The sequence below is a fragment of the Coleofasciculus sp. genome, assembly GCF_046565525.1.
GTDB lineage: Bacteria > Cyanobacteriota > Cyanobacteriia > Cyanobacteriales > Coleofasciculaceae > Coleofasciculus.
This window is the reverse complement of record NZ_JBKHUP010000058.1, coordinates 1-51,603: the sequence shown is the minus strand read 5'-3', so window position 1 is coordinate 51,603 and position 51,603 is coordinate 1. Positions and strand designations below refer to the sequence as shown.

The 51,603-nt window shown below is 44.8% G+C and carries 45 protein-coding genes, 1 tRNA gene and 2 pseudogenes; 21 read left to right on the top strand and 27 right to left on the bottom strand.

Annotation, left to right across the window (positions count from 1 at the left end; all coding sequences use genetic code 11):
• The 4 genes from ACLGGO_RS20605 to ACLGGO_RS20590 form a co-directional block, all read right to left on the bottom strand.
• Nucleotides 1–2,288: DnaB-like helicase N-terminal domain-containing protein (locus ACLGGO_RS20605; protein WP_446420711.1), on the bottom strand; the 2,288-nt coding region annotated here is incomplete at its 3' end.
• A gap of 70 nt (nucleotides 2,289–2,358) precedes the next feature.
• Complete coding sequence (locus tag ACLGGO_RS20600) at nucleotides 2,359–2,814, bottom strand: hypothetical protein (RefSeq protein ID WP_446420710.1); 456 nt, start codon at nucleotides 2,812–2,814, stop codon at nucleotides 2,359–2,361.
• Between the two features lie 125 nt (nucleotides 2,815–2,939).
• On the bottom strand, nucleotides 2,940–3,413 hold the full coding sequence (locus tag ACLGGO_RS20595; RefSeq protein ID WP_446420709.1) for a hypothetical protein: 474 nt from the start codon (nucleotides 3,411–3,413) through the stop codon (nucleotides 2,940–2,942).
• A 4-nt stretch (nucleotides 3,414–3,417) separates the two neighbouring features.
• A complete protein-coding gene (locus ACLGGO_RS20590) occupies nucleotides 3,418–3,855 on the bottom strand; it encodes a hypothetical protein (protein WP_446420708.1) in 438 nt (145 codons plus the stop codon).
• 323 nt (nucleotides 3,856–4,178) lie between these two features.
• On the opposite strand from ACLGGO_RS20590, the gene ACLGGO_RS20585 reads away from it, so the two are divergent.
• The 4 genes from ACLGGO_RS20585 (at nucleotide 4,179) to ACLGGO_RS20570 (ending at nucleotide 6,974) form a co-directional block, all read left to right on the top strand.
• Nucleotides 4,179–4,511, top strand: coding sequence for a hypothetical protein (locus ACLGGO_RS20585; RefSeq protein WP_446420707.1), 333 nt, complete (start codon nucleotides 4,179–4,181; stop codon nucleotides 4,509–4,511).
• Between the two features lie 574 nt (nucleotides 4,512–5,085).
• Entirely contained in the window at nucleotides 5,086–5,265 is a 180-nt protein-coding gene (locus tag ACLGGO_RS20580) for a hypothetical protein (protein ID WP_446420706.1), read from the top strand.
• A gap of 15 nt (nucleotides 5,266–5,280) precedes the next feature.
• Nucleotides 5,281–6,111, top strand: a complete 831-nt coding sequence (locus tag ACLGGO_RS20575) for a hypothetical protein (protein WP_446420705.1) — start codon at nucleotides 5,281–5,283, stop codon at nucleotides 6,109–6,111.
• A gap of 419 nt (nucleotides 6,112–6,530) precedes the next feature.
• Complete coding sequence (locus ACLGGO_RS20570; RefSeq protein ID WP_446420704.1) at nucleotides 6,531–6,974, top strand: toll/interleukin-1 receptor domain-containing protein; 444 nt, start codon at nucleotides 6,531–6,533, stop codon at nucleotides 6,972–6,974.
• Here ACLGGO_RS20570 and ACLGGO_RS20565 read toward each other — a convergent pair.
• The 10 genes from ACLGGO_RS20565 to ACLGGO_RS20520 all read right to left on the bottom strand — a co-directional run bounded on the left by ACLGGO_RS20565 (nucleotide 6,960) and on the right by ACLGGO_RS20520 (nucleotide 15,508).
• Nucleotides 6,960–7,742 (bottom strand): hypothetical protein, encoded by a 783-nt coding sequence (locus ACLGGO_RS20565; protein ID WP_446420703.1) that lies wholly within the window; start codon nucleotides 7,740–7,742, stop codon nucleotides 6,960–6,962. The genes ACLGGO_RS20570 and ACLGGO_RS20565 overlap by 15 nt on opposite strands.
• Nucleotides 7,743–7,747: 5 nt before the next feature.
• Nucleotides 7,748–8,776: a hypothetical protein gene (locus ACLGGO_RS20560; RefSeq protein WP_446420702.1), complete on the bottom strand. Its 1,029-nt coding sequence runs from the start codon at nucleotides 8,774–8,776 to the stop codon at nucleotides 7,748–7,750.
• A 6-nt stretch (nucleotides 8,777–8,782) separates the two neighbouring features.
• A complete protein-coding gene (locus tag ACLGGO_RS20555; RefSeq protein WP_446420701.1) occupies nucleotides 8,783–9,175 on the bottom strand; it encodes a hypothetical protein in 393 nt (130 codons plus the stop codon).
• Entirely contained in the window at nucleotides 9,147–10,076 is a 930-nt protein-coding gene (locus tag ACLGGO_RS20550) for an endo-1,4-beta-xylanase (RefSeq protein ID WP_446420700.1), read from the bottom strand. The genes ACLGGO_RS20555 and ACLGGO_RS20550 overlap by 29 nt, the downstream gene beginning before the upstream one ends.
• A gap of 13 nt (nucleotides 10,077–10,089) precedes the next feature.
• Nucleotides 10,090–11,352 (bottom strand): hypothetical protein, encoded by a 1,263-nt coding sequence (locus ACLGGO_RS20545; protein WP_446420699.1) that lies wholly within the window; start codon nucleotides 11,350–11,352, stop codon nucleotides 10,090–10,092.
• 2 nt (nucleotides 11,353–11,354) lie between these two features.
• A complete protein-coding gene (locus tag ACLGGO_RS20540; protein WP_446420698.1) occupies nucleotides 11,355–11,936 on the bottom strand; it encodes a hypothetical protein in 582 nt (193 codons plus the stop codon).
• Between the two features lie 10 nt (nucleotides 11,937–11,946).
• The gene (locus ACLGGO_RS20535) at nucleotides 11,947–12,246 is read right to left on the bottom strand and encodes a hypothetical protein (RefSeq protein ID WP_446420697.1); all 300 of its coding nucleotides are present in this window, start codon (nucleotides 12,244–12,246) and stop codon (nucleotides 11,947–11,949) included.
• 53 nt (nucleotides 12,247–12,299) lie between these two features.
• Entirely contained in the window at nucleotides 12,300–12,644 is a 345-nt protein-coding gene (locus tag ACLGGO_RS20530) for a hypothetical protein (RefSeq protein WP_446420696.1), read from the bottom strand.
• 99 nt (nucleotides 12,645–12,743) lie between these two features.
• Nucleotides 12,744–13,604 (bottom strand): hypothetical protein, encoded by an 861-nt coding sequence (locus ACLGGO_RS20525; protein WP_446420695.1) that lies wholly within the window; start codon nucleotides 13,602–13,604, stop codon nucleotides 12,744–12,746.
• A gap of 14 nt (nucleotides 13,605–13,618) precedes the next feature.
• Nucleotides 13,619–15,508, bottom strand: a complete 1,890-nt coding sequence (locus ACLGGO_RS20520) for a hypothetical protein (RefSeq protein ID WP_446420694.1) — start codon at nucleotides 15,506–15,508, stop codon at nucleotides 13,619–13,621.
• A gap of 43 nt (nucleotides 15,509–15,551) precedes the next feature.
• On the opposite strand from ACLGGO_RS20520, the gene ACLGGO_RS20515 reads away from it, so the two are divergent.
• Nucleotides 15,552–15,854: a hypothetical protein gene (locus ACLGGO_RS20515; protein ID WP_446420693.1), complete on the top strand. Its 303-nt coding sequence runs from the start codon at nucleotides 15,552–15,554 to the stop codon at nucleotides 15,852–15,854.
• A 42-nt stretch (nucleotides 15,855–15,896) separates the two neighbouring features.
• On the opposite strand, the gene ACLGGO_RS20510 is transcribed toward ACLGGO_RS20515, so the two are convergent.
• Nucleotides 15,897–15,969, bottom strand: a tRNA-His gene (locus ACLGGO_RS20510).
• 118 nt (nucleotides 15,970–16,087) lie between these two features.
• Here ACLGGO_RS20510 and ACLGGO_RS20505 point away from each other — a divergent pair.
• From ACLGGO_RS20505 to ACLGGO_RS20495, 3 genes are all read left to right on the top strand, one after another.
• Complete coding sequence (locus tag ACLGGO_RS20505) at nucleotides 16,088–16,486, top strand: DUF4359 domain-containing protein (protein ID WP_446335227.1); 399 nt, start codon at nucleotides 16,088–16,090, stop codon at nucleotides 16,484–16,486.
• A gap of 203 nt (nucleotides 16,487–16,689) precedes the next feature.
• Entirely contained in the window at nucleotides 16,690–18,147 is a 1,458-nt protein-coding gene (gene gatA / locus ACLGGO_RS20500; RefSeq protein WP_446420692.1) for an Asp-tRNA(Asn)/Glu-tRNA(Gln) amidotransferase subunit GatA, read from the top strand.
• Nucleotides 18,148–18,307: 160 nt separating this feature from the next.
• On the top strand, nucleotides 18,308–18,829 hold the full coding sequence (locus ACLGGO_RS20495) for an alpha/beta hydrolase (RefSeq protein ID WP_446420691.1): 522 nt from the start codon (nucleotides 18,308–18,310) through the stop codon (nucleotides 18,827–18,829).
• A 297-nt stretch (nucleotides 18,830–19,126) separates the two neighbouring features.
• Here the strand turns inward: ACLGGO_RS20495 and ACLGGO_RS20490 are convergent, their stop codons facing one another.
• Nucleotides 19,127–19,264, bottom strand: coding sequence for a hypothetical protein (locus ACLGGO_RS20490; RefSeq protein WP_446420690.1), 138 nt, complete (start codon nucleotides 19,262–19,264; stop codon nucleotides 19,127–19,129).
• 80 nt (nucleotides 19,265–19,344) lie between these two features.
• The gene (locus ACLGGO_RS20485; RefSeq protein WP_446420689.1) at nucleotides 19,345–26,007 is read right to left on the bottom strand and encodes a CHAT domain-containing protein; all 6,663 of its coding nucleotides are present in this window, start codon (nucleotides 26,005–26,007) and stop codon (nucleotides 19,345–19,347) included.
• 484 nt (nucleotides 26,008–26,491) lie between these two features.
• On the opposite strand from ACLGGO_RS20485, the gene ACLGGO_RS20480 reads away from it, so the two are divergent.
• Nucleotides 26,492–27,046 carry a phage tail protein gene (locus ACLGGO_RS20480; protein ID WP_446335781.1) on the top strand — a complete coding sequence of 185 codons (555 nt, stop codon included), beginning with the start codon at nucleotides 26,492–26,494 and terminating at the stop codon, nucleotides 27,044–27,046.
• A gap of 65 nt (nucleotides 27,047–27,111) precedes the next feature.
• On the opposite strand, the gene ACLGGO_RS20475 is transcribed toward ACLGGO_RS20480, so the two are convergent.
• From ACLGGO_RS20475 to ACLGGO_RS20460, 4 genes and pseudogenes are all read right to left on the bottom strand, one after another.
• Entirely contained in the window at nucleotides 27,112–27,864 is a 753-nt protein-coding gene (locus ACLGGO_RS20475; RefSeq protein WP_446420688.1) for a PEP-CTERM sorting domain-containing protein, read from the bottom strand.
• Nucleotides 27,865–28,581: 717 nt separating this feature from the next.
• Nucleotides 28,582–29,607 carry a GTPase ObgE gene (gene obgE, locus ACLGGO_RS20470; protein ID WP_446335783.1) on the bottom strand — a complete coding sequence of 342 codons (1,026 nt, stop codon included), beginning with the start codon at nucleotides 29,605–29,607 and terminating at the stop codon, nucleotides 28,582–28,584.
• 147 nt (nucleotides 29,608–29,754) lie between these two features.
• The gene (locus tag ACLGGO_RS20465) at nucleotides 29,755–30,456 is read right to left on the bottom strand and encodes a Mo-dependent nitrogenase C-terminal domain-containing protein (RefSeq protein WP_446360326.1); all 702 of its coding nucleotides are present in this window, start codon (nucleotides 30,454–30,456) and stop codon (nucleotides 29,755–29,757) included.
• 247 nt (nucleotides 30,457–30,703) lie between these two features.
• Nucleotides 30,704–30,929, bottom strand: a pseudogene (locus ACLGGO_RS20460) (DUF433 domain-containing protein).
• A 193-nt stretch (nucleotides 30,930–31,122) separates the two neighbouring features.
• On the opposite strand from ACLGGO_RS20460, the gene ACLGGO_RS20455 reads away from it, so the two are divergent.
• From ACLGGO_RS20455 to ACLGGO_RS20435, 5 genes are all read left to right on the top strand, one after another.
• Nucleotides 31,123–32,334, top strand: coding sequence for an RNA-guided endonuclease InsQ/TnpB family protein (locus tag ACLGGO_RS20455; protein WP_446420687.1), 1,212 nt, complete (start codon nucleotides 31,123–31,125; stop codon nucleotides 32,332–32,334).
• 33 nt (nucleotides 32,335–32,367) lie between these two features.
• On the top strand, nucleotides 32,368–33,228 hold the full coding sequence (locus ACLGGO_RS20450) for an MOSC domain-containing protein (protein WP_446420686.1): 861 nt from the start codon (nucleotides 32,368–32,370) through the stop codon (nucleotides 33,226–33,228).
• A 219-nt stretch (nucleotides 33,229–33,447) separates the two neighbouring features.
• Nucleotides 33,448–33,924: a thiol-disulfide oxidoreductase DCC family protein gene (locus tag ACLGGO_RS20445; RefSeq protein WP_446420685.1), complete on the top strand. Its 477-nt coding sequence runs from the start codon at nucleotides 33,448–33,450 to the stop codon at nucleotides 33,922–33,924.
• A 175-nt stretch (nucleotides 33,925–34,099) separates the two neighbouring features.
• Nucleotides 34,100–35,998 (top strand): glycosyltransferase family 39 protein, encoded by a 1,899-nt coding sequence (locus tag ACLGGO_RS20440; protein WP_446420684.1) that lies wholly within the window; start codon nucleotides 34,100–34,102, stop codon nucleotides 35,996–35,998.
• An 84-nt stretch (nucleotides 35,999–36,082) separates the two neighbouring features.
• A complete protein-coding gene (locus ACLGGO_RS20435) occupies nucleotides 36,083–36,655 on the top strand; it encodes a hypothetical protein (RefSeq protein WP_446420683.1) in 573 nt (190 codons plus the stop codon).
• A gap of 112 nt (nucleotides 36,656–36,767) precedes the next feature.
• Here ACLGGO_RS20435 and ACLGGO_RS20430 read toward each other — a convergent pair whose 3' ends face one another.
• Nucleotides 36,768–37,790 carry an isochorismatase gene (locus tag ACLGGO_RS20430; protein ID WP_446420682.1) on the bottom strand — a complete coding sequence of 341 codons (1,023 nt, stop codon included), beginning with the start codon at nucleotides 37,788–37,790 and terminating at the stop codon, nucleotides 36,768–36,770.
• Between the two features lie 154 nt (nucleotides 37,791–37,944).
• On the opposite strand from ACLGGO_RS20430, the gene ACLGGO_RS20425 reads away from it, so the two are divergent.
• Nucleotides 37,945–38,892 carry an NAD(P)-dependent alcohol dehydrogenase gene (locus ACLGGO_RS20425; protein WP_446420681.1) on the top strand — a complete coding sequence of 316 codons (948 nt, stop codon included), beginning with the start codon at nucleotides 37,945–37,947 and terminating at the stop codon, nucleotides 38,890–38,892.
• A gap of 583 nt (nucleotides 38,893–39,475) precedes the next feature.
• On the opposite strand, the gene ACLGGO_RS20420 is transcribed toward ACLGGO_RS20425, so the two are convergent.
• The gene (locus ACLGGO_RS20420) at nucleotides 39,476–41,020 is read right to left on the bottom strand and encodes a mercuric reductase (RefSeq protein WP_446420680.1); all 1,545 of its coding nucleotides are present in this window, start codon (nucleotides 41,018–41,020) and stop codon (nucleotides 39,476–39,478) included.
• A gap of 183 nt (nucleotides 41,021–41,203) precedes the next feature.
• Nucleotides 41,204–41,992: a TVP38/TMEM64 family protein gene (locus tag ACLGGO_RS20415; RefSeq protein ID WP_446420679.1), complete on the bottom strand. Its 789-nt coding sequence runs from the start codon at nucleotides 41,990–41,992 to the stop codon at nucleotides 41,204–41,206.
• A 217-nt stretch (nucleotides 41,993–42,209) separates the two neighbouring features.
• On the opposite strand from ACLGGO_RS20415, the pseudogene ACLGGO_RS20410 reads away from it, so the two are divergent.
• Together ACLGGO_RS20410 and ACLGGO_RS20405 are read left to right on the top strand one after the other, a co-directional pair.
• Nucleotides 42,210–43,322 (top strand): annotated as a pseudogene (locus tag ACLGGO_RS20410) (alkene reductase).
• Nucleotides 43,323–43,457: 135 nt separating this feature from the next.
• Nucleotides 43,458–44,780, top strand: a complete 1,323-nt coding sequence (locus ACLGGO_RS20405; protein WP_446420678.1) for a hypothetical protein — start codon at nucleotides 43,458–43,460, stop codon at nucleotides 44,778–44,780.
• Between the two features lie 145 nt (nucleotides 44,781–44,925).
• On the opposite strand, the gene ACLGGO_RS20400 is transcribed toward ACLGGO_RS20405, so the two are convergent.
• The gene (locus ACLGGO_RS20400) at nucleotides 44,926–46,026 is read right to left on the bottom strand and encodes a SpoIID/LytB domain-containing protein (protein ID WP_446420677.1); all 1,101 of its coding nucleotides are present in this window, start codon (nucleotides 46,024–46,026) and stop codon (nucleotides 44,926–44,928) included.
• A 362-nt stretch (nucleotides 46,027–46,388) separates the two neighbouring features.
• Between ACLGGO_RS20400 and ACLGGO_RS20395 the strand changes: the two genes are divergently transcribed.
• The 4 genes from ACLGGO_RS20395 (at nucleotide 46,389) to ACLGGO_RS20380 (ending at nucleotide 49,039) form a co-directional block, all read left to right on the top strand.
• Nucleotides 46,389–47,054, top strand: coding sequence for a DUF389 domain-containing protein (locus tag ACLGGO_RS20395; protein WP_446420676.1), 666 nt, complete (start codon nucleotides 46,389–46,391; stop codon nucleotides 47,052–47,054).
• Between the two features lie 14 nt (nucleotides 47,055–47,068).
• Complete coding sequence (locus ACLGGO_RS20390) at nucleotides 47,069–47,644, top strand: DUF421 domain-containing protein (protein WP_446420675.1); 576 nt, start codon at nucleotides 47,069–47,071, stop codon at nucleotides 47,642–47,644.
• 88 nt (nucleotides 47,645–47,732) lie between these two features.
• Nucleotides 47,733–48,683 (top strand): ribonuclease Z, encoded by a 951-nt coding sequence (locus ACLGGO_RS20385; RefSeq protein WP_446339860.1) that lies wholly within the window; start codon nucleotides 47,733–47,735, stop codon nucleotides 48,681–48,683.
• A 137-nt stretch (nucleotides 48,684–48,820) separates the two neighbouring features.
• Nucleotides 48,821–49,039, top strand: a complete 219-nt coding sequence (locus ACLGGO_RS20380) for a type II toxin-antitoxin system RelE/ParE family toxin (protein WP_446420674.1) — start codon at nucleotides 48,821–48,823, stop codon at nucleotides 49,037–49,039.
• A 176-nt stretch (nucleotides 49,040–49,215) separates the two neighbouring features.
• On the opposite strand, the gene ACLGGO_RS20375 is transcribed toward ACLGGO_RS20380, so the two are convergent.
• Nucleotides 49,216–50,328 carry a matrixin family metalloprotease gene (locus tag ACLGGO_RS20375; RefSeq protein ID WP_446420673.1) on the bottom strand — a complete coding sequence of 371 codons (1,113 nt, stop codon included), beginning with the start codon at nucleotides 50,326–50,328 and terminating at the stop codon, nucleotides 49,216–49,218.
• A gap of 32 nt (nucleotides 50,329–50,360) precedes the next feature.
• On the bottom strand, nucleotides 50,361–51,350 hold the full coding sequence (locus ACLGGO_RS20370; protein ID WP_446420672.1) for an adenosine kinase: 990 nt from the start codon (nucleotides 51,348–51,350) through the stop codon (nucleotides 50,361–50,363).
• Between the last annotated feature and the right edge of the window lie 253 nt (nucleotides 51,351–51,603).

The following is a 51,603-nucleotide window of genomic DNA, read 5'->3' as shown; positions in this document are numbered from 1 at the left end:
GTGGAAGCTTCCTCAACGCCAGGGGCGATCGCGTCGGTTGGGTCGGTAACGGTTTCCCCGGTGGAAGCTTCCTCAACACCAGGGGCGATCGCGTCGGTTGGGTCGGCAACAGTTTCCCCGGTGGAGGTTTCTGCTAACACCTGTGATCGCACCTGCTTTACCTGAGCCGTCGTCCAGGCAAGCTCCTGAGCGTAAGCTTCAATTAGTTTTTGTGAAAACTCTAAAAGCTCTTTTTCCGGGACTTTATTGGACACTTTGGCTTGAAGGTTTTTAATGGTTGATATACATTCATCTACCTGATCATCTATCTGATCGGCGATCGCATCAACAGGTTTCGGATCAGCCAATGGATCACTCGGTTTCAATTCCTGGATTCCATGTAGTGCCTGGGCTTCAAGATTTCGCGATCCGTTGAGTGATCCAGGATCACTCATGTTTAGAGAATTTTCGGTCTCGCCCCCCCCCTGATTGAGTGATCCAGGATCACTCAATCCTGAAAAGCTATCTGTGTCTAGGTTTGGCGAGTGATCCGGTGAGTGATCCGGGTCTGATCCATCTCCACTTGGATCCCTGGGAGGATCATCTCCAAGCCAAGATAGAAAATACTGCATTCGGCGGTTTGATCCTTCGACAGATGAGATGATGCCATCCTTCGCCAATCGCCCAGTAGCGCGGCGAATAGCCCCCAAACTGCCACCAACCTCATGTGATAACTCAGTGCATTCATATCTAACGTTACGGTGAGCGGTCAAAAACCTGACTATTCTGTCTTTCAAGGGAAGATCAATGTCTTCCTTTTTGTATTCTCCACGACAATACCAATTTAACCTTGGCGATCCAAACTCGTTAAATTCTTCGACAAACTCCATTGCATAACGAGCTGGGCGGCGCATCCGAGCTTTTTGAAATTCCAATATTCGCTTGGGGCTATCTGGGGTTGGGTCATCTGGATCGAAAGATAGCTTGAGGACTACCGAGCATGCACTCTCTAACGCACTGGTTCCCCTGACGTTTCCCTCTCGGCTGGAATGGTGTAAAAGGACAATGCAACAGTTATACTCTTCTGCAAGTTTTCGGAGGACAAGTAAGGGCTTGGCGTACTCAACGTCATTCTCACTGATTAGACCAGTGTTAATACTAGTCAACGAATCGATCAGGACAACTCCATCACGAAACCGTGGCAGATCTTCAACCAACGCCGGGATATTATCAATAGACCATTTCATTTTAAACTCAATGTTTTCATCCCCGGTAAAACCAGTCTGTCTAAGAGAGTTGAACATCTCAGACCTTAATTCATCAGTCTGAACGAACAGGACTCGCCGTCGCCGAGCTGGGGCAGTGACTGGGAAATCCTCCCAGTTAATTCCAGTGGCAATTGACAATGCCCAGCTATTAAACAGTCTGGTCTTCCCGGTTCCACCGGGAGCATGAAGCATTACCAATCCTGGTAGCGGTGCAAATCCATGTAACGCCCATTGAACAACTTCCTGTTTCTCAGCCTCTAGCTCTTGCCAAGTTTGACAGGGGGCATCTTCGCTTTCTATAAGGGAGCGATACCAGATTGCTTCTAGTGCTGAAGCAGATGTACTATACTTAGAGGCAAGACTCTGAAGCTCCCATTGTCGAAACCCTGGATCTTTGATTTTTAGCTGGATGTTTTCTACCTCCGAGATCAACTTTTGGTAGCGGAGGTAACTCTTTTCCCTAGCCGAACTTTTGATGCTAAGGATTTTCTCAAGCTTTCGCCGAGCAATGTCATTTACGGTGTCGAGTGGGTTGAACCTATCCGCCGCGAGTTTGGCAAGTTCCCATCCGTCTTGCATCAGAAGACGTCGCAGGTAACAGTCCATCACCAATTCCGCGTATTTGTCGATATTGACGGCTGATACTGTTCGCCCCAGAAGCTGTGCTATCTTGCCCTGACCCCCCACCTTATCCAGCAGTTTATGGTCGTACAGCCAGGTCGTAACGGTTGTAAAGTCAGTTGGCTGTCCTTCCTCATCTAAAGACTTGATTGCCCGAAAAATAATTTCATGGGCTGACACGAAAAACGCTTCCGCCACCAAGATATCCTTTACCCGATCCATTGCATTTGGATCAAGTAATATGCCGCCTAGAATGTCTTCCTCTGCATCTATGTTATTTGGGGCAAGTACATCAAGTACATCTGATCCAAGTGTATTAGCTGTCACGGTGACACTCTCCTGTGTAAGTTTTTGGTAAAGATGGACGCGATCGCGATCGCACACAGGAGGGGCTCGGAGATGGTAGACTAGTGGTCTCATTTAAGTTTTTTGAGGTAACCAAGACGATTTAGTGGATCGTCTTGATTACTTTTCTAATTTGACAGTTTAATTATCCTTGATCAAGAGGGTTTGGGATATCACCGAGGCATTGCCCGATGAAGTTCAGGTGTTTGTTGAGCTTGCTCGACCAGGCTGAGGTTGCTGCGTCTCCCTGGTCAGAAGCCTTTTCCTGCTCAGCAAGGATTTTTTTGAGATGGCGAGTCTCGAAGATGATCCGATCGAGTTTTTCCCAAATCGGTGCATAATCCCAATCTGGATCGGGGGTGACTGTCGGAGGCGTGGGCGGTGCTTCTGGGGGTACAAATGCAACGGTGACACGAGGATTAGAGAGAAATCGCTCCAAAAATCGCTTGTGGTTCTCTGCATCCGCTCGGATGGAGTATTGGCAAACTTCGTAGGGTCTCCCGTGGACGTAGTTAAATACCACCCATGGCTTATAAGTTTGCTGAGGCATCTTGGGTCGTTGTTTCTGTTTAAGCCAATTGGTGTGATTGGTGTGATTCATCTTTGCCTTCCTTGTTGTAATTGCAAAAGGTCTGAGCGACCTTAAACGATAGGTCAATCGCGAAGTCCGGACTGAGGCCCTGGGGGAGAAAAAGTTTGAGCAGCTCCAGGGCGATGTATTCATGCTTAGTCAGTGGCATCAGTTGCAGGGAAAAAGAAGATTGGCAGCCAATGGGTTACATTCGGAATCACGGGTAAGTGTTCCTCCAGGGGAAACCTCATTGACCGCCAAGTTATGGTTTTTGACTCAAAATACGAAGGGTGTACTTCCCCATCGAAATCTAAAGCCAAAACAATACAATATGGAACTGGATGGTTTTCCTCTACGGCTATCCATTCCTGCGAACCTTTTAAATGTGAAGGCTTCGCCCATTGCAATTTCTGTGTTGACGGAAATTTAAAGTAAATGGGTGGTTTAGTTGCTAAGGCGGCACAGGCTTTATCAGCAATCTGAATGGCGTCTGTGATCAGAGAGTCAATTTTTTCCTCTAGCTTCTCTTCAATGCCTGCGTTGAAGTTAAAAGCGTTGACCAGTTCTTGGAGCATAAGCCCCGCAAGCCATTCCCTGGTTCCTAAAGTGGGTTTTGGTGCTGTTTTCATTTTCTTAAGGTACGTGTGGACATGGAGGGATGTTTAGCCAATAAAGTGGCAAGACACCGAACTGCTTATCGTCTAAATTGAAGTAATTGCAGTCTTGTTGGTACCCAATAGATAGAACGTGATCTGAAGGTTCGCAGGCTGCAAACTGAAATATCACTAGTTTTCCCTCTGGGGGCATAAACTCAATTGGAAACCAACTCGGCTGCTCATCTGCATAGACGTTATCAATTTTGCATTGGTGCAGCAGTAACTGTGGATTCCGTGGACTCCCTTTGGGGGTGGTTTCGTCGTCTCCCAGCTTGTCGAAAATGCGATCGTATATATCAATCGCCCTGTCGATGATTGCGTCAACTTCCCGTGATTCATGTTCGGTAGGAACATGGCAGAGTTGAGGAATCTGCATGGCGACGATTTGCACCACGCTCTGAACCTTCAAAGGCACTGGCATTTTGTCTCCTATGTGTGTTTTTAAAAACAATGTGTTCAGAAGCTGCCCACCTATTCCCTCGCTTTTCCTTTTAACCTATGCAGGTTGGCATAGGGGGAGGGGTTTGGCTCTCTTGCCAGTGCGGGCTGGCACTGGGGGAGCTGGTGGAAACGAGCAATTAGTTACTAAAAGCCGTGTGTGGAGGTCTGTTTAGTAACTAAAGTCAGAATAGCATAATTTATCGAAAAAGTAACTTTTACCACCATAAGATATTCTAATTAGTTACTTTTTCCTTGATTTTGTGAGATACGCTAGAGCCGTAGTGATAGAAAGTCAACATGGAACCTAAACGGCTGTACTTACGCCCCTTAGCCCCGTATGAAGATCGATTGTTAAATGCACTAGCGTTCTTCCGTACAAAGCGCAAACCCACAACACAAGCCCACCACTGCTTGTCGATGTATCTGCGACAATCCGAGGAGCGGATCATGTCGGAGGTTGGTTTTTATGCTCATAGTTGTGGAGTTCCCTCGATGGAGTTCCTGGAGCTGCTTTATTCAGATCCAGATAAGGCTGAAAGTATGATAGAAAATTCTGTTGGCTCAGGAGTAAAAGAAGCCTTTGACGATGAACGGGATACAGAACCGGAGGCTCCAGGAGTAGAGCTGTAACCCCCGGCGTTTACCATCTAATTACAGCATAATAGCTAAACCCCTCCAGCCTAAACCGGAGGGGTGAAGCTGAGTACGTGACGGTTGCACAAGATAAATGGAAGGTTATGGCAAGGAATGGATACGCCGAAGCGCAACCCCTCCCCTGGACTAGACGCATCGAGGAGTCGTCAGTAATATTTTCATCAGAATGGTATTTCGTCATACCATCCTCCCCAAATATCGCTCCACTCCGGAGAAGTTATTCCGCTGGGTACCGGAGTCCTGAATCTGAGGACAACATTCAGGGCAACTCTGCACCGTAAAGGCAGCCATTTAAACCAGTGCGATTCTGTCAATACATCTGGGCGGGGGTACTTTAGTTCATAAATTAGTAAGCGCCAAAAGCAATAATCTATCTGTTCTGTGTGTTTCATTTCTGTGTGTTTCATTGTGGTGGGTCTGGTGGGACATCTGACAAATCCTCAAGATCCAAGCCGCCCTCTTCGAGCATCTGCTTCAGGTTGATTATCTGGGGGATGGTAAAAGATATTGTCGATGGATACAATTGTACTAAAAATAGGCTGTTTTAATTGTGAACGAGCAAGAGATTCAATCCATTCTTGACAGGGAACGTATTCTCGGCAATTTACCTTTACCTAAGCCCAAACCCTTTATTGATAAAGCGTTTGACGTTGACCAAAAAAGGCTTGATAGGCTTGAAAGAGTCGAATCTAAGGTTGATTGGCTTACTATCTTGATTTGCTGGTTTTAATGAAACATAGGAAACATGAAGGAAACATTAAAAGAAATTCAACAAGATAAAGACTTTGAGAAAATCCGCACTCAACTTACTAAATATCTTGACTCCCCTATCCCCGCTCGTCGGGGTCAGGTTTTCAAGTCCATGTCTGCGATGGAGGGGAAATATCCAACAGAGCTGATTGTAGAAGCCATCCTCGATCTACTTGAGGAACTCGACAAGTACCCCCCCGACAGCAGCCACTTGTTAAATTACTGGCGCGATCGCCTTCAGGGAGCGCCGGTTGTCCCCATCATGTCGAGTTCCGTTTACGGCAAATGGAGTGACTCCCAGGTGGTGGCTGAGTCCTTGCCTCTCCAAATAACCGAGAGGTTAAGCGTCCATGGCTATGAGGTCAATTTATGGGGAAATAAGAGAGAGTATCAAATGTGGGTAGATAGAGGATTCTTGATGGCTGAACCACTGCCGGTAGTTCGGAGGGATGAAGCTGAGTACGTGTCGGTTGCACAAGATAAATGGAAGGTTATGGCAAGGAATGGATACGCCGAAGCGCAACCCCTCCCCTGGACTAGACGCATCGAGGAGTCGTCAGTAATATTTACGGCGAATGGAATTAACGTGGAGGAAGACAGACCGGGATTATATGTAGAGCGCTCTATTATTGCTCATGGATTTTGGAAAGCTTACAAATGGTGGGCTGGGTGCCGTTATTGGTATTACGAGCGCCACCCAGAATGGTTTTGGGATGATCCTATCTGGGGGTCAGAAGTTGTCGAGGTCGTTATAGTCCCAGAGGGGGCAGCAGTAATATCGCCACAAAGTTTGGAACTGTTCCAACGATTAAATCTTACTGGCTAGCAACCTACATCCTCCTACAACGTCCCTATGCCCTGCGATCGCGCCTTAAATCATTAATTGCCTTTTCCTGGCACCACCGAAGACTACGGTGCTTGTGTTTCTTCTTAAGTCCCCGGACTAACCGTTTAGCCGTTGATCGGTCTCTTACCAGTAGTTCCAGTTGCTTCTGAAGCACTGGGTCTAACCGACCGAAAAACCACCAGTGACAAAGGAATCCAATCACAAACCCTATTGCAGATGGTAATAGTAGGGGTAGATAATCCATAAGCGATCGCCAAATTTAGCTGTATCAAAAGGATAAAGGAAAATGAAGTGTCAACATACTGGTTGTAATGAATCGCTGACTAAGCCCTACTATTACCCAGACCTTGAGGGGGAACCGGAGACAATGCGGATATTGAAAGGAGTATAGTTGTACTATGCAGGCTTTCCTTTGTTACAGTCGCCGCGATAAGAAAATAGCAGAACGGCTTTGCGAAGAGTTGGAATTATTCTGTGACGTGTGGGTTGACTGGGATGATATCGCTGGCGGGAGCCCCTGGGAGGAAGCGATTTGGAAAGGAATCATCCAGAGTGATTATTTTGTCATCCTTGTCTCTGAAGCATCAACTGCCAGCCCCTGGTGTCAGAAAGAAGTGAACATTGCTCAACGGTTAGGCAAGCCAGTTTTCCCCGTCGTCTTGGACGATCGCAATATCCCTCCCAATTTGGCTAAACTGCAATGGATCGTATTTGACTCTTCAATGGATGATGTCGTCCGAGATTTGCTGGCAGCCTTCGGGCATCGTCACCCAGACCTAATCCGATCATTTCTATGGATTGTTGCGATCGCCCAATTTCTGCTGCTTCTAGTTAAAAATTAAAGTTATTGCCAGAGTCACAAATCCCACGACCATCCCAGCAAACTTAAACGGATTCTCTAAGATCCAATTCCATCCACCTACTAAGACAAGCCGCAAGATTGAACGAACAAACAAAAAACCCATCTGGTTTTTAAAAACAGCCATATCAGATTGATACCCTTGTTCTACTTGTTCCAACAACTTCTCTAGTTGACTATTCTGTTCCTCCAGACGGTCTAACCGTCTGTCCCACCCGGTATGGTTGGGACCCCCAAAGAGACAATCATTTAGCAAGCCTAAACTTGCTAGGATTTCAGCCAGTCGGTCTTGACTGGCTGAGATTCGTTCCTCTAGACGTGCAAGCTTGGCGCTACTGTCTGCCAGCTCACGATAGCTAGCGCCTGTCCGCTTCGCGATCAACTTTTTGAGTAGCTCCAGAAGTTCCGGCGACTCAGGACTATCAGACCGCTTCAATAATTTCCCTCCACAATCCCGAACTGCCCGCAACACCTGATCATCCTCACTACCATGAATAACCAGTAGCTCGCAATCCAGCTTGTAAAAGCGGATGAGTGAATTCAGCTGGCGAAGTTTTCTCCCTGGTTCGGTTTCGGAGAGTTCAAGGATGCACAGTGCTACATTTCTTTGTTTTAAATATCCTTCTGAATCGTCGATCGAAGTAAGAATAGGCTCTATTTCCTCTGATCGATACAAGCTTCTTATCTGCATCGCCCATTTATACCCAAGCTTTATATCTTCAGAAATGAGCAATATTAGCCATTTATTCATAACAATTAACTTGCACAGCAGAACTGATCACGAACACGAATCATGCAACAGCCTGGGGGACAACAGGTACTTCCGCATAAATGAGATACCGTCAGCGGGTATCGGGAATTATGCTCATAAATTGGAGTGTTATACAGTTTAGGTGCAATTAATTGGTTTGGGATTCCCAACCTGTTAAGTTCATCTGCCTTCAATTCAGCCAAGTACTCCCAGTCTAAAGCCCAAATCCTCATCAAAAAAGGTTTTTCCCCTAGAATTGTTTCTAGGTCAAGATTTCTAAACAACCGGGGGATAGAATACATTATGTTATCCCTGTTTTTTTTAATAGAAGTAAACCTTTTTGTAAGTAAGTTAAAAAAATCAGCGGAATAATTATAAGTACTCCAAGTCCATCCGCTTCCCTCTATAGGCTTTTTCTTCCAAGCGTATTCAAGAATATCATTTATAGCCCCTCCTATTGAAAAAACATGAACATTCGAGGGGGCGGCTAGTTCGTATCGATTTTGCAAAAAGCCTAAATCGTTATTTATATTGCTGAACTTAAGATCGCCAGCTCCTTCGTCTGCATAATGGGAGCTTTCATCTTGAAAAATGAAGATTATCCGAGATTCATTTTCAGATAGTCCAATTGCAATTTGCCGCAAAAAATCTTCTCCATCGAAGGTTTGAATACCGTAACGAGTGTTAGATCTGTAGCCACTAGAGAGAAGACTATTATCTTCATCGTCGTCTTGATAACTATAACAAGCAATGTCCTCTGGTGAAAAAATCGAATGATATCGGGACATCAGCGGCTTGTTTTCCAATGAGAATCTGGAGATGGGGCATCCAAACACAGTCAAGTCGAGAGACCCTGAAGTGTCGATAAAAATAAGTATTTTAGTTTTTACATTTAATCCATTTTCAATTAGTATCGGAAAATCAAAAAAAAGTGGGGGAAGGTCTTTATAAAATCCAGAATTATTCCTGTGTTCTCTAATGAATACAGATATTTTTTCTCCGAATTTACAAGGAATACTCTGTAGTATTGTCATTCCGTTTTAGTTGAATGAGTTATTAGGATCTGGAGTTGGGAAATTAAATGGAATATTAGATTGGGTAAGTGTGTACTCATCGTTTAGTGTTGCAGCTCCTGTCCCCTCCTCCCCAAATGGCGGAGGATTAACAGTTCTGTTGGATAAACCGCAACTTACGTCAGCAGCCGGAACATCTTCCAACCTTTCAGCCGTAAAGTAATTGCTAAAAGCCTGCATGAATGTAACCCCAAGCACTTCAGGGTCTTGTTGATTCTCTGGAGTCAATCCCACCCATGATCCGCTATTACCCAGCGAATCTACAAAAGCTTGTGCTTTTGCGTTAAGTTCGCTAAGAGTAATTGATAGAATGCCGTTAGAAATGTTTGCACTAACTCCAAGCAGTTCGGTTAAACTCATTTTTAAACAGGTTTTTCAGCTCTTCATTCATTATACCATTTTTAGTATCCAAGAATCCAGGTTCATCATCTTGATAATAAAAAGTTCTTCCTAGACATGGCTCCCAAAAACCAATTAATTCTATATTTTGACCTTGGAGTAATAAACCTATTAATTGAATATAAGCTTTAATTTGTTTTTTTTGCCAATACTTCTGTTCTTTAAATATTGAATGCACAGGTCTGTCGCCGATACGATACCGCCAAACAGTTACTTCTGGGATATGAATTGTCCCAGGCAAAGTATCTATAAATTTAGATATATCAAACCTATCAACAGCAAAAAATGAAGATGTGCACTGAAGTGCAAAATTAACTTCCGGCAACTTCTTGGCTGCAAGAAGCTTAAGCGCGATCTGTATTGACTTGTGTGCAACTTGGTGCTGGCACACAAACAAATCAAGATCTGGTCGGATTGATTTAACAAGCGAAAGTGAACACTCAATCCAATCATCACCTAAAATCGTACCCAACGAGCAGGACACTGCACGTCCTTCAACAATCCGAAAGGGCTCGTTTACTACATCAATCCCCACGCAATTTACCCCTACTGGGGCTAAAAGCCTTTTAATCCATTCTTCTAGAAAGCGCCATCTTTCCCCTACTGGAATTACACTCAGCCTTTTTAGCATAGAATAATCCCAGAAAAGACAATTGATTCGATAGGCAAATCCTTCGGGCAATTTTGTCAAAAAAGCGTCTCTTTTTTCAAAAGAAAAACTCAAATCCTTACCACAGGTTACGTCAAATTTAAAAGCGTTTTGCGGGTATAAACAGTTGAAATTTTCTAGCAATACCTCCCTATATCTTTTGTCCCTCTTGAACTTTAGAGCATCGACTCCCCCACCCAAATAATTAATCATATCTCAAAATTATTTATGGAAACTTCGTAGAATTATTTTCGACTCGACTATTAAACCCAATTAAAGAAGTGGGGTTAGGACTGGAGATACTACCCGCTTGATAGTTTTCAATTCCGTTGTCTACTCCGTCTAAAAAGCTAGAAATAGTTATTCTGGAAAAATCTTTTACCTCAATAATTTGTTCAAAAATCAGGTTATCTTCAACGACAATAGACAATTTAGCATTACGATTGCCCGTAGGAGTAAAATCTACGTTTGTAAGCGACACACTAGAAAAGTCTTCAGCTACAAATAAAGTCGAATGATTGTTAAAGGCTGAGATTAATTTTATACGCCCTATTAATCTCAAGATACCGCGTCCCTGTGCTCGAAAAAAGGAGGTAGGTTGCGTAGTACTCGTACTTTCAAACGTACAGTTTATCATTGACACTGCTGAACTTCGAGTGACGGTAACTAATTCTTTATCATTCTTTAAATGGATATTTTCTATTTTTACATAATAGCTCCTTCTAGAAAACAAACCCCTTTCAAACTGGGTCGATTCTGAGGTTGCATTTATAATTGGTTGATGCCCTAAACTATTATTTACTCCTAGTAAATAAATGCCAATAGCTGGCAGATCTGGCAAATGAATCGTATCTAAATATTCTTGTTTCTCTGCATCGGGTTCAGGTGCATAAATCTTGATAGTAACTGTATCTCTTGGCTGATCAGAGGTAAAGGTCTGAGCGTCAGCAGTGAACTGTGCATTTTTAATAACCCAAGCCAATGCCCCATTTGGGGTGGCGAAATCCTTCTCTATTCCGCCTGTCAAGTCATCCCCGGTAACTCGAACTGATAACTCAATGGATCTAACTTCGACGGCGCTTTTGGGCTGCTCACCCATCGTGGAAGAATAGTAGATACCATCGAGATAGACAAACCGAAGAATCGTGACACCAGGCTGCTTGACTTGAAAATCTCCAGATACAATCTTATTTTTCTTGAACTCATCTAGGTTTAACTGGGTTTCCCCTGGCTCATTGCGAATCTCTATTATCCCTTCGTCTCCAGACCTAATGGCTGGAAAATTTAGATCTACTGTCACTTCCGACAAAGTTTTAAGTGGATCGGCTGGATCTGGGATTGACAATGAATCCAACCTTAGTTTGATTAAGTTTCTTTGCTCTGAATACGTTGCAACAACGACGTTAGGGTTTTCAGGGCTAGTAACCAGACTTAGAGTAACTGGAGTAGCGTCAGAGAAAAAAGTTGACGGTCCGTAATAAATAGGCATTTTTACTCAAATGATACTTCTATCGTTTTTAGATTTGTAGGCAAAGAGCTTTTGGCTCGAACTACCTCAAATGATCCAGGCTCCAGGGACATTGAATATCCCGGTTCTAATTCTAGTGAAAAGTCTGCTTCCCCGAAAGCAAAATAAATGTTTTGCGCTCCTTGGTTAATCAATAGCATGGATTCTCTGTTTGTATTTTCTGACAGCACTACTTGTGGGAGCGAAGTCACTTCGATTAAATTGCTGTAGCTCCTATAACTAACTCGTTCTTCCCAAATAGAGAAAGAATAATTAGTGATATTGCTATTAAGCAAGAACTCTACTTGAAACGGCGGCTTTCCAAATTGATTTCTTTCAATAAAAACCCTCTCATTGAAAGAAATTTTAACAAACGGTGTATAAATAGACGCCTCAAGAGCCTTGTCCCAAAAGAAAACTCCCCGAACAAAAACATCGCTTCCTTTCCAGACTGAGGACGAAGTGCCAAAAAACACAGCTAAATTACCTAGGAACTTCTCAGAGGGGCGAATAATGCCCCCACCTATATAGTTTTCGCTTGCGCCAATAGATCTGGGAATCCACACCTGATTATTGTTACGGTTCCACGGTAACCGCTAATCCGGCTGGATCAGTAATTGTGGTAGTGCGATTTACTACCAAAATTGAGAAATTGCGATCAGGTTGCTGAGCTTGCAACGTCGCCTCCAACTCTTTAACCTGGATTAGCCCTGTCGGAGTCTCCGAAAAAAAGGATGCTTGGTCTACTAAATCAGCGTTGTTTGCTCCATCGGCAAGAATCACCCCCGTTCCGTCTACCACGCCGTAAATGTTATTAGATATTGTGTTTGGGTTAGCTCCTGGCTCCCCGAACGCGACAATGTATCCTGTTGCCATTTTATCAACTACCTTTTAAGTGCCATTTATTCCGCCAAGTCCGGTACGGGATTTTATCCCAGAAACCGGGCGCTATTAATAGACGAATTTCGATATTTCAAAGCAACAATCGCAGACAACACGGTGTCTGCGTTTGTTGCTGAGCAAAGTACTTTACCGCGTTGTTCGCGGCCTGACTTATTGTAACTGACGAGAATTCGGGCGACGCCATTAGATAATGCTTGAGAAATGTTTTTAGCTTTGAAAGCTCCGTTCGGCGGCGACTGACCATCCGCTAGAACTTGACATCCTAGTGCGCCTTTCAAGCCATCGTAGATATCTCTAACGCCGTAAATGGCAACTTCCTTGCCATCGGTTCCATTCAACACGATATAGACTTTTGCAGTTTTTGTGGCCATCCCTTTGTTGTCATCCTTTTATCATCCTCTCTTCTTTTAGCTTAAAACAATTTTCTCGCCAAGTTGCTTATAGAACCCCTAAGGGTTTTAGGTTTCTAACTAATTTATTCTTACCAAGGGATTAGCAAGGATGCCCGAAGCATCCACCAAGACGACAGGTTGGACAAGTCCCACGTCACAGATAGCATTTTTAAATGCCACACGAACCCTGGGTCGCCACCGAGGTTCCTTCTTGGTTCCGTCGTAAGTTGTAACGTTTTCAGTCGGACGAGAGTTACTCCTCTTGTTAGGATGTAGACCGGCTTTCAACAAGTCTGGATCATAAGACTTACCTGCAACCCGGCACAAAGCGATAAAAACTCTTTCGGCTTCGCTTTTATTGTAGGCATAGACCTGGCTTCCAAAAAAGCCGTCAAACGGAGCTGTATAAATGTACAGTTCATCTCCCTTTATAAAGCTAAAGTTGCCACCAAACTCATTTCTTATTCGTGCAGCGAGCTGCTGCAAATCACTCTCATTCGGAACATTACCTGATTGACCTGTCTTCTTGAATTTTATAAAACTTACCAACCTAAAAGAAACTTCAGCAGGAACCCCATAGGTTCCTTTTGGGATACTTTCTTCTGATTGCCCAAAATTTAACACGACCCTTGGAAGATTTGCTGCGCGAATATTATATTGATCTTTTAATCCATCTTCTACGCCTCCCCCAAGTAGTCCAAGTATTAAAGAAATAATTTGATCTAGCAAGAGAATCAAAAACAAAAGAAGTCTTCCACAAGTCAGCAGAAGGCTATCTTTGTCTTGGTGGAAGCAAGCTATTTTTAGCTGCCCCCTGTCGCTACCAAAATCATCGTCTAGTGGAATATCTTTAAAATGCCTACGTATTCTTGGGTTTAAAACCCGTCTTGTTGCATCTTGAAATTGCTCAACTATATTAAAAGCGGCAGGAGTTAGCATACTTTATTCTCCTTTTATTGCCCCGACCCAACACCAGTAATAGTGTTTTCGTCAATAAGTTCCGATTGTGCCTGCACTTTATCTCTTTCCTGACTTTCTTTTACTGGGCTGTTGTCTGGTCTGGTTCGCGGATCTAAAGCTTCCAAATCTGATTCAAATTTTTTAGTTTGCTCATCCAGCTCTTTCTTCGCATTTATTACGTTCGCGGTTTCTGACAACACTATGGACAATGCATTCGCTGCATCATCCAGATTATTCAATCGATCCAGTACCGCAGATGATGGCGTAACATTTTCAGACATCCAGTTAAAAGAGCCCTCTGCGATAACTCTATCCCTTAACAATGCGTTCCCGATTTTGCCGCTATTTTCTGCCGCAAGAGAGGAAACCGCCAACGTGCTGTCTCCAATGGATCGAACAGTGTCTATTACATTAGCAGTACTCCTGTAAATGTTATTCCAAAGTGCCATCTCCTGGCGAAAGCGATTGTATCGATCAACCCCAACAAGTCTAATAATCCAACCCTGTACGGTCGTCCCAATCACCTGATTAACATCGATTTGCTGATCCTCTGAATCTTTAAACACAAACTCGTTCAAGCCAAACGATAAATGATCTCCCAGGGATTGAACTAATGATGCGCTAAGCTGACCAGCATTGTGCAGAGTGACCAACAGATTGATCCAGCTTATAACTGGAGATTGACTTAACACATCTCCAATTCGGCTAAGTTTACCTGATATACCCCCCTTGAGTGGATTTCCAAGTTGAGTCAACGTTTTAGTGGTAGTACCATCGATCTTCTTCAATAAAGTTAACTGGCTGGCATTTAAACCAGCATTTAAAGCATCCAATTTATTGCTCAATGCATTTTGTCCTGTTTCAAGCCGACTTCTCGCCGCTGCGCCGGCAAGGCTACAGCCACTATTACAATTGGCTGTAGCTACCGCTCCAGGCAATCCGCTGATTTTTTGATTTAAATCATTGTTAAGTTTGTTAATTTTTGAATCCAAGCCGGCTACGTTCGCCGGGATTAATGCCAGCGGCGTTAATCCAGTTAGTATACGATCTAATTTTGGATCACTATATCTTGTGGTGTCGCGTTGCAGAGTCACTTCGCGCGTGACTATTCCTACTTGTCGAGACACTTCCTGAATTCTGTCTCTAAGCGGAGTGTAAATTGTCCTAGTTATTGTTTGTCCTACTTGTTCCGGGATTTTGGCGATTTCCCTGGTTGTTTCCCTGGTTACTTCCCTGGTAGTTTCCTTGATCTTATTTGGAATTTCTTTTAGGGCGGGCAGGTTATTTATTTTTTGCGGTATAAGTTCGATTTGCTTTGGTATCAATTCAAGCTTACTTTTGATTTCGTTGAGTTTCTCATCAGTTTTTGCTGAAGTACCAATGCGGCGAATCTCTTCTTGAATGATACGAAAATTCTGTACAGTGCTATTTCCGAAATTATTAAGAAATCTCTGTATCTCCTGAGAATACAGAGAGGTTCGAGTTGCAGCATATTCCGCGTTATTTGCTTTTTCCTGAATGATTACTTGGTTTTTTAAAACAGCATCTAACTTCAAAGAACTTACCTCGGCTGCATACTGAGCGTCATTTGCTTTTTGGGCGGCGGAGGTGCTTGCCTTCAAAATCTTAGATAAATATGCCCCTTGTGCCCAAAATTGCACTATATTAGCGATGCCAGCTACAGCGGAAACTATAGAGGCAACCATGGTTGCTATTTCAATCCAGCTAACCTTCCCCTTTCCAAGGAAGTCAGCCAATCCGTTGAGGTTAGCGTTTAACTTGAAGTGATTACTATTGACGTCACTTCTTAAGGTTTTTAGCTCTTTCTCTATCCGATCCAATTGACGTGTCAGATCGGTGCTACTACAAGTTCCTGCTGCCATTATGCTACTTTATTAAGTAAGTAGGACTATTGTACTAACTAAAATGGCTGAAGGTAAACACCGGCTCTACCGACACATGATCGCGACCGAACTTGGTACGACGGATCGGCATATTGGCGATCACAGGCTGGAGGAATTCAGGGATCGAGCCAAATTCTTGTCTAACCGATTAAGTACACTTTTAGAGGACGGCGGGTGGTCACATACATCCAAAGAACTTTTTATGGCCACAGTTGGCGCTGCGGCTTCCCGAAAGTACTTTCTGACTGACGAAGACCTGGAAAAGTTTGCGGCAAATTCCAAAAGGATAGCTGCCCGCAAAAAATTTATTTTTGATGATGAATAAGGAAGGTTTAAGGAATCCTATCTTGGGATACCTTGAACTTAGGGCGAACGATGGGACTCGAACCCACGAATGGTGGAACCACAATCCACTGCCTTAACCTCTTGGCTACGCTCGCCATACGGTTTATTAGTATAGCATCAAGTCGGGGAGTTGCACCAGTATTTATTGGTAATTTACCGGAACTCATAAGCTAGAGGGGAAAGTCATAACCAATGGAAGCTTGACTGAGTGACATGAAATCATTAAAAATTATTACAGTCTTGGGTGGAACGGCGTTAGTTGTGCTAGGAGTTGGACTAGCTTTGACGAATCCGGGTAAGGAGTCTTATGAGGAGTACGCCGTTGAACAACTCAGCACCTACCTCAAAGATGAAGTCTGCACTCAAACCCCCAAGCAATTGGAGTTTCTCAACCCTGATCCCGAATTCCTCAAGCGTCAATGCCAATCCCTCGTGGATACGGGACGCCCCCAAATTCAGCAAATTATTGACCAGCAGACAGAACAACAAAACTGGGTAATTTTCAGCATTTACCGCACCGATATTAACATCAGTCCCTTATTGCCCGCTTATCATTTTGAAACAGTGGGAGCTTTTCAACAGTTTTTGACCTATCAGGCGCAGAAAAAATAATGAATTCGAGTTTGTAATCAGTTTTGGTTTGAGTACACCACGGTTCTCAGGATACGGTGAACCATCAATCCTGTAGCTAGCTTGGCGCTTAACGAGTATCCTCTAGCTGTCTGGGAGTAAAGGAGTGCGATAAACCATTAATCCTGAATTTTTGCCAAAATACGAAAGGCAAACATGGTAAATCAGTATAAATAGGTACAAGCATGGCATCCATTCGTGAGCTGCACCAACAAATTATCGACAAAGAACGCACAAGTGTTGAAATCACGCAAGACGCCCTCGACCGAATTCAGGCGCTAGAACCCAAAGTCCATAGCTTTTTGCATATTACTGCAGACCATGCCCTAGAACAGGCACGTCAAGTGGATGCCAAAATCGCGGCTGGGGAAGAGATTGGCATGTTGGCTGGGATTCCAATTGGCATCAAGGATAATATGTGTACCCAGGGTATTCCCACCACCTGCGCCTCTCGGATTCTGGAAAACTTTGTCCCGCCTTATGAGTCTACAGTGACTCAAAAACTTAAGGATGCGGGTGCTGTCATGGTTGGCAAAACCAACTTGGATGAATTTGCCATGGGGAGTTCCTGCGAAACCTCTAGCTATCAACAGACGGCGAATCCATGGGACTTATCCCGCGTTCCGGGGGGTTCCTCTGGGGGTTCGGCTACCGCTGTTGCGGCTAGCGAATGTGTGGTTGCTCTCGGTTCGGATACAGGGGGTTCAATTCGCTTACCGGCGTCATTCTGTGGGATTGTCGGGATGAAACCCACTTACGGCTTAGTGTCTCGTTATGGTTTAGTCGCTTATGCGTCGTCGTTGGATCAAATTGGTCCGTTTGGACGAACAGTAGAAGATGCGGCTATTTTACTTAATGCGATCGCAGGCTATGATCCGAATGATTCAACCAGTCTCAAGCTGGAGATTCCTGAGTATACCAAATCCCTACAACCTGATTTAAAATCCCAAGGTCTCAAAATTGGCATTATTAAAGAAACCTTTGGTGAAGGCTTAGAGCCCATCATTGCCAAAGCTGTTCAAAAAGCCATTGAACAGCTCAAAAGCCTAGGCGCTGAAGTACAAGAAATTTCTTGTCCCCGATTTCGCTATGGGTTACCCGCTTACTATATTATTGCTCCCAGCGAAGCCTCAGCCAACCTAGCTCGCTACGATGGCGTCAAGTATGGATTTCGCACGCCGGAAGCAGAAAATCTCCTGGAGATGTACAAAAAAACTCGTGCAGCCGGTTTCGGGGCGGAAGTCAAGCGCCGGATTATGTTGGGTACTTATGCTCTATCCGCCGGCTATTATGACGCTTATTACCTAAAAGCACAAAAAGTTCGCACTCTAATTAAGCAAGACTTCGAGCAGGCGTTTGAAAAGGTTGATGTTTTAGTTTGTCCCACCGCCCCCACTACTGCATTTAAAGCGGGAGAAAAAACCTCAGATCCGTTAACCATGTACTTATCTGACTTAATGACAATTCCCGTTAACTTAGCCGGATTACCAGGAATGAGTATTCCCTGTGGATATGATGACCAAGGATTACCTATTGGTTTGCAGCTAATTGGGAAAGTTTTGGGCGAACAACAGTTATTTCAAGTCGCCTATGCTTACGAACAGTCTACGGATTGGCATCTCAAGCAACCACCACTTAAATAGAGCAGGGGGAGCTGGTGAAGACGTAAGGCGTGGAACTATGGTGAGCAGGGGGAGACAATTTTTCGGGGCGGGTTTGACCGATAACATTATCGAGAAAACCGATAACTTGACTCGCGCCCGCCCTGCTGGGAAAACAAGGTGAGTCAAAAATAGCATCAAGATGAAGAATTATATTTTCTTTCTGGGAAAGAGGTTACTAATCCTAGCGGGAATTGTCGCCATCGTTTATCTATTAGCCTGCATCTCTATCCGGTTAGGGCAAAATCGGCTAGTTTTTGTTCCCTCTAAGACGATTAAAACCACACCAGCAGACTTGGGATTGAGTTATCAAGAGGTGTGGATACCTGTTTCTCCTGGAAAGCAAGAACGTCTCCATGGGTGGTGGATTCCCGCCACCTCCCCCCAAATCGGGGTGCTGCTTTATTTACATGGGAATGGGGAAAATATCGGCGCGAATGTCGAACAGGCTATGGAATTTCACCAATTGGGTTTGGATGTCTTGTTATTTGACTACCGAGGCTATGGTGAAAGTGACGGGAAGTTTCCCACTGAAACCCAGGTTTACCAAGATGCTCAAGTGGCGTGGGATTATCTGGTGCAGCAAAAGGGTATTCCTCCCCAGGATATTTTCGTATATGTTGACGCTCCTCGCACTTTTAGGGCGAGGATTCTTGGTTCTTAGACACACCTTACAATTATCTATCCTTACGGCAATCCTTAAACCAAAAGCCCGTAGAAAACTACCAAGCGTCGAGTTTAAGTCAGCTAATCCCAGAGGGAGCCTGCTCCCCAAGCGTAATGGTACTTTGTCGAGAGTGTCTGATGCATCCGTTTTCTCTCTTTCCCTGTGTTTCTGTCCGCCCGACAGTACACTTGTTTTTAGTCTCACGACTAACGCATTTTGCACTTTTGGAGGTATCGGCACTCGTTTAAGTCCATGCGTTTTTTTAGAGGTTTCTCGCGCCTCACGTACTAGCATCTACTTTACGTGATAATTATCGATTTCTCGATTGGCGATACTCACGACTTTCGCCCGTGCTAGACTACTCTTATAGTGTAGCAGATTAACCACTACAATGTCCAGAAATAAAACATTAAAAGTGGCTAGAAACTTCATCAAAGGCTTGTCGAAAAAGTCCCGATGGCAGGGGGAGGCTTGAGACCCAAGTTTTCGGTCATATCATGTTTATTCCCCCATTACCAAGGATTACCAATTAGGGTAAAGGAACTCCAATAATAAGGATGGCTGTAGTTTTGGTTAATCGACGGAAAATCAGATAGTAAGGGAATACTACTTTTAGTGGTGATTAAGTGATCGTCTTCTCGTTTCACTTCACCTCTAAGCATTGCTAGTTGTGCCTTTCGCAAAGCTTCGGCTTTGGTTGAACTTTGTTTGAGTGTCTCGTAAAATGTACTCATCAATCCCAGTGTCCCTTCATCACTAACATACCAGAGACTGCCCAAGGCTGACTTGACTCCAGATTGTACTGCTAATCCCGTAAATCCTAACTCTGCTTCCTCATCACCTAACGCTGTGCGACAGGCACTTAAAACTAAAAGTTCCACGGTTGGTTTATGCCAATCTAACCGCCACATCTGATCCAATCTGAGTTTATTGTCCCCCCACAATTGGATATAGGAATCCATCGGTTTCCCCGGTTTAAATTCGGCATGGGTAGCTAAATGAATAATACCATACGTCGCTTTGCGCCGAGCTTGCTGGAGATTATTCAAGGTAAACTCTTCATTGAGAAAGGATTCACCTTGCCACACCTGATCTGCAATCACTTGTAACTCTATGGGAACACTGGGTAAAGGCGCCTTATCTGGAAACTTTGAAGCCCCCATTGCCAAAACCGAATCATCTTTGACATCTCGATAACGAGTATCGGTGAGACTGAGGCTAGGCATTAAGCCGACACTATAGTTCTCAATGATAAACTGCTTACCATCATACAAAGCAGCAACAGGTATAGAACGTAAGCCTGTGTCCATGATAAATGCCAGATGCTTGATATCTTGCGCGGCTAAATCAGCAGCTATAGGTTGAATCAACCATTGATACATCTGGTAAGCCGGTGGCAGATAGTTCTGGTCATCGATTACATTCGTTACAGTGCGACGAAATTGAGCTGCCATGTTGAGAACTTCTGCTCTGGTTACATTAACCGATCGCCGGATAGGTTGTCCATCGGCAGAAATGAGAATTAATTCTAGGCGATCGCTCGGTTGCGGGGTTAGCGATCGCAATAAACTGGTATTATTTGGCGCAACGTCTACACCTTCAGGCACTGCGCTAATCGTTTGTGGGGCAAATACTACATAAATTACCGCCGACTTCACCCCTGTTGCTGCTGCATTTTGGCGTAAGATTTCTCGCGCTTGTTCTAAGGTAATCCCTGCCCGTCTTTCTGTGCCAAAATACTTTTCATAATCTAGACTAAATAAGTTATCAATCTCCATCACCCCAGATTCATCCTTTTCAACTGGGGGTTGATTTTTATGGGAATCAGTGGTGGTTAAATCAATGGGGTTAACGGGGATATCTGAGGTTTCGTCAACGCTAATAATCCGAATATTGCCTTCAGTGTGGGTAAAGGGAAAGGATTGGAAAGGAGTGATGGTAAACTCACCACTGGTAATGGCAGCAGCTGTGCCGTTAATTGTTGCATCTCCCACATTAAAGGGAATGATGCCTTCTCCCCCATGACGAATTGTGATATCGCCGCCACCCTTCCCACCGGCTGTAGAAATGCTGGTTTCCCTACCATTGTGGAAAAAACTGCCAATTGCCCGAAAGACGCGATCGCTCTCTATCTCAACCTTGCCCCCTCTGCCATTACTTCCCCCCTGTGCGTTAATCGAACTCACCTCGATATATTCACGGGGATCAAGCCTAACATTACCGCCATCGCCGATATTACCACTGGAATTGATTTCCCCAGCATCAATACTTACCTCAGCCTCAACCAAAATATCACCACCCATCTCCGCCGAGGAATTTAAGTTTTTACTATTCACCCGATCCTGATGGCTAGTCAGACGAATATCACCCCCAACCGTTGTAATATTACCCGTAGTAATGGTATTACCCGTTGTCAGTTCAACTGCCCCTCCAGAGGTTTGCACATCCTGTAGATTAATTGTGCCAGTTCCTGTTATATGCTTCAGACTAGCCGCCCTAATCAAATTACTTGCTCTGAGGTTATTGGCATTGAAAATAGTCAGATTGCCCAATGGAGTAGTTTCACCCACACTATCTGTAAACGTGATATTTCCTATTCCTGACGTCAGATTTAGATTCGCCGCACCACTACTCCCTTCAAGGGTATTATTAAACTGGATATCACCGCCATTTGTCGTCAGGAACGTATCGCCTTGTAGAATCGTTGGAGCATTAAATTCAATAGAACCGTTTGCTGTTGTCACCTCACCTGCAAAATTCAGTGGATTAGCGCCATTGAGTTGAAAATTTCCGGTGAGATTAATCCTGACTGACGTTGGACTATCTAAACGATTACTGAGAATAGTAAGATTGCCGATTGGGGTGGTGCTACCTACTGTTTCGGGTAATTGTACCGTACCCCTTTCCGCGATAAGGTTCAGGCTTTCTGTTCCATTTCTACCATTCATTTGATTGAGCAAACGAATATCACCAGAACTCGTACTCAGACGACTATCACCCGTCAGCGTCACTGAACCCTTTTGTCGCCATGTTCCCGTCAAATTAATAGTAGTAGCAAAATTTATATTTCCATTAATGGTGAGGTTATCCAATGGGGTAATTGTGCCGATAGGATTATCAAGCGTAAGACTCGTACCCGGATTAAGTTCGAGGTTATAGTTTCCGTCAAGCGTGTTATTAAAAATAATCGTACCCGCACCGCCTGTCGTGAGAGCAGTATCGCCTGTTAAGTTAATCGGTGCATTGAATTCCAGACTACCATTCTGCGTTGTAATTTGACCCACCAGCTCCAGGGTACGACTGGAAATCGTTAGATCGCCCATTAGGTTAAAATTGGCAGCCTGATGAATAATTCCTCCATCATTTCCCTGATGATCAATTGTCAGATTATTCGCATTAATATTACCTCCTAACCTAATGTCACCACTTTGATTATGGGTTAAGCCTGCCCCCGTATTCAGAGCGATGTTAAGATTTCCTTCACCTGTATCAATTGTTATTGCATTTGCCAATACGATTTCCGCGTCACCCCGATCTCGCTGGGAATCAACCACCCCATTTGCCAGGGTTTCGTTGGCGATTAACGTTAAATTTCCGTTGTCTGTCGTTATATTATCGTTAATAAAAATACTGCGTCCGGCTTTAAACGTGAGGTCGCCGCCATTGCCGCTAAGATTATCGATATCCAGTGGACTATTCAGAGTAATATCATTATTGGCTTGCAGTACAACGGCTGTACCCGTATTCAGAGTACGCTCTAAAAAGGTAGGAGAAAACGTTAGCGAAGCATCAGGAAAACGAGCAAATGTTAGATTTTCCGGGACGCCGACTGTTACTCGACCACTACCTTCCTTGGCAAATTGTACCCAAAAGGTCTGATTAACGGGGTCATTAACGACTGTACCTAAACCGGAATCCGACGGGCGACCGATAATGCTATTTTGATCGCTGATACTGTTTTTACCATTCCAGGTTTGTCCAGTACTCCCATCCACCCAAGTAACGGCTCCTATATTATTGTCCCAGTTGGGACTACTTACACCATAATTGCTATTATTTAATTCAATAACGCCGCCACTACCCACTTGATCATTCGTCAAGTTTCCCACTAAACTTTTGAGTTCGCTAATTTGACCGATAGTCTCGGTTGTGGCGTCACGCCAAGTCACAGCACCTCGGTTATTGTTCCACTCCGGACTACTAATCACATAATTTCCATTCCTCAACGCGGTGACACCGCCACTACCAATGCGGTCAGAGGATGCTGGAGTTCCGACCAAACTATTCGTCTCATCCACGACATCAATAGTACCAATAGTGCCATTGCCCTTAGTGATTGCTCCTTGATTATTATTCCAGTCAGGGCTGTTGACAATATAATCGCCATTAGCAAGCGCAATAACACCCTCAATTCGGGAAGGAAAACCTGGAACACCATTACCAATTTGGTCTCCTGCTGTACTACCGACTAAGCTATTGATTGTACTTACTTGCTCATTGCCAGTTGGCAGATTGCCATCCCGCCAAGTCACTGCTCCTCGATTATTGTTCCAGTTGGGACTGCTAATCACATAATTTCCATTAGTCAATGCAGTGACACCACCACTACCAATTTGGTCTTGTTCTTGGCTACCAATGATACTGTTATTTTCTGTGACTGAACCCGTGGTTAAACCGTTGATAGCATCAACCCAGGTAACAGCGCCCACATCCTGCATTGCTCCGTTGTTCCAGAGGGGACTACTAACAACGTAATTGCCGTTACTCAGCGCTGTAACACCAGCACTACCAACTTGATCCCCTGTCTGAATGCCAACCAAACTGTTGCTGGCATTTACTTCTCCTGTAGTCCCAGTCCTACCATCACCCCAAGTCACGGCTCCTCGACTAAAATTTGTGGCATTGTCTTCCCAGAAGGGGCTACTGACAACATAATTTCCGTTTTCCAGTGCAGTTACACCGTCAAAACCATTTTCAACAAATCCCACCAGATTATTTGGGCTAGCACCAACTAAACTGTTGCTGGCATTTACTTCTCCGGTAATCCCTTTCGTGCCATTACCCCACGTCACCGCTCCTCGGCTTTCCCCCCAAAACGTGGAGTTGACCACATAATTGCCATTGTTTTTGAGCGCCGTTACACCATTAAGACCAACCTGGTCACCAGTCTGAGTACCAACTAAACTGTTAGTTGCGTTAACCTCTCCCGAAATCCCAGTTGTGCCATCAGCCCACGTCACCGCCCCTATATCTGTCGCCCCTGTAACCCGATTATTCCACTGGGAACTGACGACGACGTAATTGCCATTACTCAGAGCCGTAACACCACCACTCCCCACTTGGTCATCGGTTTGACCCGTCAGTATGCTAAGTAATCCTCCAGTTGAACCATCGAACAGGTAAACCGCACCCGCATCATTCCCACCCAAGTTATCTCCTGGCTTCGTAACCGCCACATTTCCTGTACTTAACGGCACAATGGCATCGCCAAACCCGGAACCATTACCAGCATTCGGATCAGCAAGATCAAACTGGGGAATAGCGCCTACACTATCATCAATTACGATATTTTTCGGATCGAGTAACAGCGTCCCGGCTAATCCATCAACAGCCCCCACATCAACAGTACCCGTCATTGCCAGCGAGTCTTTCCCCGACACTTCCACAAAACCGCCGTCACCGCTAATCGCACCACCTCGCGCCTGAATCGTTCCAGAAAATTGAGTCTGTTGATCCGACCAAACAATTACCCGTCCTCCACTTCCGGTGGTTAAGGCGTTGGCGTTTAGAATACTGCTATGATTCACCACCGTAGTTTGGGCATTAATAGCGTCTGATGTCTGTCCCTGAAAATCACCACCCACTAAAATCTCACCGCCGCCACTGTTACCACTGACATCAATATCTGCTGCTAATAATTGGACAATCTTAGCAAACAGATGGACTGTACCTCCCACCTCTCCCGTCGCCTGAATGTCTCCTGAAGTGGTTAAGACAGTATCGGCGTTACCCTTAAATTCAATCACGCCTCCCTGCTGAGAACCATTTGCCCGGGTTGTGGCGCTAGCAGTTTGAATCACCGTACCTGTAGAATTAACCTGAATTTTCCCACCATTCCCCTGGTTTCCCCCAACACTCATTAGTCCTGTGTCTAGGAAATGATGAGTCTGAATCTGAATATTACCTCCATCCGCCCCATCCCCTGTCATAGAACCGAGATTCTTTACCCTAGAACCAACGACATGAATTGTGCCACCCTGATTTGTATCGGTGGTGGATAGTTGCCCTTCATTGACGACTTGACCGCTATTCCCCGTGAGTAAAACGGGTAAATCCAAGGGACTAATCGGTAATTGCTCCCCAGTGGTGGAGCGAGGGGGTGTAATCTCTAAGGTGAGGGGGCTTCCCGGTTGACTGATTCTGATCAAATTCTCACCCGGTACAGCCGCGATCGCAACTTGTCCTCCTGGTGCAGTTAGTTGCCCTGTATTGGTTATACTACCACCTGCTAAGGTTAAAGTCTGACCTTTTCCCACCTCTAAATTGCCATGATTAATAATCGCTGCTGAGTCAGCCAAGTCAAACGCTAAGGTTGTGGGAGTCCGAATTAAATTTTGATACCGATTTTCACCGAACGCATTAAACCAGTTCTCAGTACCAAAGCCAATCCCCGTCGCCGTCGTTGCCGTAAATGCCGCCGGAACATTAAGCTGGGTATCAGCACCAAAAATGATCCCCGCCGGATTCATTAAAAAAAGATTAGAATTTCCCCCTGTCACCTGAATTAAACCATCAATCACGGAGGTATCTCCACCAACCACCCGTCCCAGAATGTTGCGAATTTGGGGATCGGAGATAAAGTTAGCAATTTGATCGGGGGAAAGTCCAAATTGCTCAAAGCTATGGAAGAGATTCTCGCCATCTCCAGAAAGCGTTCCCCCCTGAATATCCAAGCGGTTCCCTTCAGGGTTGACTCTGGTGTTCGTACCATCGGCGGCTGGGGTAATGGATTGAGCCTGAGCCGAGGGCATCGAGTCCAGCCAACCTATCCCCCAGTTTAAGGTGCCTTCGCCGTTAGAAAACCGTCCTGTTTCGGGAAAAATTGGGTAGGGAATTATGCCGGTGAGGAAAACACCGACAAACAAACAGCGAAGGCACAATGGGATAGGTTTCATCGCTTGCCCTCCAATCAGGTAGAACTTGCCAAGTCCAGCATACTTTATATTATCTGTCCAAAATAACAGCAGGATTTAAACCAACTTTTCCGTTGAACCACAGTCTGTACGCTTGTGCCTAAGTCCTAAACCGTTGAGGACTTACTCCTTGTTGTTTTCCTCCACTGTACACAAATTAGGCATTGCAGAACTCAGTGTTATTCAGGAGTTTTACCACTTCACTTTAGCTTGAGTATTATTTTTTGTAAAAATAAAAATATCCGCGCCACGTTGATAGCGCTTAACCTTAAGCTTTGTAACATAAGTTTCTTGACGGCTTGGTAAAGTTTAGCTAAATTACTATGACATTAAGCTCTAAACAAAACGAATGGAGTCCTGACCCCCAAGAATGATTACATCATTTCCTGCCTTTTTTTTAGGGCTAAAGGGAGCCGAGAGAAGTTTTAGCGAAACGTTACCTTATGGAAAACTTGAGGAGTTGATTATGACAGAACCTTTTATCGGTCAAATTGCCATGGTTGCTTTTGATATAGTTCCCGATGGTTGGTATCTTTGCGACGGTAAATTACGCAACGTAACAAGTGGCGTAAACGATGTTCTAGCGACAATTTTGGCAGGAAAGTACAATCAGCCTGGTGATCCAACACAAGGCGTTTTTCGCGTTCCTGATTTAAGAGGTCGTGTTCCTCTTGGGATTAACCCAATGCCAGGGAATAGCTCTCCTGCTTCTGGTGTAAGTACCTATACCTTGGGTGCAAAAGGAGGTTCAGAAGCGGTTGAGTTAACCGCAGCGAACCTACCAGAAATTCAACTGAAATTAAAAGCGACGAATGCTGACTCTAACGCAACGAGTCCGAGTGAATCTGCTCTTTTGTCGAAACCCAGAAGTAGCATCTATGCAACGGGAAGTACTAATTTTGTGGAAATGGACTGTATTTCTACTATCGGGAGTAGCCAGAACAACGCCCACAATAATCTTCAACCTTACTTAGCGATTAACTTTATCATCGCCTACCAAGGAATCGATCCACGCACCTAGATTACACCTCATGGTATCCTAACCGTAGGGGCGCACGCGACGTGCGCCCATGCTCTTTGAGTGGGTTAACGCTGAGTTATTTTCTTGGTCAAGCTAGAACCACAACCCACCGCCCCCAGAACAAAGATACCTAAAATAGAACTTGGTTCAGGAACTTCTGTTTGAGGTTCTTCAAACGCTTCTCCAACTTCAATGTTGTCAATCGCAAAGCTATTAACCTGAAAACCAGGTTGTTCACTCAACTCCTCAGAAACAGGTGCCTCTAGCCCTTTAAACTCAACCCGACTCAAGTTACCCCACTGTTGATTAAACATTACCGTTTGAAAATCTTTTAGAGGTTCATGTCCATCCGTAATACCATCAAAGGAAATTATTTTTGTAATTGAACCGCCTCCGGCTAAAAAGCCCACAACCTCAACCGTTTGGGCTTGATCCTGGGGTTCTCCCCATTCGGCTAAGTCGAAGCTGACTAATGAAAATGGAGTTGCATCACCTTTAGACAGGATGACAGGATTGATAAACGACTCCAATGTTTTGTCGTCTACTAAATTCCGGATTATAAAATAGGTACTGTCATTGTGTGCCTCAAATACATTATTCGCTAAAGCATACTGCGTTTGTTCAGGTGGGAGCGTCGGCTTGAATAAAAAATCCTGTGATGTTATTGGTTTTGAGACATCTTCATTATGATTCGGTTCAATCGAATTATCTTCAAAATCAATAACAAGCGCTTGGGCAGCAGTGCTGCTTAATACCGCTATTAATGCAGCCAGAGCTGTCGTTAGTGATAATTTGCCAATGACCTTTGAATGAGCCATGATGAAATGCATATCCCAAAAATTTAAAACTGATTTGTGGAGATGCCTAGCCCTGATGGAAATCAAGAAGAATTGAATGTGCAGCAAGCCCTATCTAATTGGTTTTCTTTTTTGAGAAATTTTCTACCTTTAATCCCTGAGTTTCCTTACGGTTTATAATCGCATCTTTCCAAGTTAAAAAACAAGTTTTATCGCGATTATTTACAGAAAAAATACAATAAATAGGACTTCAATAAAGCTTTGATAAACTTTGCTTCGGATTTAAAATTGGATGAAAAATTAGATAGATTATTCTACCGCAGCCATTAATTGTCTACGTTTCCCATCAATCTAATTTTTCCAAAAACCCTGTTTGAGCAAGACTTCTCGGACTCTGGCTCTGCGCTGAAACCGGAAGTCTTACCACTGTTGTCAGAAAAGCTATCAATATTACGGTCTGCTTTTCTTGAAGGTATATTTATCTCATGGAATTAAACACGGTGTAGACGTTGCTCAAGAGAAACAGAATGTTAGCACCTTGGATAAGGGTGTAATTTTACCTTCATCCTTTCGTCACCCCGTTCCGGAATTTTGGGCTGAAATTTTCGTTTTCAGAATAATTATAATTACTTATTTGACAAATTCATTTATATAAAGTAAAATAAATTCTTTTTTTTACAACAAACGTTAAAGAGGAATTATCGCTGTTGCCATAGAGGAAAAGAAAATAGGTGAGTCTCAAAACTGGGTCACAGTTTCTACCGATGCATCTTTTAGCTGTTCCAAAGACTGCCAAACCTTTTGCAGCATAGACTCTAACCCCGTCTGAGTCACGGCGGAAATTTGGAAGACGGGTACATGGGTTAAGTGATTGAGTTCAGTCGCCAGAAGTTCTACCGCCTCTGAATCAATAGCATCTATCTTATTGAGTGCCAAAATTTGGGGGCGTTCTGACAATCCCCGTCCATAAGCCTGTAACTCGGCTTGAATGGTTTGATAATCGCCTATCGGATCATCAGCCGTAGCGTCAATCAGGTGCAGTAATAAGCGCGTGCGTTCGATATGGCGGAGAAAGTCATGCCCTAACCCCGTTCCCAGATGCGCCCCTTCTATTAATCCGGGAATATCGGCAAACACTGTTCCATCACCCGTAGGTTTCCGAACCACACCCAAATTCGGCACTAACGTCGTAAACGGATAATCGGCAATTTTCGGGCGTGCAGCAGAAAGGGCGGCAATGAGGGTAGACTTACCTGCATTGGGTAAACCAATAATTCCCACTTCTGCCAGTAATTTCAACTCCAAACGTATGCGGCGATATTCTCCAGGGAGTCCGGGTAAGGCATAATCAGGAGCGCGATTGCGATTGCTCAAAAAATGCTTGTTCCCTAATCCTCCCTTACCCCCCTTGGCAACGCCAAAGGTTTGTCCAGGTTGGACTAAATCCCCTAGAACTTCCTCAGTATCCGCATCATAGATAACTGTACCGCAGGGAACTTGAATCGTGCGATCGCGCCCATTAGCACCCGTCCGATTATTCGGTCCGCCGCGTCCACCATTGTCGGCTTGGAAGCGATGGGCATATTTGAAATCCAGCAAGGTTTGCAGGTGTTCAGCCGCCACCAAAATCACATCTCCCCCTCGTCCGCCATTCCCACCCGCAGGTCCCCCCGCCGGCACATATTTCTCCCGCCGGAAGGCGACAATACCATCGCCGCCCTTTCCAGCTTCTACTTCAATTTCCGCTTGATCAATAAATTGCATTATTTGTCATTAGTCATTGGTCATTCGTCATCTGTCAAAGACGTCTTACGTTTAATCTAGTCGGGGCGGGTTTATTACATCTGGGTGAGGGAAGACATGATAGTAGTGAAAAGAGCCCCTACAGACGAATAATGACACATCTCTACATTAAAAATATTTAGAGACATCTTCGCCCCGTTCATCTGCCAGATAGGATAATGCCCGGAAGCGCAAGCCGACTAACTGATCATAGAGGGGATTGAGCTTACACATTGCTGGAATGTGGGCGACTTTGCGACCAAATAGGTTGACATCCCGTTCAAACGGACATTGAGAGGGAATAATATTACACACGAATCGGGCAACTCGTGGGTCATGAACTTCCATCCCATCCAGCCATTTGCGTAAAGGGTGGAGAATATCCGAATGGGGATGGGGAGATGTTCCCGGTTGCTGGGCATCTTGGTGGGCAACATCCGTGGTATTCATACCCTCACCATCGTAAAGGGTATGCCGTAGGGCATTCAATGCCTCGATTTGCAGTCCTAGCGCTTCGCAGAACTCTTGCAGAACATTGTCTTCCGTAGCTGAGTAGATACCATCTGCCATCGCTACCATGACAGCTGTTCTGATAAAATTCTCGGCGGTATGCAAGTCATGACCTAACACCGCAGCCAGTTCTTCAGCAGAAATGGTTTGTTCAACCGACTGTGGGTCTTTATCCACCTCCAGGAGTTCATGAGTCAGTTGAGAAACGATCTCTTTTTCTTCGGGATCAAAGTGACCATCAGCCCAAGCTACGGTACACAACCCGCGCAGCCAAGCCGAAATTTGGTCTTCGGTGTAGGGAGATTGAGTGACAGCCGTCATAATTATCTAAATAAACTCGACGAACATGATGTAAGAGCGAACCTTGGCAGAGTCCTAACGGGTTGTAAGCTGGGAGACTAAACGACTAAGGTATAGCAACAACGGCATTACCCTACCAGGGTTGGAACTGTTTCCACTCTTAATCTTAACTACTGCGGAAGAGAAGTTCTGGTCACTATCGGCACAATCAGGCTGAGACGATTGGTAATCAGCAAGTTCCCGCTTCAAAGGTCGGGGGGCGCACTCATCAAGCAGGATTCGCATAAGCTGTCAGCATTTCCTTAGCCAATTCAAGGGCTGCGATCGCTTGCTCACGTCGAACACTGGGAAAATGATCTAAGAATTCGTCGAGTCGCTCGCCAGCTTCCTTGATAATCGAGCAACGTTTCAAAAGGTACACGAGTTCCAACAAAAACAGGGGTTCCTCCCAGGATGTCAGGGTCGCTATGAATAACACGCGCTGCGGTTTTCATGTCAGTCATTCCGTATAGTAGGAGTTCCTCTGATCTTAGCCTACTGGTGTAACACAGCTAGCTAAAATTGTGGGATAGATTTTACGGTTAAATCGACGGTATTGTAAAGTTTCAATAAGAATATAGTCAGATGTAGTCATGTTGGGTAATATATAGATATGAAACTTTCAGACTATGCCAATAACGGACAAGAATGCGACTAGCGGAAAGACATATTATTAAAAAAGGGCATTGTTTTTGGAGGTCGATAGATCGCTTGTCTTGGCAGTCTAAAAATCTTTACAACTCAGCCAATTATCTCATCCGTCAAAACTGGATTTATGGTCATGGGTATTTGACTTATAATCAGATGGCTTCTATGATGAAAAACACAGAGCCATACAAAGCCTTACCCGCAAAAGTATCGCAGCAAGTTTTAAGAGGATTAGATCGGAACTGGAAATCATTTTTCGCAGCGAACTCCGAATTTAAAAAGCATCCCGATAAATTTATAGGTAGACCGAAAATCCCTGGCTATAAAGATACCCAAAAAGGGCGAAATATTCTAATTTATACAATTCAAGCGATAAGTAAAGTAGCCAGAATAAAAGGAGTAGTCAAGCTGTCAGGAACTAATATTGAGTTGACCAGTCAAGTGGCTAACCGTATAGCAGAAGTAAGAATCATTCCGAAATGTGATTGTTATGTAATCGAGGTAATTTATGAAGAAAAAGAAGAGTTTTTAACCCCAAATGAAAAGATAGCAGCGATTGATTTAGGTATAGATAATTTGATGGCTGTAACTTCAAATCAACCGGATTTTACTCCTTTGTTGATTAATGGCAGACCGTTAAAAAGCCTCAATCAATTTTATAACCAACGTCGAGCGAAGTTACAATCTATCTTAAAAAGCAATCGTCAAAGTTCCCAGAGAATTCGTCGTTTAACCCGTTGCCGTAATCAGAAGATAGATAATTATCTTCATCGAGCTAGTCGTTATTTAGTCAATCTCTTAGTTGACCAAGATATCACGACTTTAGTCATTGGGAAAAATGACGGTTGGAAACAAGAAGTGAACTTAGGAAAAGTCAACAATCAAAAATTTGTGACCGTTCCTCATGCTCGATTAATTGACAGGATTATTTACAAATGTCAATTAGCAGGAATATCGGTGATTATTCAAGAAGAATCCTATACTTCAGCTGCTAATTTTTTGAATTTAGATCCTCTCCCCGTTTATGGACAGATAACTGAGAAACCCGTTTTTAGTGGAAAAAGAATTAGACGAGGTTTATATCGTACAGTAATGGGGGTTCTTGTTCAATCTGATGTCATAGGTTCCTACAATATTTTACGAAAAGCATTCCCAAATGCGTTTAACCGCTATGGGATAGAGAGGTGCGTAGTTCACGATTATGAGAATTAATCTCTCAAAGTAAAAGCGAAGGGAATTTCTGCAATGAAATTCAGTCTGTCTATATTTGACTATACTTTTACCAACTATAAACCCATGACTTCTATTCACTTAAGTGGAATCTATATCTACCCAATTAAGTCAGCAGGCGGGATAGCGCTGGAAGAGGCTCAAGTGAGCGATCGCGGTTTACAATATGACAGACGCTGGATGCTAGTGGATGAGCAGGGTAAGTTTCTCACCCAGCGTCAATTTCCTTCCATGGCGCTGATTCAGGTGCGGTTCGGGGAGGGTAAGTTAGTCGTGGAAGCACCCCACCAGCCCAGCTTATCCGTTCCCCTAGACTATGAAAGTAACCATCGCCTCCGGGTGCAAGTTTGGAATGATATCTGTCCAGCGATACCATTAGATCAACAGTTCAGTCAGTGGTTTAGCGAGTTTCTCCACATTCCCTGTCAGTTAGTTTATATGCCAGAGGACTCCATCCGCCCGATTAATCCGAATTATGCTGATCCCGGCGAACCCGTCAGTTTTGCCGATGGATTTCCCTTTTTGCTGATTTCCCAAGCCTCGTTGCAAGACTTAAACCAACGGTTAGAACAGCCTGTTCCCATGAATCGATTCCGCCCCAATCTTGTCGTTTCTGGCTGTGAAGCATTTGCCGAAGACAGTTGGCGTCACATTCGCATCGGTTCAATTCCCTTTCGCGTGGTTAAACCTTGTTCTAGATGTACAATTACCACGGTGGATCAATCTCAGGGTATACGAGGTAAAGAACCTTTAGCGACACTGGCAAACTATCGCCTACGGAATGGGAAAATTTTTTTGGGGCAAAACGTGATTCAAGAACAGTTGGGAACACTGCGGATAGGGGATGAGGTTAAAATTAAGAATTTTGGTGCATGATTGTACTTAGTGCAACATTTAACCTCACTAAAGCGCTTAAACAGCAGCATTTAGAGTAAGTACAGCATCACCAGTAATGGTCTATTCGGGATAAAGCTTGTCACTTTTTATGCTACATCTTGAAGTGCGAAGCCTGGGTCAATCTTAGAGAGCAATCCCCAATTTATTAATATTTGTTAAGATAAAGATAAAACCTTTGACAAACGAAGAAAAACGTTAATGTCTAGCGCTGAAACAATAACCCGCTCCCCTCAACAAGCCCCATCCTGGCAAATCAAGCTACTCTACGATGGTGAGTGTCCCTTGTGTCTACGAGAAGTTCACTTTCTCCAGCAACGGGATGCGGGTAGAGGATTAGTGGAATTTGTCGATATTGCCGATGAATCCTATAATCCTGAAGACCATGGCGGGATTGATTATGAAACGGCAATGGGACGCATTCATGCAATATTACCAGATGGTAAAATCATCAAAGATATTGAAGTATTTCGTACTGTCTACGAGATTCTAGGGATGGGTTGGATTTATGCGCCAACTCGCCTACCTATCCTCAATATTTTAGCCAATCAGATTTATACTATCTGGGCAAACTTACGCCTCAAACTGACAGGACGTCCTAGTTTAGCCACCTTAGTTGCTCAACGTCAACAGGGTTTAGATTGCCCAAATGAGCAAAAATGTCGCCTAGAACGTTAATCTAGAAATTATTTAGAGACGTGCCATGACACGTTTTTTATTGGCTAGGAGCGGGTTCTTTGTACTAGAATTTAGGACTGAATACTGACTTTATCGTCCAAGATAGTCGGTCGTTTCTCTTCCAGGCATAGTCTGCTAGGTTTGGAAAATTGATCCTCTGTTCCCTTTGAATATTTTGCAGTCCCGAAAAAACCTGAATCTACTCCTGCTACTGGTATGGATTGCTATTGGTGCGGCTTTGCGCTTCACCAATCTTACCCTGAAGTCCCCTTGGACAGATGAGTTTGCGACACTGGTGTTTAGCTTGGGCAATAGTTTTCAGGCTGTACCCCTAGATGAAGCGATTTCTTTAGAGACGCTGTTGCATCCTCTAAAACCTAACCCCGAAGCTGGCGTGGGAGTAGTTTGGCATCATCTGTTAACTGAGGATCACCATCCGCCACTTTATTTTATGCTCGCCCATGGGTGGATGCAGTTATTTCCCACTTCAGGAGAGTATATCTCACTTTGGGCGGCGCGATCGCTCCCGGCTTTTTTTGGTGTTCTCTCTATCCCTGGGATGTATGGATTAGGCTGGTTGGCGTTTCGTTCCCAGGTTGTGGCGCAATTCGCCGCCGCGATGATGGCGCTGTCTCCGTTTGGGATTTATTTGGCACAGGAAGCCCGTCATTATACGTTAGGTATTATTTGGGTCATTGCTTCCCTTTGTTGCTTAGTCGTGGCGGTACAGCATCTCAAACGCCGAACACCTTTACCCATTGGGGTGGTATTGGCTTGGGTTCTGGTGAATAGTTTCGGTATCGCTACCCACTATTTTTTTAGTTTGACCCTTTTTGCTGAAGGAATTGCCCTGATGGGATTGGGGTTGTGGCATTATCGTCTTAGGTGGAAACGAGGGATAGCAGAGGGAGCTGGGGGAGCTGGGGGAGCTGGGGGAGCAGAAATTACATTTAAAGCTTATCCGAGTAGTATTGGGAATACTAGATTATCTAGTGGTAGGGAAACCTCCGGTGAGTCATACCTAGAGAAGACGTCAGCCGCAAACTCTTTAACGTGGTGGCGGATTTTGGCGGCGGTGATGGGAACAGTAGTTGGCGGTTTGGTGTGGCTACCTGTGTTACAGGGAGGGTATGAACCCCAGATGGCGGATTGGATGATGCTGAACCGTGAAAGTTTGTTGAGTTGGATTAATCCGATTTTTCAGACGTTGGCGGCTTGGATTACGATGGTGTCGCTGTTACCTGTAGAATCGTCTTCCCTGGAAGTTGTCTTGGCGGCTGGGGTGGTAATGATGGGGTTCTTTATCGGGGTAATTCCCTTTGTCTATCGGGGGGGTAAAACCCTGGTACGACAGGAACAAACGCGCTGGGAGACTGGGGTTTTAGCGGGGTTTGTCTTGAGTGCGATCGCGCTATTTTTTGCGATAACTTATATTCTAGGCAAAGACTTGACCCGAGGCGCACGATATCACTTTATTTATTTTCCGGCTGTCATCCTCTTAGTCGCCGCCGCGTTAGCGGTGATATGGAAAACATCTCACAGGTTACCCAACCTTTCCCCTTGGCGAAACCGAGGTCAAATCGTCGTAGTGATGGTTGGAGTAATGGGACTATTGAGTGGGATTACGGTAGTCAATAACTTAGGCTATCAAAAATATTATCGTCCCGACCTTTTAGTACCGATTATTGAGCAAGCCTCCCCTTTACCCGTTCTCATTGCGACTACCCATAATACCTTAGTGCAAACGGGCGAAATGATGGGAATTGCTTGGGAGTTGAGGAATCATAACTCATCTGCTATTAATAATCCTCAATTTCTCCTGGCTCATCAAGACCAATATCGCTGTCAAGAGTCAACCTGTCAAGCCTCAATAACTCTTAAACAAACACTCGCCCAAATGCCACGCCCTCTAGATATATGGCTAGTTAACTTTAAAGCAACGGTAGCCGATTTACCCAACTGTTATGCTGAAGATTCTTCTGAGTATCAGGTAGGGGTGGATGGTTATAATTATCAACTGTATCACTGCCTTGCCGATAATTATGAAGGTTCCTCAGCGTCAGAGTTGCCGTAATGCCCTTGTTGGGGATATTTCCCCCTGATCAATCCAGACGCGATCGCAGCCTTCTGCTAAACTCAAGGAAAATGAAATTGCAATATGAATCGTCTCTACAATATTGCTTGTTTCCTTGCGCTGGTTCTCGCCGTTTGCATAACAGCAGCTACACTTGTCGGAACATTAGCGCAGCAATGGTGGATTGGAGAATTGCTAAGCCATCCCCGTCCTCAATATGCGCTTATTTTACTGTGTTGTTTGCCACTAATTGTTGCTCGATTCCATCAATTAGGTTGGCTGGTTCTAATACCACTGTTGCTCAATTTGATAACCTTTGCTCCCCTATATTTCAGTAAGCCCTTACCTGTATCTGCCCCCTCATTCACAGCGCTGCACTATAACTTAGACGCCACATTGCCTGATCACACAGTAGCATTTACCTACTTACGCAATCATCCCGTCGATATTCTATTACTGCTAAAAAAAGAGGGTCTACTTCTGAGTTCTGAATCCGGCTATGGTGTCCAATCAACGTGGCCCGCTTACTTGCCACCCGTGCTGGGTATTCCTATCGATCTGTGCCTTTATAGTCAGGGTATTGCTATTGTAGATCGATACATTGGTTCTTTTTTAGGTGGTGATCATAGACCCTTATTTATTCAATTTCAGTTATAGCACTACAGGGATAACCTTGTAGAGACGTTGCATGCAACGTCTCTACAGTCTTAAAAAATGCTGTAATCGCAAAATCTATTCCACCATTTTAGCTGTGCCGCCATATTTATATTCACCAATCAATAATTTCAGTCGATTTAATCAGGTGCATTCCCGCATCAGCAAACCGTTGAAACGCAGCATCAGCTTGTTCCGTAAAATCTGCTCCCCCAGGAACCACAACCGGAGAAGTACAATCGTCCAGTAAATAAACCTTCTCGGCTAACTTAGGATCTCTGGCTTGAATTTCACCCAGCAAGTTATCAACTGTCCAAGCCACACAATGACTCTTTGCCTGACCGGCAATAATTAATCGGTCAAACTCTAACAATTTTTCCAGAAACGGTGTGTTCTTTTGGGCAATCGGTTGGTCATTCTGATCGAAAAGAACGTCCGGCTGGAGAACCGAGTAATTTTCAGTCAGTGGATTACTACCTTTCATTTCAAAATGGGTCTGACTTTGGCGAGCAACATTATGAAATAAACAAACCTCTTCTACAGCAGAAACCAAAGCGTGACTAATTCCTCCCAGCATGGCATGGTAGGGCCAGATAATTAACGGATATTTACTATCGCAATTGAGTGTCTTGGCATAATGCAGGGCATAATCTTGTAACCATTGATCATCACCCTGGCGAATTTGAGGGGCGACGGCTGGATTGATTTTCCAGACGCCTTTTTCTACATCGTCTATGGAGATATTCGTCATCGCGGGTGGATGTTCTCCAGCATCGTTAATCCAAAATATAGGATGAAAAATTTGCATAGCGGTATGGGTATCCATCGTCGCCGCAATTTCGGTGATGATTCCGAGATTGCGGTAGATAAATTCACACAGTCGCACATTGTCATCAACGGCTCCCGTACCCGATTGACCGCCGACAAATAATTCAAATTCGGGAATACAAAAGGTATTCTGAACGTCGATTAGCAATAAACCAATCCGGGTTTCATCTTGATTGGCTGGCTTAAGATGATGCTGTTTTGCCCAAATTTTGGCTTGGTTGACGCGCTCTTGATAGGGAACACGCCAGACTTCTCCAACTTTATTGGGGCTGAAATGGGAGGGGATCGGGATTTGGGTATTAGTACTCATGATTAATCACGCTTATTCGCTAAAACTTCTAAAAACCATACTATTGGTTTTTTTATCACTCTCAAATTCTGCCTCAAGACTGAGATATTAAAGGGAGAATTACTGTTAACTTTTATAAGGCTTGACGATACTCTCTATCGAGGAAGAATAGTTTATGAAAGCTGCCGCAATTAATCAGTATGGTGGAGCTGAAGTCTTCCAACTTATAGACTTGCCAACTCCATCCATCAAAACCCATGAGATATTGGTCAAAGTCCATGCTACTAGCGTTAATCCCATTGACTGGAAAACCAGACAGGGAATGTTGCAACTCTTAACTGGCTATCATTTTCCCTTGGTTTTGGGATTTGATATTTCTGGGGAAGTTGTAGAAGTGGGAACGGCTGTGACTCGTTTTCAACCTGGAGACGAAATCTATGCTTGTCTGGATAATCTCACGGGTGGTGCTTATGCAGAGTATGCCGTTTTGTCGGCAAAAGCGGCTTGTCCAAAACCGGAAAAGCTCTGCTACAAAGAAGCGGCGGCTGTTCCCTTAGCCGGACTCACGGCGCTGCAAGCCTTGCGAGATCATGGAAAAATTAAGCCGGGATACAGCGTGCTGATTAACGGCGCATCGGGTGGTGTGGGTAGCTTGGCGGTACAAATTGCCAAGGCGTTTGAAACTCAGGTGACAGGGGTTTGTAGTGGCAAAAATAAGGAGTTTGTGGAAAATTTGGGTGCTGACCGAGTGATTGATTATACTCAGCAGGATTTTACTAAGGATACTGCCAAGTACGATATTATTTTCGATGTGGTCGGAAATAAATCCTTCTGGAGTTGCCAAAATTGTTTGCAACCTAACGGTGTCTATATCACCACTCACCCCTATCCGGTTAACTTCCTGGAGAGTTTTTTCACGGCTTTTCTTCCGGGAAAAAAAGCTAAAGTCGTGGTCATGAAATCCAATGGTTTGGATTTAAAGTCTCTCGAAGAACTGATTGACGCTCAGAAACTTCGCCCAGTCATTGCTCAAACCTATCCTCTCTCTGCTGTTGCTCAGGCGCATCAGGAGAGTGAAAAAGGTCATGTTGTTGGTAAGCTGGTGATTATGGTAGTGAGTTGAAAGTTTTGACCTTTCACGACCTTCTAAGGAACCGGTGCGTGAGGGTGTAGGGGCTCACTTTGACGACTATCGTTTCTTACCTCACAAAAGATGTGACTAAACCCGCCCTGACTAAGTGTTGGATGACTGGTGATAGGGGAAGAGGGAATATTTTCCTTTGTCTCCCAATACTATCCGATAAGCTCTAATTCCCTGCACCCTGAGAAGGGCGGGTTTAGTCAGGTTATGGGTTTTGTGTCAAAATGTTATCCATAAAACCCGCCCCTACACTTGTACCCCCTGAGAAGGGCGGGTTTAGTCAGGTTAGTGGTTGGTGTCAAAATGTTAGCTGTAAAACCCGCCCCTACACGTCCATCTGTGTAATTTTTTAGCGATTGTTAATCTTTGCTTAACTATACTGGGCTATAACAGAAAAAAACTTCGACTCTAGTAGCATTGCAGGAGATAGTCCTTGAGTAGTCTAGGCAAGAAGCGATTAGAAACCTTATGGGCGATCGCCGCTATTGTGAAAGACATCCTTATCTGCGATCATCGTAGGCACCAAGCGTGCCATATCAGCGCTTCAGCGCTTACTACAAACTTTCTAAGACAACTTAGTGAGTAACCCTAAAAAGCGTTTTGTATTGGGTGTCAGCAGCGTGCGCCGATACGCATCAGCCGCTTTCTTAATTCCTTCCGCTTGGGTTGGATAAGGATGAATCGCACCACTGAGCTTACTCAACCCGACATTTCCCACAATCGCCGTTGTCACTTCACTAATCATCTCTCCTGCATGAGGAGCCACGATTGTCGCCCCCAAAATTTTATCTGAACCTTTCTGATGATGAATTTTGACAAATCCGTCCTCTTCCCCATCCGCGATCGCACGGTCTACCGTATTAAATGGTATCTTAATCGTATTCACATTAATTCCCTTGGCTTGGGCTTCATGTTCATACATGCCAACATGGGCAATTTCAGGGTCAGTATAAGTTACCCAAGGCATAACTAAATCACTGAGTTTAGAGCGCCCTAAACCAAAAGGAGAAAATAAGGTATTTTTAATCACAATTCGCGCCGCTGCATCCGCTGCATGGGTGAATTTCCATTTCATACAAATGTCACCGGCGGCATAAATATTGCGATTGGTTGTTTGTAGATAATCATTCACCTTTACCCCTTTGCTATGGTAATCTACGCCAACAGCATCTAAATTTAACCCTTCTACATTTGGCGCACGCCCTGCACCCACTAAAATTTCATCAACAATCGTGGACTCATCCTGACCATTACAGGTATAGTGCAGTAACTTTCCCTCATCCATCTTGACTGCCCGTTTCATCTGACAATCTAAGACTAAGCGAATGCCTTCCTTTTCAAACTTATGCTGCACAATTTCTGCGGCATCAGTATCTTCTTTATTTAAAATGTGAGAATGGCGATGGAAAAGAATCACCTCACAGCCTAAACGACGGAATGCCTGCGCCAATTCACAGCCAATCGGTCCCCCACCAATTACCGCAAGGCGTTTAGGGCGTTCGGTTAAAGAAAAGACAGTTTCATTGGTCAGAAATCCTGCCTCTTCTATGCCCTCAATGGGTGGTCGTACAGCCCTAGCCCCCGTCGTAATCACGGCTTTTTTAAACCGCAGAATTTTATCCCCAACGGCAATTGTATTGGAACTTTGAAACGACCCTTCTCCTAAGAAAACATCAATATTATAGGTTTGTTTAAATCGTTTGGCTGAATCATGATGACTAATTCGGGCTCGTAGCTTCCGCATCCGTGCCATGACTGCTGGAAAATCAATATCAATGTGTTCAGGAGGACGAATCCCAAATTCTCCAGCTTCTCGCATTTCGGCGACAACACGGGATGAGCGAATAAGACATTTAGATGGCACACATCCGACATTTAAGCAATCCCCACCCATAAGATGGCGTTCAATTAAGGCAACTTTTAAACCAATATCCATCCCAGCCGCACCGGCGGCGGTGACTAATCCCGCCGTTCCTGCACCAATTACGACGAGATCATAACGCTCAGCGGGTTTTGGATTAACCCAATCGGGTGGATGCACATGGGAAACCAATTGCTGGTTATATTCATCCATTGGGGGGACAATTACTCTCTCAGATGCTGATGTCATCAGTTACTCCTTAATCGTGATTGGGGATTGGTATTTGGTAATTTTTTTATTCTCTCACTTTGAGTAGGGCGGGTTTAGTTACATCTGGGTGGCAATAAAATGATAGTTGTGAAACCCGCCCCTACACACTCAAAACTTTAGTTACTTAGGGGTGACAAAAAAAGATAGTTGTAAAACCCGCCCCTACTTATTGGAAACGCTTTTATCTAGAACAGGATCATCAGAGACTTTTTCATCTAACGCTTTTCTGGCAACTTTAGTCACATATAAGGTTACAGCGACAGTGGCGATAAATCCAATAATCCGAATCGTCCATTGTACCGCCGGATTAGTGGGTTGTGCTTCTGTCCCCACCATCGCTAGACTACCCGCCAAAGAACCAATATAAACATACATAATAGTTCCAGGAATCATACCAACAGAACCCAAAAAGTAGTCTTTCAACGAAACCCCCGTTAACCCATAAGCGTAGTTCAATAAGTTAAAAGGAAACACGGGCGACAATCGGGTTAAAAGAACAATTTTAAATCCTTCCCCACCCACCGCCTCGTCAATCGCTTTAAATTTTTTGTTCCCAGCAATTTTCTGCGCTACCCAACCCCTCGCCAAATACCGCCCCACGAGGAAGGCGGCGGTTGCTCCCAGGGTGGCGCCAATGAAAACATAAATAGAACCTAAAACGACGCCAAAGACAACACCCGCACCTAGGGTGAGGATGGAACCCGGTAGGAATGCTACCGTGGCAATAATATAGAGTATGATAAACGCGATCGCACCCACTGAACCCAGGTCTTGAATCCATTGCAAGGCGTTGCGTAACCAGGCTTGGGGATTGAATCCTGAACCCATTGCTGATTCCTGGGCGAAGGCAGGATCTGTGGCAATAAGTAATGTTGTACCAACCGCCAGTAGCGTGAATACCGCTAACTTCAATAGCTTTCTCAGGTTTCGGGGACGGAATTGGCGTTTCATCCGCTTGTCTCTCCTCAGTTTACCTCTTCTGGTTCATGCGCCACTGTAGGTGCATCGTTATCATCATCCTATGCTGATACTCTGAGAATTCCCTGAAAATAGACGAAATGAATGATGAATAATTAATTATAAATCTGAATTGCCTATAGTCTATTCCCTGTTCCCTAAAGAAATATTTGACTAAATGACCAATGACAAATAACAAATGACGAAAAACATGAATTTTGATATCAATCTATTTACACCCGTTCAAGTCGGCGCTTATGAATTGCCCAATCGCATGGTTATGGCGCCCTTAACCCGGATGCGTGCAGGTGAGGGAAACGTACCCAGAGAAATAAATGCCACCTATTATGCCCAGCGTACCTCTGCAGGATTAATTATTTCTGAAGCTACTCAAGTGTCCCAGCAGGGATACGGATACGCTTATAGCCCAGGAATCCACTCACCCGAACAAGTGGAAGGCTGGAAGTTAGTTACTCAGGCGGTGCATGAGAGTGGGGGACGTATGTTCTTACAACTGTGGCACGTCGGGCGCATTTCCCACCCCTCAATGCAGCCTAATGGTGAGCTTCCCGTTGCTCCGAGTGCGATCGCGCCTGAAGGGATGGCGAGTACCTATACTGGCGAGCAACCCTTTGTCACCCCTCGTGCTTTGGAAACCGAGGAAATTCCCACAATTGTGGAACAATATCGCCAAGGAGCAAAAAATGCTTTAGCGGCTGGATTTGATGGGGTAGAAATTCACAGTGCTAACGGTTATTTGCTCGATCAATTCCTCCATGATGGGTCAAATAAGCGCACGGATCAATATGGCGGATCAATTGAAAATCGCGCTCGTTTACTCATGGAAGTTACCGAAGCTGTAGTCAGGGTTTGGGGTGCGGATAAAGTGGGGATTCGCCTCTCGCCTGGTGGAACGTTTAACAATATGTCTGACTCCAACCCAGAAGCCTTGTTTAACTATGTGATTTCCCAACTCAATCCCTTTAATTTAGCCTATCTCCACATCATTGAACCGAGAATCAAAGGGAATGAGACGGTTGAAGATGAGGGTAAGGGATTAGGAGTGCGTCATTTTCGTCCTATTTACAAGGGAACCTTAATTACAGCAGGTGGTTATACCCGCGAGACGGGAAACGCTGTGCTCAAGGAAGGATAGGCGGATTTAGTGGCGTATGGTAGGCTGTTTATTGCCAATCCTGACTTGCCCAAGCGGTTTGAGGTGAATGCTCCCCTGAACGCCTATAACCGCTCTACCTTTTATGGAGGTGACGAGCATGGATATACTGATTATCCGTTCTTAGAGGAGTCTCGGCAAGCCAGTTAATCAAGAGCGCCCACCTTCCCTATCTCTTGTAGCGGTAACAAAGGCGCGATCGTGTTCGGCTTTCTGCAAGTCTCAAGCCTAAGCCAGACTTCTATACTTGGAATAGAGAGTACAGAAATCTTTACAATAATAGCTATGGCTCCCAATCCCAAAATAATGAATAGCGTCGAGCAGCTTGGCTATCGTGTCACCGTGGGTGATGTAGCCGCTAAGGCGGGATTAAATATCAATTTAGCCGAACGAGGATTACTGGCGCTAGCATCCGATGCAGGTGGACATTTGCAAGTCGCCGAGTCAGGTGAAATTGCCTACCTGTTTCCCAAGAACTTTCGGACAATCCTGCGAAACAAATTCATCCGGTTGCGATTGCAGGAATGGTGGGCAAAAACTTGGCGTGTTCTATTCTACCTGATTCGGATTTCCTTCGGGCTTCTACTCTTACTCTCAATTGTCCTAATTTTTATCGCCATTTCGATTATCTTCATCAGTATCAGTTCCAGCAACGATAGTGATTCGGGTGGTGGCGGTAACGGTGGTTCTAATCGAGGCGGTGGCATGATTTTTATGCCTCACTTCTGGATTGGGCCCGATATGTTTTGGTTTTTTAACCCCGGTTACGAACGCCATCGACAACGGCGCACCTCCTGGAATTCTAATCAAAGTCAGCATAAGAATTTTCTGGAGGCAATTTTCTCATTTCTGTTTGGTGATGGTAATCCCAATGCCGATTTAGAAGAACGTCGTTGGCAAGAAATCGGCACAGTGATTCGTAATTCTGGCGGTGCCGTTACAGCGGAACAGATTGCTCCGTATCTGGATGATATTGGCACAGGATATCAACGGGAGTATGAAGACTATATGTTACCCGTTCTCAGCCGTTTCAATGGGCGTCCGGAAGTCAGTCCCGATGGAGAGATTATCTATCACTTCCCCGACTTACAGACAACAGCGCAACAGCAGCATCCTCAGCCTGTTTCATCTTACCTACAAGAACAGCCTTGGCGCTTTAGTGCTGCCACGAGTGGGCAAATTATGCTGGCAATTGGTTTAGGGGGAGTGAATATTATCGGTGCTTTTATGCTGGGTTCTCTGTTAAGAGGCGAAATTGCTGCCGAGATAGGAGGATTGGTTGCTTTTGTCGCGTCAATTTACTGGTTTTTACTGGGTTACGGGATTGGGTTTTTAGCGATTCCTCTGATTCGTTATTTCTGGATTCAACAGAAAAATAGTAAAACCGCCGCCCGGAATCAGAAACGACAGCAGGAAGCATTAGCACTGGCTCAACCCGATGCCAATTTACAGAAAAAGCTGGCGTATGCTCAGCAGTTTGCGGCGCAAAATGTAATTAGGCAAGAGGATTTGGTGTATACCAGTGAACAGGATTTACTGGATCAAAATTTGCAACGCAAAGACCAAATTGATGCCGAGTGGCAACGTCGTTTAGATTCAGGTTCTTAATCTAGCCTTTGTAGACTTCCAGGCTCTGATAATGGTTGATAATCAGTCAGAACCTTGTAGAGACGTTCCAGCGAAACATCTCTACAATTGTCAAAAAGAGGAAAGACCCGTTATCTTTCCCCTTTTGCCTTTAACTATTCTTGAGTTACGGAACCTGAGAAATAGTTGCCTGTTGATAATAGTGATTCAAAATCTGTTGATAGTTAACACCCTGTTGCGCTAAATTATGCGCTCCCCATTGACTTAAACCTAATCCATGACCGTACCCGCGACCACTGACTTGAAAACTGCCACCCATATTACTCACTGTAAACAGGGTACTTTTCAGTCCCAGCGCCTTACGCATATCATTGCCACTAACCCGCTTACTACCGCCCGTTCCTTTTACTAGCATGGTCACAATCCGCCCATGGGGAGTCGTTCGTTCTGGTGTCATAGATGTGACACGCCCAACCCCACCAATCCGGCGTCCCAATTCGCCACCAGAAAAGGTTTGAGTCCACTCAAAGACAGGCGCTCCCACATCATAATCGGGAACCCCTCGTAGGTAGGCTAGAGGTTGACTCCAAATATCTTCTACATTTTCTGTATGTCCACCCGAAGAGGAATGGAAAACGGCTAGAATTACATTACCCCCGTAAGTCATGATCTGTCTGGCTGTGGCATTGACGGCGGCGTGAGTGCTTTCGGCTTCACTTTCGAGTCCTTTGTAAACTTGCCACTTGACCGTATCACCGACATCGTAGATGCTATTCCCTGATTCAGCTCGTTTATAGAGGGCGTAGGTACGAGCTGCAACAGCTTGAGCTTTTAGGGCTTCTTGGGGCCAACTCGGACTCATTTCTGAGCCGATAACGCTGTAGAGATATTGCTCGAAGTCAACGTGATTAACCACCGTTAATCGCCCACCTGTCGCCACTAATTGAGTCCGTCCCCGATACCAGCGATCGCCTATCCAAACCATACCATCCTCAGTTGGTTCAATCCACAGCGATCCTGAACTCCAGCTACCCAAACTAACTCGACTTCCTCCAGATTGAGCATTAAAGCCATTCATGGGCGCAAGTTCTCCCACAGACTGACCTGCGCTATCGCGAACAATCGCTTTGGTTGAACTTCCTACCTTAACGCGACTGACTCCCTCTTCAATCGCCACCCGCAATTCCGTTACGGCTTGGGCGGGACCGACTAAGATCATCCACAATAAAAAAGAGAGCCACCAATGACGGCGAAGAGAGCAACTCATTATCCTAAGCATCTTTACCATAATGAAGGGAAAACGTCTAGATGTCATCTGTAAAACTTCCTCACACGAAGACTATTCTCGGTTTCATAATTAACAGAGATTGAATTGCCAACATTGGCAGTAGCTAAATTATTGCGCTCCCGATACTCGAATCCTGCAATCCGCCCAATAAATTTTTCTCTGGCTACCATTACATCCCGTAAAAAGATTGACAGGCATATTTTTAACATGTTTCTTGCTCATCGGCTAGTGCGAGGCGATCCCAACGGTATAATCTCCTGTCGAGGAAATCTCGCCCGTCCCATTTCCTATTGCCTAGAGTCCTATTCCCGGTTCTGTGTTCCCTGTTCCCTATTTTCAAAATGATTGACAAACCTAGCGAGTTAATTCCCACTCAAGAGCAACCTCTGGTTGAACCCAAGATTCTCCAGCAACTCTCACAAGAGGTCATGCTTTCCCCGTCTTATTTAGTGTTAATGGGCATGTCTGGCATTTTGTCAGCCATTGCCTTGCTGACTAATTCGATTCCAATTCTGATTGGTTCGATGATTATTGCACCAGCGTTTCTACCGCTATCATTGATCGCGTTTGCCTTAGTTGCAGGTCAACCCAGGCTGGCGTTACGCGGTTTCACTGTTGCTCTAGTGGGACTATTTGTGGCGACAATTTTAGCTATGGGAACTGTATGGGTTTTCAATACCAGCACGATTTTACCCTCTCATGACAATCTTCTGGATAAACCCCTATTGGAAGAACGGGTAGAACCCGGTTGGTACAGTGTTGTGGTGGCTTTGGCTGCAGGTGTGTCTGGGACAATTGCTTTAGTAAAGCAGAAAGTCGATACATTGGTGGGAACGGTTGCTGCTTTAGCATTAGTTCCCGCTGCAGCGGCGGCTGCGATCGCCTTTATGTCCCACGATCCTCTCCGAGGTGTTGGTGGCTTAGAGTTGCTGGCGATTAATGTTGGGTTAATTATCTTAGCGGGCATAATTACGGTGCTGCTGATCGGATCTGAACCGTCAAGTTAAAGTCAGGAATTAAGATGATTCAGACAGTTGGGGATACAATTAGCTGGGCATTTGGGCTAGAAGCCCAAACGCTCAATGTGTGGCAGATGGGATTACGGGCAGCGGTTATCTATGGGACTGCGCTGATTATGGTGCGGGTGATAGGTGATCGACGTTTTATCGGCAAATATGCGGCGATGGATGTGCTGCTGGGTGTTGTTCTGGGGTCTACCTTGAGTCGTGCCATTAATGGCGCAGCACCCTATTTTGAAACACTAGGCGCGGCGTTAGTATTAGTGGGAATGCATGGGCTAGTGTCAGCACTGGCGTTTCATGTTGAGCGGTTTGATGTTTGGGTGAAGGGTAAGCCCCGAACTCTAATTCGCGAGGGTCACGTCATTTACCAAGCGATGCGAAAAAGTCATATCAGCTACAGAGATTTAGAGTCGTCTTTGCGTCTCAAGGGAAAAATCACTGAAACCACTCAGGTGGAAATGGCTCGTCTAGAAAGCAATGGTGAAATCAGTGTTATACCCAAACCTAAACCACCTAGGGCGATCGAAGTGTCTGTGGCAGGGGGTGTGCAAACTGTGCGAATTGAACTGGATTGATCACACTCAATCCCCGATCGCACGCAGCAAAACTGTAACATAAATAGGGAAGTCTCTCTCAAAAGACCAAGGTTCAAGGGTCAAGCCTGTGCAAATTACGTTTTTAGGAACCAGTTCCGGAGTACCAACGCGATCGCGCAATGTGTCTAGTGTGGCACTGCGTCTCCCTCAACGGGCAGAGTTTTGGCTGTTTGACTGTGGTGAAGGCACTCAGCATCAGCTTTTACGCAGTGAAATCAAAACGAGTCAGCTTCGCCGCATTTTTATCACCCATTTGCACGGTGACCATATCTTTGGCTTAATGGGACTACTGGCTAGCTGTGGTTTAGCGGGTAATGTTGATCGAGTTGATCTTTATGGTCCTCCTGGTCTTAATGATTACTTAAAAGCTTGCGGCAAATACTCTCATACCCGTTTTTCATTCCCAACTCAGGTACACACCGTTAGCCCCGGTATTATTTACGAGGATGAGGAATATACGGTAATCTGTGGGACGCTCAAGCATCGTGTGACTGCCTTTGGATATCGCATTGTTGAAAAAGATCGTCCCGGACGGTTTGATGTGGAAAAAGCGAAGGCATTGAAGATTCCACCCGGACCTATTTATGGCAAACTTAAGCAGGGAGAAACCGTCACCCTAACTGATGGACGTAAAATTCAGGGCAAAGACTTGTGTGGGGAACCGGAAGTTGGGCGTAAATTTGTTTACTGTACGGATACAGTCTATTGTGATGGGGCGGTAGAACTTGCCCAGGATGCTGATGTGTTGATTCATGAAGCGACGTTCGCTCATCACGATTCTCAATTGGCATTTGAACGGTTGCATTCCACCTCAACGATGGCGGCACAAGTGGCGTTAAGCGCTGGAGTTAAGCGGTTAATTATGACCCATTTTAGCCCTCGTTATGCACCCGGAAATAACATTGAGTTAGAGGATTTGCTGGCGGAAGCACAAGCCATTTTCCCGAAGACAAAGTTGGCGTATGATTTTTTAACTTATGAAATACCCCGGCGTCGTGCGCCGGAGTTGGTGGTATAGAGGGAGATGAGGGGCTTGTAAGATGCTGAATCTGATTCCTAGAAATGAGATTACAGAGGGTCTGAATCAGGATTAGATGGGGACGCTGTTGTCGCGGGGATTTTAGAGAAATTTAAACAAGCGCGTCAAGAGATAGAATGAGTCGTTATCTGATTTCACCTTCTGCGAGTCGGGATTTGAATGCTATTGCTGACTATTTCTTGGCTAGGAATGTGGACGCTGGAGAGAGGTTATTTCAGGAGTTCAGTAAAAAGTGTCAATACATAGCACAATTTCCTAATTTAGAAAAAAGTTACAGTTATCTGCGACCTTCACTACGAGGATTGCCTTTAGATGGATATATCAAGAGCTATTAAAACTGATAGTTCAGCACAGTAAGTACGGAGTATTCAGGCGTTGGGTTACGCGCCATGTTCAACGCATTGAAGCGAAGGATCAAGTCGGGGCGGGTTTACTCACATCTGGGTAAGGTCAGAAACGATAGTAGTGAAACCCGCCCCTACACACTCAAAACGCCCCCAGATGTGAAGATTTACCACATCATCACGGCTGTTTCTCCCGCGCGATCGCTATAGTAGAGGCGGATACGCAACACATATCGACGCCCCCGGAATAACTTGACCTGAATCTCGGCATTATAGTCCTCGCCACTATCGTCATCCCCAGTAAGATAACGGAGTTCGCCATTAACCTCTTCAAACAGAACCATCACCGTGTCTGATGTGCCAAAGGTGCGGATTGTATAGGATCGCGTCGCTTCGGGTTGGATACGGAAATTCATCTGTTCCCCAGGTGCGATGGTTAAGGGAACCGATTGGAAGGGTTTAAGTTCGGTATAATCCTTCTCTCCTAACAGTGGGTAAAACGTCTTGATCCAAGTTTGATCCCTCTCAGATAACCCAGGTGCTGGAGTTAAACCATTTCTATACTTGGGTGGTGCTTTAATTAAACCCGCGCCAAAGGGATAGTGCATGATTGAGTCGGGGTCCCAGTTTGACCCTTGCACTGTATCCGGGTTAATTTTACGAATGATATTGTAATAGGTGGTGTCCCGATCCCAATTATTAGGAGGTGCTGCGAGTTCGGCGTAAACGGCTTGTTCATCCCAAACAATACCAGCATTAGGGTTTTGGTGTTCGTGAGGGAATCCTAGGGTATGACCAATCTCATGGATAGCGGTGTCAATTTCGCCAGGATAGCGGGTTAAATCCCAACCAAAGTTCATTGTCCGTTCATCCCGCCCGATAGCTAGAATATCCCTGCCAATATAAGACCAAGCACCATCTCCGCGCAGGAAGCCAATCCGGATTTCTGCCTCGTCTGGTGACTTGACTTCCTTAAATTCCAGTCCAATACCCACCTGCTTCCAGACATCAAATGCTTTACGGACAACATTTTTTTCGGTCTCAGTCGTTGCCCACTCCCTTGGCTGATCGAAGAAGTAGTAATGTAAGATTGTGCCGTTCACCCATTTCTGATCCAGAAATAGTATAAGATTGGCACGATTACGATTGACAATCCCTGACAAGTCACGCGGGGCAACTTCAGGGAGTGAGCAATAGGAATAGTTACCTGCTTCGTCAGCAGATATGGATAGCGTTGATTGCTCTTGTTCATTGAACGGGTTTGTATTCGATTGAACCATAAGAATTCTCCTATGTTGTAGAGTGGTGAGTGTCAAACAACCAACAAAGATCGAGTGTCTTGGGTGTCCATGCGCGGACCGAAACTCGTAACTAACTTTGCCGCCGCTTTGGAACCTAATTGACCAGCTTGAGCATAACTCATACCATGAGTCAATCCGTAAAGAACCGCACCAGCATACATATCTCCTGCGCCAACGGTGTCAACTGCTTTAACAGGTACTGGCTCAATCTCGATTATCTCTTGTCCATCAAAGATTACCGATCCTTTCGCTCCACGGGTAATCGCAAACCCCTTAGTTAACCCTTTGAAGTAATCAACAGCAACCATAAGATCCTCAGTGTCCGCCATTTTTAGGGCTTCACTTTCATTAGCAAAGAGGAAATCCACGCCTGAACCGATGATTTCGAGCAATCCATCTTTAAAGAACTTCACCATATTGAGATCAGACAGGGATAGGGCGATTTTTTGACCCGCCGCTTTGGCAATATCTCTGGCTTGAATCGCCGCCGCTTTACTGGCAGCACCGGTCACCAAATACCCTTCAATATAGGTATATTTGGACTGTGCGATCGCGTCGGGGACTAATTCTGCTTCTGAGAAGCTTGCGGAAATTCCCAGGAACGTATTCATGGTGCGATCGGCATCCGGCGTGACCAACACCAAGCATTTACCAGTAATTCCAGCTTCAGGAGGATGGTATTGCAGGTTTGTGTCAACCTTAAAGCGGAGCAAATCCCCCAGGTAAACCTGTCCGTCTTCATCATTGGCGACTTTACAAGAATAGAAGGCTTTACCCCCAAACTGGCTAACGGCAATCATTGTATTTGCCGCCGATCCCCCACCGCCGCGCTTCATGGACTTACCCTCTAAGCGTTTCAGGATCTTGTACTGATGATCTTCTTCAATTAAAGTCATCACCCCTTTATCAATGTCCAGTTCCTGGAGTAACTCTGGGGAAACTTCTAATTCAATGTCCAATAGGGCATTACCGAGACCATATACATCGTATTGTTGAGTCATCTTGATTCGTGGCTAAATCCTTTGTCCCTAATGGGTATGGGTTTCCCAGAAAAGCCAAGCTCCTAATTATAGTCCTAATCTTCCTTCAAAAGGAGGATTCTTTCGTATAACTCTCCAGTATATAACCCTAATAGGGTAATCCTTTAGTGCTATCCGTCGAACAGTGGACAGTAATGGACAACAAATACCAAAACTGTAGAGATAGCCAGTCTCAGTTCTTTAATGAACTACGCTACCTGGGTCATGACACCTT

Coding starts and splice junctions, on each gene's coding strand:
- ACLGGO_RS20600 (WP_446420710.1), bottom strand. CDS start 2,814: ATGAATCACACCAATCACACCAATTGGCTTAAACAGAAACAACGACCC.
- ACLGGO_RS20595 (WP_446420709.1), bottom strand. CDS start 3,413: ATGAAAACAGCACCAAAACCCACTTTAGGAACCAGGGAATGGCTTGCG.
- ACLGGO_RS20585 (WP_446420707.1), top strand. CDS start 4,179: ATGGAACCTAAACGGCTGTACTTACGCCCCTTAGCCCCGTATGAAGAT.
- ACLGGO_RS20575 (WP_446420705.1), top strand. CDS start 5,281: ATGAAGGAAACATTAAAAGAAATTCAACAAGATAAAGACTTTGAGAAA.
- ACLGGO_RS20570 (WP_446420704.1), top strand. CDS start 6,531: ATGCAGGCTTTCCTTTGTTACAGTCGCCGCGATAAGAAAATAGCAGAA.
- ACLGGO_RS20565 (WP_446420703.1), bottom strand. CDS start 7,742: ATGAATAAATGGCTAATATTGCTCATTTCTGAAGATATAAAGCTTGGG.
- ACLGGO_RS20560 (WP_446420702.1), bottom strand. CDS start 8,776: ATGACAATACTACAGAGTATTCCTTGTAAATTCGGAGAAAAAATATCT.
- ACLGGO_RS20555 (WP_446420701.1), bottom strand. CDS start 9,175: ATGAGTTTAACCGAACTGCTTGGAGTTAGTGCAAACATTTCTAACGGC.
- ACLGGO_RS20550 (WP_446420700.1), bottom strand. CDS start 10,076: ATGATTAATTATTTGGGTGGGGGAGTCGATGCTCTAAAGTTCAAGAGG.
- ACLGGO_RS20545 (WP_446420699.1), bottom strand. CDS start 11,352: ATGCCTATTTATTACGGACCGTCAACTTTTTTCTCTGACGCTACTCCA.
- ACLGGO_RS20535 (WP_446420697.1), bottom strand. CDS start 12,246: ATGGCAACAGGATACATTGTCGCGTTCGGGGAGCCAGGAGCTAACCCA.
- ACLGGO_RS20530 (WP_446420696.1), bottom strand. CDS start 12,644: ATGGCCACAAAAACTGCAAAAGTCTATATCGTGTTGAATGGAACCGAT.
- ACLGGO_RS20525 (WP_446420695.1), bottom strand. CDS start 13,604: ATGCTAACTCCTGCCGCTTTTAATATAGTTGAGCAATTTCAAGATGCA.
- ACLGGO_RS20520 (WP_446420694.1), bottom strand. CDS start 15,508: ATGGCAGCAGGAACTTGTAGTAGCACCGATCTGACACGTCAATTGGAT.
- ACLGGO_RS20515 (WP_446420693.1), top strand. CDS start 15,552: ATGGCTGAAGGTAAACACCGGCTCTACCGACACATGATCGCGACCGAA.
- ACLGGO_RS20505 (WP_446335227.1), top strand. CDS start 16,088: ATGAAATCATTAAAAATTATTACAGTCTTGGGTGGAACGGCGTTAGTT.
- gatA (WP_446420692.1), top strand. CDS start 16,690: ATGGCATCCATTCGTGAGCTGCACCAACAAATTATCGACAAAGAACGC.
- ACLGGO_RS20495 (WP_446420691.1), top strand. CDS start 18,308: ATGAAGAATTATATTTTCTTTCTGGGAAAGAGGTTACTAATCCTAGCG.
- ACLGGO_RS20490 (WP_446420690.1), bottom strand. CDS start 19,264: ATGAAGTTTCTAGCCACTTTTAATGTTTTATTTCTGGACATTGTAGTG.
- ACLGGO_RS20485 (WP_446420689.1), bottom strand. CDS start 26,007: ATGAAACCTATCCCATTGTGCCTTCGCTGTTTGTTTGTCGGTGTTTTC.
- ACLGGO_RS20480 (WP_446335781.1), top strand. CDS start 26,492: ATGACAGAACCTTTTATCGGTCAAATTGCCATGGTTGCTTTTGATATA.
- ACLGGO_RS20475 (WP_446420688.1), bottom strand. CDS start 27,864: ATGGCTCATTCAAAGGTCATTGGCAAATTATCACTAACGACAGCTCTG.
- obgE (WP_446335783.1), bottom strand. CDS start 29,607: ATGCAATTTATTGATCAAGCGGAAATTGAAGTAGAAGCTGGAAAGGGC.
- ACLGGO_RS20465 (WP_446360326.1), bottom strand. CDS start 30,456: ATGACGGCTGTCACTCAATCTCCCTACACCGAAGACCAAATTTCGGCT.
- ACLGGO_RS20455 (WP_446420687.1), top strand. CDS start 31,123: ATGCGACTAGCGGAAAGACATATTATTAAAAAAGGGCATTGTTTTTGG.
- ACLGGO_RS20450 (WP_446420686.1), top strand. CDS start 32,368: ATGAAATTCAGTCTGTCTATATTTGACTATACTTTTACCAACTATAAA.
- ACLGGO_RS20445 (WP_446420685.1), top strand. CDS start 33,448: ATGTCTAGCGCTGAAACAATAACCCGCTCCCCTCAACAAGCCCCATCC.
- ACLGGO_RS20435 (WP_446420683.1), top strand. CDS start 36,083: ATGAATCGTCTCTACAATATTGCTTGTTTCCTTGCGCTGGTTCTCGCC.
- ACLGGO_RS20430 (WP_446420682.1), bottom strand. CDS start 37,790: ATGAGTACTAATACCCAAATCCCGATCCCCTCCCATTTCAGCCCCAAT.
- ACLGGO_RS20425 (WP_446420681.1), top strand. CDS start 37,945: ATGAAAGCTGCCGCAATTAATCAGTATGGTGGAGCTGAAGTCTTCCAA.
- ACLGGO_RS20420 (WP_446420680.1), bottom strand. CDS start 41,020: ATGACATCAGCATCTGAGAGAGTAATTGTCCCCCCAATGGATGAATAT.
- ACLGGO_RS20415 (WP_446420679.1), bottom strand. CDS start 41,992: ATGAAACGCCAATTCCGTCCCCGAAACCTGAGAAAGCTATTGAAGTTA.
- ACLGGO_RS20405 (WP_446420678.1), top strand. CDS start 43,458: ATGGCTCCCAATCCCAAAATAATGAATAGCGTCGAGCAGCTTGGCTAT.
- ACLGGO_RS20400 (WP_446420677.1), bottom strand. CDS start 46,026: ATGAGTTGCTCTCTTCGCCGTCATTGGTGGCTCTCTTTTTTATTGTGG.
- ACLGGO_RS20395 (WP_446420676.1), top strand. CDS start 46,389: ATGATTGACAAACCTAGCGAGTTAATTCCCACTCAAGAGCAACCTCTG.
- ACLGGO_RS20390 (WP_446420675.1), top strand. CDS start 47,069: ATGATTCAGACAGTTGGGGATACAATTAGCTGGGCATTTGGGCTAGAA.
- ACLGGO_RS20380 (WP_446420674.1), top strand. CDS start 48,821: ATGAGTCGTTATCTGATTTCACCTTCTGCGAGTCGGGATTTGAATGCT.
- ACLGGO_RS20375 (WP_446420673.1), bottom strand. CDS start 50,328: ATGGTTCAATCGAATACAAACCCGTTCAATGAACAAGAGCAATCAACG.
- ACLGGO_RS20370 (WP_446420672.1), bottom strand. CDS start 51,350: ATGACTCAACAATACGATGTATATGGTCTCGGTAATGCCCTATTGGAC.